Origin of the sequence: Diaphorobacter sp. MNS-0, assembly GCF_019602835.1 — a bacterium.
Lineage (GTDB): Bacteria > Pseudomonadota > Gammaproteobacteria > Burkholderiales > Burkholderiaceae_C > Diaphorobacter > Diaphorobacter nitroreducens.
The window spans coordinates 1,325,172-1,379,676 of sequence record NZ_CP080761.1 but is presented as its reverse complement, the minus strand read 5'-3'; the positions used below and the strand labels follow the sequence as shown (position 1 = coordinate 1,379,676).

Annotated in this window: 59 protein-coding genes and 4 pseudogenes (1 of these 63 running past the window's edge); 38 read left to right on the top strand and 25 right to left on the bottom strand. The window is 64.2% G+C overall.

The annotated features are described in order from the left end of the window. The first annotated feature begins 32 nt into the window (after window positions 1–32). The 9 genes from K2L43_RS06635 (at window position 33) to K2L43_RS06595 (ending at window position 7,027) form a co-directional block, all read left to right on the top strand. A complete protein-coding gene (locus K2L43_RS06635) occupies window positions 33–722 on the top strand; it encodes a DUF3275 family protein (protein WP_011804693.1) in 690 nt (229 codons plus the stop codon). A 92-nt stretch (window positions 723–814) separates the two neighbouring features. Next, complete coding sequence (locus tag K2L43_RS06630) at window positions 815–1,156, top strand: hypothetical protein (RefSeq protein ID WP_023108442.1); 342 nt, start codon at window positions 815–817, stop codon at window positions 1,154–1,156. Between the two features lie 106 nt (window positions 1,157–1,262). Beyond that, the gene (locus tag K2L43_RS06625) at window positions 1,263–1,670 is read left to right on the top strand and encodes a hypothetical protein (protein ID WP_011804742.1); all 408 of its coding nucleotides are present in this window, start codon (window positions 1,263–1,265) and stop codon (window positions 1,668–1,670) included. Window positions 1,671–1,686: 16 nt separating this feature from the next. Continuing rightward, window positions 1,687–1,947 (top strand): hypothetical protein, encoded by a 261-nt coding sequence (locus K2L43_RS06620; protein WP_003098905.1) that lies wholly within the window; start codon window positions 1,687–1,689, stop codon window positions 1,945–1,947. Window positions 1,948–2,023: 76 nt separating this feature from the next. Next, a complete protein-coding gene (locus K2L43_RS06615; RefSeq protein WP_003098901.1) occupies window positions 2,024–2,671 on the top strand; it encodes a hypothetical protein in 648 nt (215 codons plus the stop codon). A gap of 40 nt (window positions 2,672–2,711) precedes the next feature. Further along, window positions 2,712–3,845 carry a DUF6094 domain-containing protein gene (locus tag K2L43_RS06610; RefSeq protein ID WP_254917107.1) on the top strand — a complete coding sequence of 378 codons (1,134 nt, stop codon included), beginning with the start codon at window positions 2,712–2,714 and terminating at the stop codon, window positions 3,843–3,845. 50 nt (window positions 3,846–3,895) lie between these two features. Further along, on the top strand, window positions 3,896–4,216 hold the full coding sequence (locus K2L43_RS06605) for a hypothetical protein (protein ID WP_003098896.1): 321 nt from the start codon (window positions 3,896–3,898) through the stop codon (window positions 4,214–4,216). An 89-nt stretch (window positions 4,217–4,305) separates the two neighbouring features. Next, window positions 4,306–4,611 (top strand): hypothetical protein, encoded by a 306-nt coding sequence (locus K2L43_RS06600; protein WP_011804740.1) that lies wholly within the window; start codon window positions 4,306–4,308, stop codon window positions 4,609–4,611. Window positions 4,612–4,747: 136 nt separating this feature from the next. Continuing rightward, window positions 4,748–7,027: a helicase-related protein gene (locus tag K2L43_RS06595; protein ID WP_033986397.1), complete on the top strand. Its 2,280-nt coding sequence runs from the start codon at window positions 4,748–4,750 to the stop codon at window positions 7,025–7,027. A 58-nt stretch (window positions 7,028–7,085) separates the two neighbouring features. On the opposite strand, the gene arsH is transcribed toward K2L43_RS06595, so the two are convergent. From arsH to K2L43_RS06570, 5 genes are read right to left on the bottom strand one after another with little or no spacing between them, the layout of a single operon-like run. Beyond that, window positions 7,086–7,808: an arsenical resistance protein ArsH gene (arsH, locus tag K2L43_RS06590; protein ID WP_023108446.1), complete on the bottom strand. Its 723-nt coding sequence runs from the start codon at window positions 7,806–7,808 to the stop codon at window positions 7,086–7,088. Continuing rightward, window positions 7,801–8,223, bottom strand: a complete 423-nt coding sequence (arsC, locus tag K2L43_RS06585) for an arsenate reductase (glutaredoxin) (RefSeq protein WP_011804686.1) — start codon at window positions 8,221–8,223, stop codon at window positions 7,801–7,803. The genes arsH and arsC overlap by 8 nt, the downstream gene beginning before the upstream one ends. Window positions 8,224–8,239: 16 nt before the next feature. Further along, complete coding sequence (arsB, locus tag K2L43_RS06580) at window positions 8,240–9,316, bottom strand: ACR3 family arsenite efflux transporter (RefSeq protein ID WP_011804685.1); 1,077 nt, start codon at window positions 9,314–9,316, stop codon at window positions 8,240–8,242. A 10-nt stretch (window positions 9,317–9,326) separates the two neighbouring features. Next, window positions 9,327–9,821 carry an arsenate reductase ArsC gene (locus K2L43_RS06575; protein ID WP_011804684.1) on the bottom strand — a complete coding sequence of 165 codons (495 nt, stop codon included), beginning with the start codon at window positions 9,819–9,821 and terminating at the stop codon, window positions 9,327–9,329. 2 nt (window positions 9,822–9,823) lie between these two features. Further along, window positions 9,824–10,162 (bottom strand): helix-turn-helix transcriptional regulator, encoded by a 339-nt coding sequence (locus tag K2L43_RS06570; RefSeq protein ID WP_220638725.1) that lies wholly within the window; start codon window positions 10,160–10,162, stop codon window positions 9,824–9,826. 150 nt (window positions 10,163–10,312) lie between these two features. Between K2L43_RS06570 and K2L43_RS06565 the strand changes: the two genes are divergently transcribed. From K2L43_RS06565 to K2L43_RS06535, 7 genes are read left to right on the top strand one after another with little or no spacing between them, the layout of a single operon-like run. Next, window positions 10,313–10,879, top strand: coding sequence for a PilL N-terminal domain-containing protein (locus K2L43_RS06565; RefSeq protein WP_011804682.1), 567 nt, complete (start codon window positions 10,313–10,315; stop codon window positions 10,877–10,879). Beyond that, window positions 10,876–11,511, top strand: coding sequence for a hypothetical protein (locus tag K2L43_RS06560; protein WP_011804681.1), 636 nt, complete (start codon window positions 10,876–10,878; stop codon window positions 11,509–11,511). Before K2L43_RS06565 ends, K2L43_RS06560 begins: the two co-directional genes overlap by 4 nt. A 16-nt stretch (window positions 11,512–11,527) precedes the next feature. Further along, window positions 11,528–12,253 (top strand): TIGR03759 family integrating conjugative element protein, encoded by a 726-nt coding sequence (locus K2L43_RS06555; protein WP_011804680.1) that lies wholly within the window; start codon window positions 11,528–11,530, stop codon window positions 12,251–12,253. Continuing rightward, window positions 12,235–12,825 (top strand): transglycosylase SLT domain-containing protein, encoded by a 591-nt coding sequence (locus tag K2L43_RS06550; protein ID WP_196995168.1) that lies wholly within the window; start codon window positions 12,235–12,237, stop codon window positions 12,823–12,825. The genes K2L43_RS06555 and K2L43_RS06550 overlap by 19 nt, the downstream gene beginning before the upstream one ends. Further along, window positions 12,822–13,370 (top strand): integrating conjugative element protein, encoded by a 549-nt coding sequence (locus K2L43_RS06545; protein WP_196995167.1) that lies wholly within the window; start codon window positions 12,822–12,824, stop codon window positions 13,368–13,370. Before K2L43_RS06550 ends, K2L43_RS06545 begins: the two co-directional genes overlap by 4 nt. 4 nt (window positions 13,371–13,374) lie before the next feature. Beyond that, a complete protein-coding gene (traD, locus tag K2L43_RS06540; protein ID WP_220638724.1) occupies window positions 13,375–15,567 on the top strand; it encodes a type IV conjugative transfer system coupling protein TraD in 2,193 nt (730 codons plus the stop codon). Beyond that, complete coding sequence (locus K2L43_RS06535; RefSeq protein ID WP_023108453.1) at window positions 15,564–16,313, top strand: TIGR03747 family integrating conjugative element membrane protein; 750 nt, start codon at window positions 15,564–15,566, stop codon at window positions 16,311–16,313. The genes traD and K2L43_RS06535 overlap by 4 nt, the downstream gene beginning before the upstream one ends. A 40-nt stretch (window positions 16,314–16,353) precedes the next feature. Here K2L43_RS06535 and K2L43_RS06530 read toward each other — a convergent pair whose 3' ends face one another. From K2L43_RS06530 to K2L43_RS06495, 8 genes are read right to left on the bottom strand one after another with little or no spacing between them, the layout of a single operon-like run. Next, on the bottom strand, window positions 16,354–18,978 hold the full coding sequence (locus K2L43_RS06530) for an AAA family ATPase (RefSeq protein ID WP_011804675.1): 2,625 nt from the start codon (window positions 18,976–18,978) through the stop codon (window positions 16,354–16,356). 9 nt (window positions 18,979–18,987) lie between these two features. Beyond that, window positions 18,988–19,713 carry a CBASS effector endonuclease NucC gene (gene nucC / locus K2L43_RS06525; RefSeq protein WP_003050273.1) on the bottom strand — a complete coding sequence of 242 codons (726 nt, stop codon included), beginning with the start codon at window positions 19,711–19,713 and terminating at the stop codon, window positions 18,988–18,990. A 38-nt stretch (window positions 19,714–19,751) separates the two neighbouring features. Then, window positions 19,752–20,654: a CBASS oligonucleotide cyclase gene (locus K2L43_RS06520; protein WP_220638723.1), complete on the bottom strand. Its 903-nt coding sequence runs from the start codon at window positions 20,652–20,654 to the stop codon at window positions 19,752–19,754. Further along, window positions 20,654–21,154: a type III CBASS phage resistance system CD-NTase-associated protein Cap7 gene (cap7, locus tag K2L43_RS06515; protein WP_011804673.1), complete on the bottom strand. Its 501-nt coding sequence runs from the start codon at window positions 21,152–21,154 to the stop codon at window positions 20,654–20,656. The genes K2L43_RS06520 and cap7 overlap by 1 nt, the downstream gene beginning before the upstream one ends. Further along, complete coding sequence (gene cap8 / locus K2L43_RS06510) at window positions 21,151–21,621, bottom strand: type III CBASS phage resistance system CD-NTase-associated protein Cap8 (protein ID WP_011804672.1); 471 nt, start codon at window positions 21,619–21,621, stop codon at window positions 21,151–21,153. The genes cap7 and cap8 overlap by 4 nt, the downstream gene beginning before the upstream one ends. Next, window positions 21,618–22,532 (bottom strand): AAA family ATPase, encoded by a 915-nt coding sequence (locus tag K2L43_RS06505; RefSeq protein ID WP_003050256.1) that lies wholly within the window; start codon window positions 22,530–22,532, stop codon window positions 21,618–21,620. Before K2L43_RS06505 ends, cap8 begins: the two co-directional genes overlap by 4 nt. Window positions 22,533–22,549: 17 nt before the next feature. After that, window positions 22,550–23,125, bottom strand: coding sequence for a PIN domain-containing protein (locus K2L43_RS06500; protein ID WP_003153636.1), 576 nt, complete (start codon window positions 23,123–23,125; stop codon window positions 22,550–22,552). Further along, window positions 23,122–23,592 carry a helix-turn-helix domain-containing protein gene (locus K2L43_RS06495; RefSeq protein ID WP_003050245.1) on the bottom strand — a complete coding sequence of 157 codons (471 nt, stop codon included), beginning with the start codon at window positions 23,590–23,592 and terminating at the stop codon, window positions 23,122–23,124. Before K2L43_RS06495 ends, K2L43_RS06500 begins: the two co-directional genes overlap by 4 nt. Window positions 23,593–23,795: 203 nt before the next feature. Between K2L43_RS06495 and K2L43_RS06490 the strand changes: the two genes are divergently transcribed. From K2L43_RS06490 to K2L43_RS06415, 16 genes are all read left to right on the top strand, one after another. Beyond that, on the top strand, window positions 23,796–24,179 hold the full coding sequence (locus K2L43_RS06490) for an RAQPRD family integrative conjugative element protein (RefSeq protein ID WP_011804671.1): 384 nt from the start codon (window positions 23,796–23,798) through the stop codon (window positions 24,177–24,179). Then, a complete protein-coding gene (locus tag K2L43_RS06485; RefSeq protein ID WP_003050225.1) occupies window positions 24,176–24,409 on the top strand; it encodes a TIGR03758 family integrating conjugative element protein in 234 nt (77 codons plus the stop codon). Before K2L43_RS06490 ends, K2L43_RS06485 begins: the two co-directional genes overlap by 4 nt. A 16-nt stretch (window positions 24,410–24,425) precedes the next feature. Continuing rightward, complete coding sequence (locus tag K2L43_RS06480) at window positions 24,426–24,785, top strand: TIGR03745 family integrating conjugative element membrane protein (RefSeq protein ID WP_003090173.1); 360 nt, start codon at window positions 24,426–24,428, stop codon at window positions 24,783–24,785. An 11-nt stretch (window positions 24,786–24,796) separates the two neighbouring features. After that, on the top strand, window positions 24,797–25,195 hold the full coding sequence (locus K2L43_RS06475) for a TIGR03750 family conjugal transfer protein (protein WP_009516221.1): 399 nt from the start codon (window positions 24,797–24,799) through the stop codon (window positions 25,193–25,195). After that, entirely contained in the window at window positions 25,192–25,884 is a 693-nt protein-coding gene (locus tag K2L43_RS06470; protein WP_009516220.1) for a PFL_4703 family integrating conjugative element protein, read from the top strand. Before K2L43_RS06475 ends, K2L43_RS06470 begins: the two co-directional genes overlap by 4 nt. Then, entirely contained in the window at window positions 25,881–26,789 is a 909-nt protein-coding gene (locus K2L43_RS06465; protein WP_009516219.1) for a TIGR03749 family integrating conjugative element protein, read from the top strand. The genes K2L43_RS06470 and K2L43_RS06465 overlap by 4 nt, the downstream gene beginning before the upstream one ends. Continuing rightward, window positions 26,779–28,209, top strand: a complete 1,431-nt coding sequence (locus K2L43_RS06460; RefSeq protein ID WP_011804670.1) for a TIGR03752 family integrating conjugative element protein — start codon at window positions 26,779–26,781, stop codon at window positions 28,207–28,209. The genes K2L43_RS06465 and K2L43_RS06460 overlap by 11 nt, the downstream gene beginning before the upstream one ends. Further along, on the top strand, window positions 28,190–28,639 hold the full coding sequence (locus tag K2L43_RS06455) for a TIGR03751 family conjugal transfer lipoprotein (protein ID WP_009516217.1): 450 nt from the start codon (window positions 28,190–28,192) through the stop codon (window positions 28,637–28,639). Before K2L43_RS06460 ends, K2L43_RS06455 begins: the two co-directional genes overlap by 20 nt. Next, window positions 28,639–31,512, top strand: coding sequence for a conjugative transfer ATPase (locus tag K2L43_RS06450; protein WP_220638722.1), 2,874 nt, complete (start codon window positions 28,639–28,641; stop codon window positions 31,510–31,512). Before K2L43_RS06455 ends, K2L43_RS06450 begins: the two co-directional genes overlap by 1 nt. Before the next feature lie 24 nt (window positions 31,513–31,536). Beyond that, window positions 31,537–32,301: a thioredoxin domain-containing protein gene (locus tag K2L43_RS06445; RefSeq protein WP_220638721.1), complete on the top strand. Its 765-nt coding sequence runs from the start codon at window positions 31,537–31,539 to the stop codon at window positions 32,299–32,301. A 179-nt stretch (window positions 32,302–32,480) separates the two neighbouring features. Continuing rightward, a complete protein-coding gene (gene radC, locus K2L43_RS06440) occupies window positions 32,481–32,975 on the top strand; it encodes a DNA repair protein RadC (protein WP_003119996.1) in 495 nt (164 codons plus the stop codon). A 163-nt stretch (window positions 32,976–33,138) separates the two neighbouring features. Beyond that, window positions 33,139–33,585: a TIGR03757 family integrating conjugative element protein gene (locus K2L43_RS06435; protein WP_011804667.1), complete on the top strand. Its 447-nt coding sequence runs from the start codon at window positions 33,139–33,141 to the stop codon at window positions 33,583–33,585. Next, the gene (locus tag K2L43_RS06430; RefSeq protein ID WP_121382470.1) at window positions 33,582–34,529 is read left to right on the top strand and encodes a TIGR03756 family integrating conjugative element protein; all 948 of its coding nucleotides are present in this window, start codon (window positions 33,582–33,584) and stop codon (window positions 34,527–34,529) included. Before K2L43_RS06435 ends, K2L43_RS06430 begins: the two co-directional genes overlap by 4 nt. A 9-nt stretch (window positions 34,530–34,538) precedes the next feature. Then, on the top strand, window positions 34,539–35,933 hold the full coding sequence (locus K2L43_RS06425) for an integrating conjugative element protein (RefSeq protein WP_220638720.1): 1,395 nt from the start codon (window positions 34,539–34,541) through the stop codon (window positions 35,931–35,933). Next, window positions 35,930–36,289 carry a hypothetical protein gene (locus tag K2L43_RS06420; RefSeq protein ID WP_009518522.1) on the top strand — a complete coding sequence of 120 codons (360 nt, stop codon included), beginning with the start codon at window positions 35,930–35,932 and terminating at the stop codon, window positions 36,287–36,289. Before K2L43_RS06425 ends, K2L43_RS06420 begins: the two co-directional genes overlap by 4 nt. Before the next feature lie 14 nt (window positions 36,290–36,303). Beyond that, a complete protein-coding gene (locus K2L43_RS06415) occupies window positions 36,304–37,821 on the top strand; it encodes a conjugal transfer protein TraG N-terminal domain-containing protein (RefSeq protein WP_011804664.1) in 1,518 nt (505 codons plus the stop codon). Window positions 37,822–37,836: 15 nt separating this feature from the next. On the opposite strand, the gene K2L43_RS06410 is transcribed toward K2L43_RS06415, so the two are convergent. Genes K2L43_RS06410 through K2L43_RS06400 form a run of 3 tightly spaced genes read right to left on the bottom strand, consistent with a single transcriptional unit; the run spans window position 37,837 to window position 39,016 of the window. Further along, the gene (locus K2L43_RS06410) at window positions 37,837–38,214 is read right to left on the bottom strand and encodes a DUF3742 family protein (RefSeq protein WP_011804663.1); all 378 of its coding nucleotides are present in this window, start codon (window positions 38,212–38,214) and stop codon (window positions 37,837–37,839) included. 26 nt (window positions 38,215–38,240) lie between these two features. Beyond that, entirely contained in the window at window positions 38,241–38,699 is a 459-nt protein-coding gene (locus tag K2L43_RS06405; protein ID WP_011804662.1) for a type II toxin-antitoxin system YhaV family toxin, read from the bottom strand. Next, the gene (locus K2L43_RS06400; protein WP_038204260.1) at window positions 38,699–39,016 is read right to left on the bottom strand and encodes a type II toxin-antitoxin system PrlF family antitoxin; all 318 of its coding nucleotides are present in this window, start codon (window positions 39,014–39,016) and stop codon (window positions 38,699–38,701) included. The genes K2L43_RS06405 and K2L43_RS06400 overlap by 1 nt, the downstream gene beginning before the upstream one ends. A 298-nt stretch (window positions 39,017–39,314) precedes the next feature. Here K2L43_RS06400 and mobH point away from each other — a divergent pair, with 298 nt between their 5' ends. Beyond that, on the top strand, window positions 39,315–41,198 hold the full coding sequence (gene mobH, locus K2L43_RS06395) for a MobH family relaxase (RefSeq protein ID WP_009518527.1): 1,884 nt from the start codon (window positions 39,315–39,317) through the stop codon (window positions 41,196–41,198). 24 nt (window positions 41,199–41,222) lie between these two features. Here mobH and K2L43_RS19200 read toward each other — a convergent pair whose 3' ends face one another. The 3 genes from K2L43_RS19200 to K2L43_RS06380 form a co-directional block, all read right to left on the bottom strand. Next, window positions 41,223–41,492 (bottom strand): integrase core domain-containing protein, encoded by a 270-nt coding sequence (locus K2L43_RS19200; RefSeq protein WP_041835936.1) that lies wholly within the window; start codon window positions 41,490–41,492, stop codon window positions 41,223–41,225. A 102-nt stretch (window positions 41,493–41,594) separates the two neighbouring features. Further along, the gene (gene lspA / locus K2L43_RS06385; RefSeq protein ID WP_009518528.1) at window positions 41,595–42,689 is read right to left on the bottom strand and encodes a signal peptidase II; all 1,095 of its coding nucleotides are present in this window, start codon (window positions 42,687–42,689) and stop codon (window positions 41,595–41,597) included. After that, window positions 42,686–45,085, bottom strand: a complete 2,400-nt coding sequence (locus K2L43_RS06380) for a heavy metal translocating P-type ATPase (protein WP_009518529.1) — start codon at window positions 45,083–45,085, stop codon at window positions 42,686–42,688. Before K2L43_RS06380 ends, lspA begins: the two co-directional genes overlap by 4 nt. A 94-nt stretch (window positions 45,086–45,179) precedes the next feature. Here K2L43_RS06380 and cadR point away from each other — a divergent pair, with 94 nt between their 5' ends. After that, window positions 45,180–45,614 (top strand): Cd(II)/Pb(II)-responsive transcriptional regulator, encoded by a 435-nt coding sequence (gene cadR, locus K2L43_RS06375; protein ID WP_011804660.1) that lies wholly within the window; start codon window positions 45,180–45,182, stop codon window positions 45,612–45,614. Window positions 45,615–45,741: 127 nt separating this feature from the next. Further along, on the top strand, window positions 45,742–47,607 hold the full coding sequence (locus K2L43_RS06370; protein ID WP_220638719.1) for a cytochrome c/FTR1 family iron permease: 1,866 nt from the start codon (window positions 45,742–45,744) through the stop codon (window positions 47,605–47,607). Between the two features lie 20 nt (window positions 47,608–47,627). Here the strand turns inward: K2L43_RS06370 and K2L43_RS19025 are convergent, their stop codons facing one another. After that, complete coding sequence (locus K2L43_RS19025; protein WP_255352815.1) at window positions 47,628–47,756, bottom strand: hypothetical protein; 129 nt, start codon at window positions 47,754–47,756, stop codon at window positions 47,628–47,630. Then, a pseudogene (locus K2L43_RS06365) lies at window positions 47,753–48,403 on the bottom strand (IS5 family transposase); the annotation flags it as partial. The gene K2L43_RS19025 and the pseudogene K2L43_RS06365, both read right to left, overlap by 4 nt. 68 nt (window positions 48,404–48,471) lie before the next feature. Here K2L43_RS06365 and K2L43_RS06360 point away from each other — a divergent pair. Next, window positions 48,472–49,670 (top strand): IS3 family transposase gene (locus K2L43_RS06360; RefSeq protein ID WP_103738857.1). Its coding sequence is split into 2 segments (ribosomal slippage): window positions 48,472–48,739 and window positions 48,739–49,670, totalling 1,200 coding nucleotides; the frame shifts between segments, so codons are not numbered across the junction. 38 nt (window positions 49,671–49,708) lie between these two features. Here K2L43_RS06360 and K2L43_RS06355 read toward each other — a convergent pair. Both K2L43_RS06355 and K2L43_RS06350 read right to left on the bottom strand, forming a co-directional pair. Then, window positions 49,709–50,020, bottom strand: a pseudogene (locus K2L43_RS06355) (transposase); the annotation flags it as partial. A gap of 361 nt (window positions 50,021–50,381) precedes the next feature. Further along, a pseudogene (locus K2L43_RS06350) lies at window positions 50,382–50,750 on the bottom strand (IS3 family transposase); the annotation flags it as partial. A gap of 62 nt (window positions 50,751–50,812) precedes the next feature. On the opposite strand from K2L43_RS06350, the gene K2L43_RS06345 reads away from it, so the two are divergent. Further along, the gene (locus K2L43_RS06345) at window positions 50,813–51,973 is read left to right on the top strand and encodes an IS30 family transposase (protein ID WP_011804657.1); all 1,161 of its coding nucleotides are present in this window, start codon (window positions 50,813–50,815) and stop codon (window positions 51,971–51,973) included. 9 nt (window positions 51,974–51,982) lie between these two features. Here K2L43_RS06345 and K2L43_RS19020 read toward each other — a convergent pair. Next, window positions 51,983–52,261: pseudogene (locus K2L43_RS19020) on the bottom strand (transposase); the annotation flags it as partial. Between the two features lie 61 nt (window positions 52,262–52,322). After that, complete coding sequence (locus K2L43_RS06340; protein ID WP_011804656.1) at window positions 52,323–52,982, bottom strand: heavy metal response regulator transcription factor; 660 nt, start codon at window positions 52,980–52,982, stop codon at window positions 52,323–52,325. A gap of 243 nt (window positions 52,983–53,225) precedes the next feature. On the opposite strand from K2L43_RS06340, the gene K2L43_RS06335 reads away from it, so the two are divergent. Then, window positions 53,226–54,505, top strand: the 5' portion of a protein-coding gene (locus tag K2L43_RS06335; protein ID WP_011804655.1) for a copper resistance system multicopper oxidase. The gene runs 613 nt beyond the window's last position; the window shows 1,280 of its 1,893 coding nt (coding positions 1–1,280); it begins with the start codon at window positions 53,226–53,228; its stop codon lies off the right edge, out of view.

Below are 54,505 nucleotides of genomic sequence, written 5' to 3'. Positions count from 1 at the left end.
TTGCTTTTTCCTATTCTTCAAGGAGAACCATCATGGCAGCCACACCGGCACCCGAGAAATCGGTCGCGCCCATCGTCGTCCCCGGCCAGCTCACGCTGCGCACCATTCGCGGCAAGAACGGCCCGTTCACGGTCGGCCGCCTCGCGACGCACCTCGGTACGTTCGAGGTCAAAGACCCGGAACTGGAGCAGTACCCCGAAGGGAAATACGACGGGGAGTTTGTGATCCGCTACATCTTTCCGAAGTCCTACCCGGTCGGGGGCGGCATGCGGTTCGAGATCCGCGCCAGCCTCGACGGGATGACGCTCAATGGCATCGACAAACTGAGCCGCGACGAAGCCCGCAGCTTCGCCACCCAGGACGTCGATCCGCTCGATGAAGAGCAAGGGGCGCAGCCTGCGGCAACGCCGGCCAAGCCCGCCAAGGCATCCAGGCCTGCCAAGCCCGCACCCGTGCAGGCGTCCGCGGACCCGCTGGTCGATACCACGCCCTTCGGCGTGGATGCGCCACCGCCTGCTGCGGCCGCTGCCCCCGGCAGCACCGAAGACGGTGACGCCGCGCTGTTCGGCCTGCTGTGGCCGCTGGGCGAGTCCGTGAAACTGGATTCGACCATCGACCGCCGCACCCTGCGCGCGCAGATCGCCCGCCTGGGCGAGCTGGGCTACGCGCTGGACTTCAAGACGCAGGAGTGGAGCCGCCAGGCCGAACCACAAGCTGCGTGAGCAGACGCCGCATGCGCGGTGTTCTTCATCCACCTGCCGGGGTTCCTTCCCCATGCGGGGGAGGCCCTGGCCATTTTCTGGAGGTCCCCATTATGTTCACCATCGCTTGCGATACCCCGCGTTCAACGTTGGATGAACCCGCGTGGCGGGAACTCTGCAAGGCGGCCGCCGCACACGCCCAGCGCGGTTGCGGCTTGTCCTACGACCACTACGTGACGCTCTTCAGTTCGGCGATCGACGCACAGGCCAATCGTTTGCCGGATGAGCAACGTGCTCAGGCTCTCGAAATCGCGGCCCAGGAATGGGACTACGCAACACCTGCCGAACGGCAGGAAACCCAGGACTGGAATGCGGAGCATGGCTATTGCTCGCATGGGATCGAGTTCGGCTGCTGCCCGGCCGGTTGTGATCGCGACGATGACGACTGGGACTAAGGCCAAGGCATAGGTTTTCCTTCGCTGCACCTGCGGCATTCCATCACCCACTGGGGGTTCTTCCCCACGGGGAGGCCTCCAGCTCAACTTTTCGAGGAGGCCTCTCATGGGCTGGTATTTCTCTCCCCAATCGCGGTCTGAACTGATCGCGGAACTGATCGCACCACAGCAGACCGAGCGCGTCAGCGCGAAGGTTATCGCTCACGCATTGCGCGGCAACGTGCTGTGGTCCGTGGTCGAACTGACCGCCAAGGTCGAAGGTGTGCATCGTGATCTCGCGCCGGGCCAGTCCCTGCGCTACATCCGCTGCGATCTGCTGGAACGCAGCGGCAACCAGTGGGGCTACAAGCCGCTGGAAGAGTCCATGCATCCGTACTATTACTCGTGCCCGCTGTCCTATCTGGACCTCGCACCGGAGCAGTCCGCCGACTGGCGTGCAGGCGTTCGCGCCTACCACGCCCGGCGGCGCACACCCACGGCTGTCACGGCACCCGCCGCGGCGCTGTTGGCCTGAGCCAGGAGGAACCGACATGGACCCGATCCTGGCTGCACTCCCGCTCTCGCTGTTGAAGCTCGTTGAAGGCAGTTTGTCCAACGACGAAGTTTCCTCCGACGAGGAAATGCTGGGGTACTTCATCGACAACGGCCTCACCGAGGAGCAGGCACGGCAGGCGCTGACCTACCGCGACCAGTACCTCAACAACATCTACCTGGACGGCTTCACGCCGATCACCGCGGTGGACGAGGCGCTTCACTTCAATCCGCACACCCAACAGTTCGAGCCGGACTGAGCGGTTTTCTTCCACCCCCTGGGGCAGTACTTGCCCCAGCGGGCGGTGCTGTTCCCGTTCATCCGAGGACACCACCATGCCCGCAAACACTTCTTCCACGCTGTACCGCATCGACGAATGCCCGGACGTGATGGCCGACGCCTGCGTCGGCGATGACCAGGGCAACCTGATCTTCCTGTCCATCTGGGCGCGGGACACCGCCGTCCAGCAGTTCCTTGCACGCCTGACCCTCGGGCGCGACGAGCAGGGACTGGACCAGTTCCACGTCATCACCGACCAGGGCGGCAGCGTCCCGGTATTCATCGGCAACGTCGATCGCCTGGAAAAGCGCATCACGCGCGCCTACCGGCGAACGCTGTTCGGTTCGCTGTCCAACGTGTGGCTGTTCGACCGGCGCTGCGTCAAGCCCGACAAGGCCAACGCCAGCGCATTGGCACTGCTGCCACGTGACAGCGCCCACCGGCTTGACCGCCTGTGGATGCTGGTGCGGGACACCTGCCCGTTGCCGCTGCTCGACCACTGGCGCGAGACCGTGCTGGAACTGCTGCAAAGCCGCGAGATGCTGGCCCGCCTTCCGTTCGCCCTCGGGCCGCTGGAAGGCCATCGGCTCGCCATCGACGTGCCGGCGCTGAGCTTGGCGCTGGGCTCCCTGATCCGCAGTGACGCGCTCACCGCCTATCCCTATCCGGCCAAGATTTGGACGCCGGAAGCGGTAGCGGCTTGACCCACCCTCGGAGGCACGCCTTGGCGTGCTTCCGTCATTCATCCCCGCCAACCAGGAGACTTCCATGGCTCTCATGTTCCCGCGGCTCGCCCGCAATTTCGCCAAAAATGGGTACTACCCGACCGACGAACCCACGCTCGAAAGAGCCCTCAACGCACTGATGCCCAGCGACGGGCCGATGTGCATCCTCGATCCCTGCGCCGGTGAAGGCGTGGCAATCGCCGAAGCCTCTCATGCCCTCGGGCGCGAACAGACCAAGGCGTTCGCCGTCGAATTCGACGCCGAGCGGGCGCGCCATGCCCGCGGCCTGGTCGATCACTGCCTGCACGCGGACCTGATGGACACGATGATCTCCAAGCAGTCCTTCGGACTACTGTGGCTGAATCCACCGTATGGCGACCTGTCCAAGGACGTCAACGGCAACATCGGCTATCAGGGCCAGGGCCGTGCCCGCCTCGAAAAGCTGTTCTATCAGCGTTCGCTGTCGCTGTTGCAATACGGCGGCGTGCTGGTCTTCATCGTCCCCGGCTACGTGCTCGACGCGGAGCTGGTCGGCTGGTTGACGCGCCACTACACCGATCTGCGTATCTACCGAGCGGTGGAAACGCAGTTCAAGCAGGTGGTGATCTTCGGCCGCCGGGTCCGTCAGCGGGAGCTGGCACCCGATGGCGTCAAGGCCGTGCGCAATCTGCTGCTGCAGGTTGGGCTTGGCGAAGTCGAAGCCGAGGAACTGCCGAGCGAATGGCCGTTCCTGCCGTACATCGTCCCCGCCAGTCCGGCCGAGCCGGAGCATTTCTTCCGCGTGACGATGGAGCCCGAACAGTTCGCCGACGAGGTTGGCCGGCTGCAAGGCCTTTGGCCGTCGCTGGACACGCACTTGGGGACCGCGCAGCAGTCGCTGCGTCCACCGGCGCGGGCCTTGTCCCACTGGCATCTCGCCCTGGCTCTGGCCGCGGGCGCGATCTCCGGCGTCGTGCGCTCCCAGACGGGGCGCGTGCTCGTCGTCAAAGGTGACACCCACAAGGACAAGACGCTCCAGCGGGAATTCACCGAACGCGAAGACGGCTCCATCGCCGAGACACGCATCCTCACCGACAAGTTCGTGCCTGTCATCCGCGCGTGGGACATGACGCCTGGCTCCCCGACACGGGGCGAGGTGTTGACCATCCGCTGATCCACCGGACGCGCTGCCGTCCTGCTGTACCACCTCGAAGGAGAAACACCATGTTCCCCAATCCATTCAAGCGGCCTGCGCCGCGCAAGCAACCCTTGTTCGCACCGAGTACGTTGAAGTTGAGCGAGAAGGTGCATTGGCTGGCTCGGCGAGGCCTGATCGACCCCTTGGCCTATGTCCAGCGCCATGTGCGCGGGGACTGGGGCGAGATCGATGAGGCCACCCGCCAAGCCAACGACGTCGCAATCCAACAGGACAACCTGATGATCTCCCAGTACCGGATCACGCCGGAACTGGTGTTGCTCGTGAAGACCAGCGAAGACCACCAGACCACGGTGGTCCAGCTTCCCGAAGAGCGCGACCTGATCTGAAGGCGCCGCCTCGTCATCCCATCCACTTGACGGAGCCACTTCACTCCGCCAGGGGTGTCGTGGCTCAATAGCCTTTCAAGGAGGAGCCCATGGCATCGCATCGCATCGAAACCTACTGCCAGAGGCTGGCGTTCCCCATCGGGGCGCTCATCTTCAGCCGAGGCATTGATCGCCTTGTCCGCGCGGGTCGCCTGGACCCGATTCCGTACTTCAGGCGCCACACCCGTGGCGACTGGGGTGACGTCAACGTCTACCAATGGCACGCCAACGGCGTTGCACTTCAATCGGGCGCGTCGCTGGAATCGCACTATGTGATCCACCCGGGACTCGCCATTCGCATCATCACCGATGCGGGGCGCAGTGTCACCGCCATCGTGCTGCCGTCCGAAGACTGAGCACGGTTCACCCGCAGGCCACTCAGGCCAGCATCTTCAACCACCTTCGGCCGCGCGCCGATGTACTTCCCATCACGGGGCGTGCCATTGCCCCGCTGGGGGTGGTGCATGCCCCATTTTTCATTGGAGCATCACCATGTCCCTCGATCTCGAAACCACTGCCGCTGACGCCGCGCCCGTACAGGGCGAACTGCTCGACGCGGAATCATCCCCTCTGACCCTGAGCCTTCAGGATTTCGTCGGTGAGTTCGGCGACGAACTGCTCGACTCGCTCAACCGCGCCAACCCGCCGGTCTATACCGGCCAACCGCAGGCGCATCGCCAACTCGTCGTCGCCAGCCTCAAGCGCAAGCTGTTCCAGGCTCAGGCCGAAGTCGTCCATGCCGCCGCCGAGCTGCTGATCGACCGTGGCGAACGCGCCGCGATCGTCAATGGCGAAATGGGCTGCGGCAAGACGACCGTTGGCATCGCCACGGCCGCCGTTCTCAACGCCGAAGGCTACTGCCGCACCCTGGTACTTTCGCCGCCGCACCTTGTTTACAAGTGGCGGCGTGAGATCCAGGAGACGGTGGCAGGCGCCAAGGTCTGGGTGCTCAACGGCCCGGATACGCTGGTCAAACTCATCAAGCTGCGCGAGCAGTTGGGTGTGCAGCCCACGGGCCAGGAGTTCTTTGTCCTGGGGCGCGTGCGGATGCGGATGGGATTCCACTGGAAGCCCGTCTTCACCACGCGGCGCACCCGCCATGGCGACGTGGCAGCGTGCCCTGACTGCGGCACGGTCATCACCGACCTCGACGGCGAGCCGGTCAACCCGGTCGCGCTCGAAGCCGAGGAGTACCGCAGGAAGTGCAGCCATTGCGCCGCGCCCCTGTGGACGCTGATCCGCCCGCGCAGCCTGTCCGGCAGCGACCAGTCCTCGGCCGTGCTGAAAGCCTTGAAGCGCATCCCGACCATCGGGCAAGTCACTGCGCAGAAGCTGATGCAGAAGTTCGGTGACGGGTTCCTGGCGTCGATGCTGGGCGACAACATCCATGAGTTCATCAACCTCATGGACGGCAACGGCGAGCTGGTGTTTTCCGACCGCCAGGCTACGCGCATGGAACGCGCTATGGCCAATATGGAGTTTGGCTTTGGCGAGGGCGGCTACCAGCCGTCCGAGTTCATCAAACGCTACCTGCCGCAAGGCACGTTCGACCTGCTCATCGCCGACGAGGCCCACGAGTACAAGAACGGTGGCAGTGCCCAAGGCCAGGCCATGGGCGTGCTGGCAGCGAAGGCTCGCAAGACCTTGCTGCTGACCGGCACGCTGATGGGCGGCTACGGCGACGATCTGTTCTACCTGCTGTTCCGAGCCCTTCCCGGGCGGATGATCGAAGACGGCTACCGCCCGACCACGAGCGGCAGCATGACCTCGGCCGCGATGGCGTTCATGCGCGATCACGGTGTCTTGAAGGACATTTATTCCGAGAGCACCGGCACGGCGCACAAGACCGCGAAAGGCACGAAAGTCAGTGTCAGAACGGTCAAGGCCCCAGGCTTCGGCCCCAAGGGCGTGTTGCGCTGCATCCTGCCGTTCACGATCTTCCTGAAGCTCAGAGACATCGGCGGCAACGTGCTTCCGCCGTATGACGAAGAGTTCCGTGAGGTCGCAATGGACACGGCGCAAGCCGCGGCCTACCGCGATCTGGCGGGTCGGCTGACCGCGGAGTTGAAACAGGCTCTGGCGCGACGCGATACGACCTTGCTGGGGGTGGTGCTCAACGTGCTGCTGGCCTGGCCGGATTGCTGCTTCCGGTCGGAAACCGTGGTGCATCCGCGCACGCGCAACACCTTGGCGTTCGTCCCGGCTCAGTTCAACGAGTTCGAGATCAGCCCCAAGGAGCGTGAGCTGATCGAGATCTGCAAGGAAGAGAAGGCCCAGGGCCGCAAGGTCCTGGCCTACACGGTCTATACCGGCACACGCGACACGACCAGCCGGTTGAAGGTGCTGCTGGAGCAGGAAGGTTTTCGGGTGGCGGTGCTGCGCGCAAGCGTGGATGCCAGCCGTCGCGAAGACTGGATTGCGGAGCAACTGGATCGTGGCATCGACGTGCTCATCACCAATCCCGAATTGGTCAAGACGGGGTTGGACCTGTTGGACTTCCCGACGATCGTATTCATGCAGTCGGGCTACAACGTGTACTCGCTCCAGCAGGCGGCACGCCGCTCCTGGCGCATCGGGCAGAAGCAGCCGGTGCGCGTGATCTACCTCGGCTACTCCGGTTCCTCGCAGATGACCTGCCTGGAGCTGATGGCCAAGAAGATCATGGTCTCGCAGTCCACCTCGGGCGACGTGCCCGAATCCGGGCTGGATGTACTCAACCAGGACGGTGATTCCGTCGAGGTCGCACTGGCCCGGCAATTGGTCGCCGCCTGAACTTCACGCAATGCCGACGACCGAGAGGTCGTCGGCTTTTTTTCAGCGCCTCGCAGCGTCAAATTGCACCTTGCCGTACACGCCTGGACAGTGATTCAGCGCTCTCCTTGCGCTCGCTGTACCGATCCACCAGATAGGGGACCGCGTCGCGCGTGAGCAGCGTGAACTTCATCAGTTCTTCCATTACGTCCACGATGCGGTCGTAATAGTCCGAGGGCTTCATGCGCCCGGCCTCGTCGAACTCCTGGTACGCCTTGGCGACCGAGGACTGGTTCGGGATGGTCAGCATCCGCATCCAGCGGCCCAGCACGCGCATCTGGTTGACGGCGTTGAAGGACTGCGAGCCGCCCGATACCTGCATCACTGCCAGCGTCTTGCCCTGGGTCGGGCGCACCGCGCCGACCGACAGCGGAATCCAGTCGATTTGCGTCTTCATCAGGCCGGTCATCGCGCCGTGGCGCTCCGGCGAACTCCACACCATGCCTTCGGCCCATTGCACCAGTTCGTGCAGTTCCTTCACCTTGGGGTGATCGGCTGGCGCATCGTCCACCAGCGGCAGGCCGGACGGATTGAACAATCGGGTCTCGCCGCCCAGCGCCCGCAGGATGCGCGCCGCTTCTTCGGCGGCGAGGCGGCTGAACGAGCGTTCTCGCAGCGAGCCGTAGAGCAGCAGGAAGCGCGGCGCGTGCGTGACCCGTGCCGGCGCGAACAGGTGTTCGGTGTCCGATTGCTGGAACAGCGCCGCGTCGATGTTCGGCAGGTCGAGACGGGATTCAGACACGGCGGCCATCCTGATCGACCACCGGTTCGCCGTCTTCCTTGCTGAACGCGCCGCGCTGCGGCTGCGGCAGCAGGTCGAGCACGGCTTCCGAAGGCCGGCACAGGCGCGTGCCTAGCGGCGTGACCACGATAGGCCGGTTGATGAGGATGGGATGCTGGAGCATGAAGCCGATCAGGTCGTCGTCGCTCCACTTCGGGTTGCCCAGGTCGAGTTCGGCATAGGGCGTGCCTTTCTCGCGCAGCACGTCTCGCACCGGAACGCCCATCGCCGCGATCAGCGCCTGGAGCGTGTCGCGGTCGGGCGGCGTTTTCAGGTACTCGATGATGGTCGGTTCCTCGCCGCTGTTGCGGATCAGGCCCAGCACGTTGCGCGAGGTGCCGCAGGCTGGGTTGTGGTAGATCGTGATGGTGCTCATGGATGCCTCTTGGAGATTACGAAGTGGTCGCGCGGCGTTCGTACCAGCCGCGTGAGCGATTGACCACGCGCACCACCAGCAGCATGACCGGCACCTCGATGAGCACGCCGACCACTGTTGCGAGTGCTGCGCCGGAATGGAAGCCGAACAGGCTGATGGCGGCGGCCACGGCCAGCTCGAAGAAGTTGCTGGCACCAATCAACGCGGATGGCCCCGCGACGCAGTGCTTTTCGCCCGCCTGGCGGTTGAGCCAGTACGCCAGACCGGAATTGAAGAACACCTGGATCAGGATCGGCACCGCCAGCATGGCGATCACCAGCGGCTGCCGGATGATGGCCTCGCCCTGGAAGGCGAACAGCAGCACCAGCGTCAGCAACAGCGCGGCGATGGACAACGGGCCGATGCGTTCCAGTGTTCGATCGAACACGGCCTGCCCCTTGCTCAGCAGCGCCCGGCGCCAGAGCTGGGCCAGGATGACCGGAATGACGATGTACAAACCCACCGACACCAGCAAGGTGTCCCACGGCACCGTGATCGACGACAGGCCCAGCAGCAGGCCGACGATGGGTGCGAAGGCGAACACCATGATGGTGTCGTTCAAGGCCACTTGCGACAGCGTAAATACCGGATCACCGCCAGTCAGCCGACTCCAAACGAAAACCATTGCGGTACACGGTGCAGCAGCCAACAGGATCAGGCCGGCGATATAGTTGTCGAGCTGATCGGCGGGCAGCCAGTCGGCAAAGACGTGGCGGATGAAGATCCACGCCAGCAGCGCCATTGAGAACGGCTTGACGGCCCAATTGATGAACAGGGTGACCCCCATGCCCCGCCAATGCTGGCGCACCTGGCCGAGCGCGGCGAAGTCCACCTTCAGCAGCATGGGGATGATCATTACCCACATCAGCAGGCCGACCGGCAGGTTGACCTGGGCAATCTCCATGCGGCCGATGGCCTGGAATGCGGCGGGCGCGAACTGGCCGAGCGCGATGCCGGCGACGATGCACACCGCCACCCATAGCGTCAGGTAACGCTCAAAACCGCTCATCGCGGAGTTTGCGGGCGCGGTGCCGGCGGTATTGGTTGCACTCATCGCGCGGGCCTCACTGACGGCCGATGTCGCGCAATTCGCGCTGCAACGACATGGCATCGAGACTTTTGATCGGCAGCGACAGGAACAACTCGATGCGTCGGCGCAGCGTCATGGCGGTGTCGAAGAATGCTTTGCTTTGTCGTTCCTGGGTGCCTTCCACCGCGGCCGGGTCAGGCACGCCCCAATGCGCCGAAACCGGCTTGCCCGGCCACAGCGGACAGGCCTCGCCGGCGGCGTTGTCGCAGACAGTGAAGATGAAATCGAACACCGGCGCATCGGGCTTCAAGAATTCGTCCCAGCTCTTGCTGCGGTAGCCCGTTGTCGGCAGGTGCAGCCGCTCTAGCGTAGCGAGCGCCAGCGGGTGAACCTCGCCTTTCGGATGGCTGCCTGCCGACCAGGCGTGAAACCGCCCCTGGCCTATGTCGTTGAGGATGCCTTCGGCGAGGATGGAGCGGGCCGAATTGCCCGTACAGATGAACAAGGCGTTGTAAGTGGTATCGGTCATGGTCAGCAGCAGGTCTTGGATGGAGAAACCTCGCATACGCCACCTTGGCAGCAATGCTCGGTCAGGTAACCGATCAGACCGTCCATGCGGCCGTACTCGGCGCGATAAATCAGGTTGCGACCCTGCTGCTCGATGCTGACGAGGCCAGCATGGGCCAGCTCCTTCAAGTGGAACGACAAGGTGTTGCGGGCCACGTCGAGCTGGTCGGCTAGCGTGCTCGGGGTCAGTCCGCCCGGCCCAGCAACGACCAAGGCGCGGAACACGCGCAGGCGCTGGGTGTGAGCCAGGGCGTTTAAGGCGGAAATGGCTTGATCTTCTTGCATGATTCGATAATACAACAAGTATTGAATCAATGTGCAAACCACGGTTGGGTTTGCGGGTTGCGCTATGTGTTGGACTGCAAAAGCGGGTAGCTCCGAGTTCGCATTCCTGACTGACCGCGCCGCCGCGCGCGGCCAAGGTATCGGCATCGCAACAGAAGAGCCGATGCCATGCCCGCAATCCATGTATCCCGGCACCTGGTCGGCGCCGGCCTCCTGGCCGCAGCCTTGGCCAGCGGCTGCGCGACCACCACGGCGCCGCTCGCACCCGATGCCATCGAGGAAGTCTCGGCCGCGCCCGAACCCGAGGCGCCCGAGTACATCCCGGTCGTGCGCTACGGCCGCTACACCCTGGTCGAGTTGGCACCCACGGCGGCGCAGCGCGACCTGCTGTTGCAGACCATCGACGTGTCCATGCCCGAGGATGCCCGCGCCACGGTTGGCGACGGGCTGCGGCATGTGCTCAAGCGCAGCGGCTATGGCCTTTGCGAGACCGCGCATGCCGTGATCGAGCTGTACGCGCTGCCGTTGCCTGCGGCACATCTGCACCTCGGCCCTATGACCTTGCGCGATGCGCTACTCACCCTTGCCGGCCCGGCCTGGGACCTGCACGCCGATGACCGGACGCGACAGGTCTGCTTCGAGCGGCACGGCCGCGATGCAGATGCCGATCCGGTTCCCGAACCACTCGCCACCGAGGCGGTGCAGACGTTCCCGCTCGCGGGAGGTCAGCCATGAACAACGCACCACGGCCTTCCCAGCGCTCGACCGCCGCCGTGATCGTGCAGAGCCTGCTCTGGCTTTGGCTGATCGGCCTGAGCGTCTTCGTTGCCCTGAACCACCAGGCGATGAATGGCCTGGCCGACCAGGAACGGGTGGATTCCGGCCTGCAGCAGCTCGAAGCACAGGTGGTCGGGCTGACCGAGACCGTACAGCAGCGGCCGGCTACCGCAACCGCGGCGGAATTGCAGCACATCCGGCAGGCGCTGGAAGCCCGCATCGCGCAGGTTGAACAGGCGCTGGGCGGCCATGCCTCCAACGACGACCTTCAGGCCCTGCGCGCCGAGGTCGAGCAGGCCAAGGCTCGCCAAGCGACGGTTCGTGCCGCTGTGCCTGCGCAGCCGCGCTCACCAAGCAAGGCCGCCGCCAAACCTGAGCCTTTCCCGTTGCCGCTCCGCATCGTGGGTGCCGAACTGCGAGCCGGCCAGCGCAGCCTTTCCGTTGCACCAGCGACGGGCGAGTTCACTGCCGACCAGGTTCACGTGCTGCTGCCCGGCGATGCGGTCGGCCCGTGGCGCTTGCAGGCGATCGAGGGCAACACCGCCGTCTTCCAGGCCGGCGAGCAGACCCGCCGTTTGGCGATTCCCTGACGGAGACCGTCCCGCCATGAAGCCCTCGATCTTGCTCACCCTGTTCCTGCTGGCCGCAGCGCAGTTGCCCGTCTGGGCGCAGCAGCCCGCCACGGCCCAGTCCCGCAATGCCCAGAGCCAGGAGCGTCCCGTGATCGGCCGCATCCTGGACGACCGCGTGGCGAGCGACTGGGGACTGCAACCGCAGGAGTGGGCGCGCTACCGCGAACTGATGGAGGGGCCGCTGGGCATCTACTCGCCCAACCTGGACCCGCTTTCCGCGCTGGGCGTCGAGGCTCGCTCCGATGAAGAGCGGCGCCGCTACGCCGAAATGCAGGTGAAAGCCGAGGCAAGGCGCGTCGAGAAGTTGCTTGCCTACCAGCGCGCCTACGACGAAGCGTGGCAGCGCCTGAACCCCGGCATGCAGCGAGTGAACCTCCCCGATGATCTGCCGACCGCCGCAGGCGTGCGCGGCAGTAGCCGCACGGCGGTGTTCGTCAAGGACGGCTGCGCGGCCTGCGGGCAACTCGTGCAGCGCCTGCAATCCTCGGGCGCCGAGTTCGACCTCTACATGGTCGGCAGCCGCCAGGACGATGCGCGCATCCGCGACTGGGCCAAGCGCGCGAACGTCGATCCGGCGCGCGTGCGCGCCGGCAGCATCACGCTCAACCACGACGGCGGCCGCTGGCTGTCGCTGGGCCTGCCCGGCGATCTGCCCGCCGCCGTGCGCGAAGTGAATGGCCAATGGCAGCGCCAGCCGTAGCCATGCCCCTGCGCGCACTGGTGCTCACTGCCGGCCTGTATGCCGTTGCCGCCCTGGCCCAGGAGGTTCCGCCACCGGCTTACCAGCTTGCCGCCCAGCGCGCAGGCATCCCCTCGACCGTGCTCTACGCCGTGGCCTTGCAGGAGAGCGGCATCCGGCGCAACGGGCGCCTGGTGCCGTGGCCGTGGTCCCTCAACGTCGCCGGCCAGTCGCGCCGCTTCGCCACGCGCGCCGACGCCTGCGCTGACCTGCAGCAGGCGATGCGCGCCACGCCGCACACGCGCATTGATGCGGGCCTGGGCCAGATCAACCTCGGCTACCACAAGCACCGCTTTACCGGCGCGTGCGACCTGCTGGATCCGTATCGCAACCTGGCCGTTGCCGCCGAGATCCTGAAGGAGCAGCACACCCCCGGCGAGGACTGGCTGCTGGCGATCGGCCGCTACCACCGCCCCGCAGGCGGCGAGCCCGCCGCCCGCTATCGGCGCAGCGTGTCGCGCCACCTTGCCCGCGTGCAGGGCACGCGACCAGCCGCCGCGGTCCTCGCGGCGCGCCAGGAGACCTCCCCATGACGAAACCCCATCCCGCCCATCTCGCGTTCACGGGCCTGCTCATGCTGCTGTCAGGCCTGCCGCTGGCCTCGCGTGCCGGCGAGCCACTGATCGTTGTCGAGGACCGCGGCGGCACGTCGGCGCTGCCGTACTACGAAGCCCTGAACCTGCAGCCGCGCGCCAACGCACCGGCGCGGCCGCCCATCCCGACGCCCCGGGTTCCCGCCACGCCAGCGGACGAAGCCGCGATGCTGCCGGTGCGCAGCGCCAAGCTCACGCCCGGCACCGTCGCGCGACGGGTGATCGAAGCGCCCGGCCTGCGGCCGTTCGTGGTCATCGGCGACGACGAGGCTTCCCGGGCCTGGTTGCAGCGCCGCGCCGCCGCTTTGCGTGAACGCGGCGTGGTCGGCCTGGTGGTCAACGTCGAGACCGCGCAGGGCCTGGCGCGGCTGCGCGCCCTGGTGCCTGGCGTACCGCTCGCGCCCGTGGCCGGCGACGACCTGGCCGATCGCCTGGGCCTGCGGCACTACCCGGCGCTGATCACGGCCACCGGCATCGAGCAATGAAGCCATGTCAGGCAAACAGCCGGTCGAGGTTCTGCTACGCCCAGCGGTGGAGCTATACACCGTCGCGGCGTGTGCAGGCGCCGCGTTTCTGTGCCTGGTGGCCCCATGGTCGCTCGCGCTGAGCCCGGCCATGGGCATCGGCAGCGCCTTGGCGTTCGGCGCCTACGGCGCGATCCGCTACCGCGATGCCCGCATCATCCTGCGCTACCGGCGCAACATCCGCCGTCTGCCGCGGTACGTGATGACCAGCAAGGACGTGCCGGTCAGCCAGCAGCGCCTATTCGTGGGGCGCGGCTTTCTCTGGGAGCAGAAGCACACGCATCGGCTGATGCAGACGTACCGGCCCGAGTTCCGCCGCTACGTCGAGCCGACGCCGGCCTACCGCCTGGCCAGGCGCCTGGAGGAACGGCTGGAATTCGCGCCATTGCCGCTCTCGCGCCTGCCGAAGCTCACCGGCTGGGACGTGCCTTTCAACCCCGTGCGCCCGTTGCCGCCTGTCGGTGGCCTGCCGCGCCTGCACGGCATCGAACCCGACGAGGTGGATGTCAGCCTGCCGCTGGGCGAGCGCGTCGGCCACTCGCTGGTGCTGGGCACCACGCGGGTGGGCAAAACGCGCCTGGCCGAGTTGTTCGTCACGCAGGACATCCGCCGCAGGAATGCTGCCGGCGAGCATGAGGTCGTCATCGTCATCGATCCCAAGGGGGATGCCGATCTCTTGAAGCGGATGTACGTCGAAGACCAGCGCGCTGGCCGCGAAGGCGAGTTCTACGTCTTCCACTTGGGCTGGCCGGACATTTCGGCACGCTACAACGCGGTGGGCCGCTTCGGCCGCATCAGCGAAGTGGCGACCCGGGTGGCGGGGCAGCTCTCCGGCGAAGGCAACAGCGCGGCGTTCCGCGAGTTCGCATGGCGCTTCGTGAACATCATCGCCCGCGCCCTGGTGGAACTGGGGCAGCGCCCGGACTACATGCTGATCCAGCGCCACGTCATCAACATCGACGCGCTGTTCATCGAGTACGCCCAGCACTACTTCGCCAAGACGGAGCCCAAGGCCTGGGAGGTGATCGTCCAGATCGAGGCCAAGCTCAACGAGAAGAACATCCCAAGGAACATGATCGGGCGCGAGAAGCGCGTGGTGGCGCTGGAGCAGTACCTCTCCCAGGCGCGCAACTACGACCCGGTGCTCGACGGGCTGCGCTCGGCGGTCCGCTACGACAAGACCTACTTCGACAAGATCGTTGCATCGCTTCTGCCGCTGCTGGAAAAGCTCACCAGCGGCAAGATCGCCCAGCTCCTGGCGCCGAACTACTCCGACCTGGCCGACCCACGGCCGATCTTCGACTGGATGCAGGTGATCAGGAAGCGAGCCGTCGTCTATGTGGGCCTGGATGCGCTGTCCGATGCCGAGGTCGCCGCGGCGGTCGGCAATTCGATGTTCTCCGACCTGGTTTCGGTCGCAGGCCACATCTACAAGCACGGGATCGACGATGGACTGCCGGGTGCATCGGCTGGTGCGCGCGTGCCGATCAACGTGCATGCGGACGAGTTCAATGAATTGATGGGTGACGAGTTCATTCCGCTCATCAACAAGGGCGGTGGCGCGGGCCTGCAAGTCACCGCCTACACGCAAACGCTCTCGGACATCGAGGCCCGCATCGGCAATCGCGCGAAGGCCGGCCAAGTGATCGGGAATTTCAACAACCTGTTCATGTTGCGCGTGCGCGAGACGGCCACCGCGGAACTGCTGACGAGGCAGTTGCCGAAGGTCGAGGTCTATACGACTACCATCGTCTCGGGCGCGACGGACAGCTCAGACATCCGCGGCGCGACGGATTTCACGTCGAACACCCAGGACCGCATCAGCATGTCCAGCGTGCCGATGATCGAGCCGTCACACGTCGTCGGCCTGCCCAAGGGCCAGTGCTTCGCGCTGCTGCAGGGCGGCCAGCTTTGGAAGGTACGCATGCCGCTGCCGGCGCCGGACGCGGATGAAGTGATGCCGGCGGACCTGCAGCAACTGGCCGGGTACATGCGCCAGAGCTACAGCGAGGCCACGCAGTGGTGGGAGTTCACCAGCTCGTCGGCCTTGCAGGATCCGGCCTTGCCCGACGACCTGCTTGACGATGCCGCTGCGGCCGAGCCCGGCGCGGTGGCCACCGGCGCCGACGATGGCGCGGACAACGAGGCCGTGCCATGAAGGATGCCGCCTCGACCGCGCAGCGGGAGCAGAACAAACGCCAAGGCTTGATCGTCGGCACCATCACCTTACCGTTCCGGCTGCTCGGGGTGCTCATTGGCTCGCTGCTGTTCTCGATCGCGGTGGAGTGCGTCGGCATGCACCTGTTCTGGAAGGACCAGGGCTGGCGCCACTCCCAGCAGATGCTGCAGTACGAACTCGGGCACCTGTCCGACCACTTCACGCGCAGCGTGGTCGTGCAGGAGCCGGGGCGCACGGCGCACGAGCTGGTGGATACCGGGTACGAGTGGGTGTTCGTGCGCTCGGGGTTGCTGGAGCGCATGAGCCAGACCGCCGAGCGCGTCCGCTCGGCCAGCCACGGGCAGAGCCGCAACTTCCGCTACTACATCAGCCAAGTCTATGTCTGGGCCGAAAGCTACCTGATCGCTGCGGCCTTCACGACGCTCACCTTCCTGGTGCGCCTGCTGGTCCTGGTGCTCACGCTGCCCCTGATCCTCACGGCGGCATTCGTCGGCCTGATTGACGGCCTGGTGCGACGGGATGTGCGCCGGTTCGGCGCCGGCCGCGAATCCGGCTTCATCTACCACCGCGCGAAGGCCAGCCTGATGCCGTTGGCCGTGCTGCCTTGGGTCACCTATCTCGCTCTGCCCATATCGGTGCATCCTCTGGTCATCCTGCTGCCCAGCGCGGCGTTGCTGGGGATGGCAGTCAGCCTGACCGCAGGCAGCTTCAAGAAGTACTTATGAGGTGACACGGGCGGCACTGCTCTGCAAAGCCGTGTGCCGTTCATCGGTTCTGCAGGGTATCAAGAGCAGCATCCAACGCCGTAACCGCCTCGACGACCGTTCTTACCGTCGCCCGATCGAACTCATGATCGCGCTGAGCGTCGTGCACACCGCTATTGAGGTAACCCCATTCAATACTCGTACCGCTGACATTGAGCAGCCTGACCAACGCCCCTACGGCATCCGGCGCACCCGCATGTTGCGCCGCGATACGCTCGACGGCCGACCGCAACTTGGTGCATTTATTGTTCAGCTCCCAAGGCGCGCGGGGCCCGCTCAGCTTGATGTCGATCCGGCCGTCCGCCCGCCGACCCAGCCACGTCCACAGGCGGTCCGTCAGACTCTCCAGCGCCGGCCGGGCCTGGCGCAGTGCCTCGCGTTTCTCGTCAGCCGCCAACGCCTGCTGGGCCAGAAGAACATAGTTCTTCGCTGGCGGGTCGCTGTCGACCCGCAGTTCGTGCTCTCCCTGATGCGGGAGAAACTTGTAGCGCTTGATGGCCGCGGCGCGGCGCACGCCCAACTCCTGCTGGATGCGGTGCAGGAACTCCTCTGCGTGCGAGGTGAGGATAACCTGCTTGCCGTGGAGCAAACCGTCCTCGAAGAAGGTACGCCAGATGCCATCGCGATGGTCGTCGTCTATCGCATTGACGACGTCATCGAAGATGACCACGGGGCAGCCCTGCGCGAGGTTCTTGGCAAGCAGAATCGCCAGACCCAAGCATTTGATGTGCCCTTCGCTGAAGACGATCAACGCGTCGTAGCGCACGCCCGGCTCGCCGGCGAACTCCACCTCGATCTTGCCGTTCTCGGCCACGGGCAACCACAGCGCGTGCAGCAGATCGCCGGGCGGATCGGCCCGGTTGAATGCGTTGTAGAGATGGCGGGCTTGGTCTCCCAGCCCCTGTAGCAGAACCCCCGGCAGAGCGGTCAGGTATGCCTGAATCTCGGGTAGGAAGCCGTCGTAGGCGGCCTTGACCCGCTGATGGTGCACCACCACCGGCATTTCGTCCGTGGCCGCCTGGATTAGGCCGCGGTTCGCGTCGTCGAACTGGGCCACGGTTTGGCGGGCGGCCGCCAGCTCCTGATCCGCAGTCGTGCGCATGGTCCGCAGCCGTTCGATCTCCAGCTGATGCTGTTGCAGGCGGTCCCGCTCCTGGGCCATCGCGCCGCGCTGGGCATTCACGTCGCGCGCCTGCGCGTCGAAGCCTTCGATGATCTGTGCGATCCGTAAGAGGGCTTGCCAGGCGCGCTGGTCCCCATTCACCCAGCCGCCGAGCCAATTGCCCGCCGACGTGGGAGGCAGCAGTGGCAGGCCCGCGGCCTGCGATTCGGCAGGACAAGCGACCCCAGCCGCCGCCACCACGCGGCGCATTTCGTCCCACAGCGCTCGGACCGCCTCGCTCAACTGCGTCCGATGCCCGGCCTCTTGCTGCTGCAGGACGGCCAGTTGCGCGAGCTGCTCCAGGCCCATTCGCGCCCTGGCGAACGGGTCCTGCGCCACGGCGGCCAGTCCGGTTCCACATGCCGGACACGCGGTCGCCCCGTCCGCTAACGCTTGCACGGCCTCGTAGAGCTTCGCGTACGACACCTCGCCGGCGCGGGCCGCGAGTTGCGCGGAAGACGCTTGCCACAGTCCCTGGACGCGGTAGGCCTCTGCCAGCAACGCTTGCAGGCGGGCCTGGGTCACCTCGTGAATGGCAGGCGGGTTGGCGTCCAGCTGAGCCTGGACATACGGTAGCCGTCCTTGCTGCTGCGGCGTACCCAGCAGCCAGTCCACGCAGGTTTGATAGGTCGCGCCAGGTGACATGCGCTGCGCCAAAGCTTGTTCCAGGCCCTCGACCGCTGCGATCTTCTGCGGGTAGGCGGCGATGGTCTGTTCGGAGTTCGCCAACTGCAGGCGACGCTGCGCCAGCTGCGCCGCCTGCACGCCGGCAAGCATCAGGTCCTGATCGAGCGAGGGGTTGAAGCCGCGCACGAACTCGCTGAACTGGTCCACGCCGAACAGGGTGGCGATGAGCTGGCGCTGATCGCTCGGGGTCCGCGCGGCGATTCGGGCGAAATCGTCGAGGCGGTTCTTCTCGATGAAGCAGAAGCGATACTCAGCTTCGTCGGGCTGGACGGCCTGCGCTTCGCCCGCCGCCGTAGACGACAGGACTGGCGCGATGTGGCGGCGCAGGCGAGCGTTGTTGCAGTACGTCCGCTGGTCGACCCGCTTGGCCTGCGCTTCGCTGATCGAACCGAGCATCGCCACTTCCAAGGCTTCGCAGAAGCTGCTCTTGCCGGTGCCGTTGGCACCGTAGACCAAGGTGATGTCATGGCTGAGGTCGAACGTCTCCTGCCGCATGAATCCTCGAAACGGCCCGACTTCGAGCTGGTGCAGTCGCCCGAGCGCCGGCCCGTTTTCGGGGCCGCGCGCGTCCCCGTCGTAGGCGACAGGCATCTGCGCCAGATGCGCGATGGCCAGCGGCGCCAAGCGCGTGGAGCGCCCCCGGCGTGCAGCACCGACCTCGGCCAGTGGCTGCAGGTGATCGAGCACCAGGTGCGCCAGCCGGCGCACGTCGTCGTGCACGTGCCGCTGCGTCAAGTGCGCCAGGAACCGGTGGTACTCCGAACGTATGCTTGCCACAGCGACCCCTCACTTGGTCAACCACTGACCGTAAGCCTCCACATCGATCATGGGGACCGTTCCACTGAACTGAAGCTGCGCGATCAGCTTGAAAAGAAACGCGGTCGCCGGCTTGTTTTCGTTGGTGTAGCTGTACGCGCCGCTGGCTTGGTCATAGAAAAAGTGCCCGTGGGCGGCAACGCATCCGATGTCCAGACGCCCCTCGGTGAGGTTTGCATTCAGCGCCTTGTCCATGGATGGGCCCAATGCAGGACTCCATTCGCTCTCGAAGGTGAGCAAGCCACCCAGAATCGGAATCAACGGCTTCGCTGGGTAGGTCCCGCCAGCGTGCGGGATCGGCAGGCTCGTGCGGTGCAGCCTGCGCACACTGGCGACCTTCTCCTGGGCATAGGCCACAAGCCCCGCGTCAGCTGTCTGCTTGGCCTCGAACACGGCGTACACGCTTTCGGCTGGAATGATCGTCTCGTTCTCGTAGGTGAAGATAAAAGGCGAATATTGCCGATCAAACACCACCACATCGATCTGCTGGCTGAAGTTCCCCAGGCTGTCCACCACATGCGCCTTCGCCGCCTGGTACCGTTTGGGCAGATAGGTATCCAGCATGTCGATCCAGACATTCTCGCTCGCATCCCCCTTCGTACCCGGGTGACCGAAGGTCTTGCGTACTACGGACAAGCGCTGCTGGATGTCTTCATGCAGGGACGACAGGAGCTGGGAAAGCGACCACTGGGACATGCTGTACCTCGATGGGACGTGTATGGAAGCCGATGGAATCAGGACAGTGGGAACTTGGGGCCAAACAGTGCGCGCCAGGCGCGAAGCGCTTCGATATTGCGACCACGACGCGCGTGGTCGATGGCGATGCTTGCGTCCTGGCTCGCCTGGAACAGCAGCTGCTGCGCGCGCTGCTTGCGCGCGGCATCCATATCGTTGCTGATCGCCGGGCCAAGTCCGGCGGGATCCGGCCACTCGTCATGAACACGATCGGCAAGCGTGGCAAAGAACGACTGGATCTCGCGATCGAACGATCCTCCCCAGCCGCCGTAAAGACACTCAAGGGCCATTACCTCGATCAGGAACGAGGGCTTCACCGGCTTCTGATCGCCGTGCTTGGGATTGTTGTTCCAGTACTTCACCATGCGCACGAGACCTTTCCACTCATTGGCATAGGCTTGGTGCGCTGCGGTCGCCTTGTCCTTATGGATCTCCGGGTCCGTCTTGATCCACTTTCCGGACGCCGTATCGGGGATCTCATACTGGTCGCAGGTGTCGAATGCGGGCACCGCATCCACGCTGACCACCCGGTAGTCCGTGTTGTCCTCCGCGTCGATGTGAACACCGAAATCCACGTTGATCGAGCGCGCCTGTTTGCGCACGGCCGCCGAACCGTATTTCTCCACCAATGCAGAGTGGAAATCATCCAGCACTACCGATGCGGCCTTGCCGTGGTAATGCTTCTCCGAGTCCTTCAGCACGAAGAAGATGTCGATATCCTTGAGCGGCTTCGTCTTCGTGTATCGAGCATAGGACCCGGTCAGGAAGCTGCGCGCAATGCCGAACTTGGTCTGCAGGTAGTCCCGCCCTTCGTTCTGACGTTGCGAGGCATTCTTCTGTTCGCGTTCGTTGAGTTCCAGACGCGACTTGAACTTGCGAAAAGCTTCATCGATCGACAGCATCAGCGTTGCCTCCAATATCCGGCCTGACCCGCCAGGCCGCTGTGTTCGACAGTCGAGCCTAGGCTCTGCTTGACCATTCCATCCGTCGAGCGATAACTTCCTTTGCTCCACCCCTCCACATCAGGCCGCCCTGGCTTTGTATCGAGCATTAACTTGTACTTGGCCTGCGATGGCAGCAGCCCAGCTTTCTTGATCGCGTACTTCAACTGCTCGGTATCTGTCCAGAAGCTGCCGTCGCCATCGGACCACCCATACACGATGTCGATATCCCATCGGGTCACGAGTTTGTCGGCTGCCGGGTTGTAGATCTCCAGAATCACCTTGCGCAGATCACCGGTCCCGAGCCACGTCTTGATGGCTCGGGTATTGCTCTCCCAGCGATCCGCGAAGTGCTCGGGGTCCAGCCCACTGAGCAGGATGATGTCTTTCAAGCTCTTGAGGATGTTGTCGGTCACATAGGTAACCGAGTGCGTGTACGAGTAGGTGGCGACGGTGCTCATGACTTGAGGAAACCTCCGAGGTCGAGCGACAGCGCTTGCCCAGCATCGGCCTGCGCCTGCGTGGCAATTCCTTGGCTCAAGTCCCGTGCAATGATGCGAGAACTGTGCTTTTTGAGCGCGGTTTGCACCCAGCCGAGCTGCTCCTTCGGACACGGCAGCGAGACTCCCCAGTCTCCCTTCAACGGCTCGAACCCCAAGACATCTTCGTTGGCATCATCACCATCGATCGCGTCTTCGTCGAAGAGGCAGTAGATCCTGGTCCGTGGTCCATCGCATGTCGCAACGATGGGCGCGCTCTTGGGTGCCTGGTCGGCGATCAAGCTGGCGGCCACGCCCGCCACGGCCCTGAGTTCAGAGCGAGCCGTGCCGTCCTTGCCCTGAGTGAGCAGTTCGACAATGGCATCCCACGTCTGCAACGCATCGCGGTGCGGCGAGCTGCGAAACGTCCGGCTGACAACGGTGGTCATTTTTGCTTCCCTCCTTGAAGGCGCATTTGCTTTGCCTGTCGTATCGCACTGCGCAGGTGCTCTACGGAAAGCTTGTTCGGATCGATAGCCACTTGCGGGTCGGCCGCGAGGGCGTTGGCTACGACCTTGCGAATGGCCCGACCATCCAATCCGACGCACTCGCCAGCGCACGCGTCGAACTGGTGAGCCGAGGAAAGCTTGCCAATCCCCGGAAATGTCTTTGCCAGGCCATTCAGGCAGTCCACCAGGATCTGCTTGCAGGCATCCTTGCCTGGCAGTGGCACCTCCATCACCATGTCGCAACGAGATAGGAAGGCACTGTCGACGGCCTGTGGGAAGTTGCTGGTGGCCACGAACAGCAGATGCGGGTTGCGTTCGGCCAACATGTCCAACTGCACCAACACCGCGTCGGTGGCCCGGTGCACATCAACCGGGTTGGCTTCCAGGCTGAGCTTGGCTCGATCAGCCGCAAGCGTTTCGACCTCGTCCAGAAGGACGATCGTCGGGCCCGCCGCTGCGGATTCTGCGATCGATTGCGAGAACAGGTCTGCCACGGCGCGTTGAGTCTTTCCCATTGCAGAGCTCGTCAGCGTGTGAGGCTCCACTTCCAGCAATCGAAACTTCGCAGAAGAAAAAGATTCGGCCACACGATGCGCCAAGCCCCGTGCCAAGGAGGTCTTCCCAGTCCCCGGCGGGCCGACCAACAAGATCACGCCGTGCAGGGGGAGTACCGTGCGCTCCACCTTGGGGCGCACCGTGAAGTTGACGATCGCTTGTGACAGCAACTGTTTTTTGATGGCTTCGTCCATCACGATCGAATCCCACAAGTCACCCAGCGACTTATCCGGCAGCTTCCAGCTTCGATGGATGCCTTTCGGCAAAGTGGCGTCTGATGAAGGATTCTTGGTCATCCGTGGCTCTCGGCGGGTCAGAGAATGGTGCGATAGGTCGCCAGCACCTTGGTCGTTTGCACAAGGCCTTGGCGCAGCAGGATTTCGAGATAGCGGTCCACATCGATCGGCGGATGCTTGAGTTGGGCACGCTGGCGCTGCGCAGCCGACACTACGGCGGCCGCATCCAGATCCAGCAGGTTGTCCACAAACTCATCGGGGTGCTGCGATTCGATGCCGTACGGAGCCAGCAGATCGTTCGGGAAATCACGTTCGTTGAACGTCACAATCACGCTCGCACCGCAGCGAATCGCCGCAGCCAGGACGTGCCGATCGTTCGGATCGGGTAATGTCAGGCCTGCCACGAGCGCTTCGTAGCCCTCCACCAAGCCGTCCGGAATGGCCCTGTCCATGAGATCCGACGTCCTGTCGACCTGAACCCGGGTGAGATCGGGGCGGTTGATCAACAGATTGCGTTTCCACTCCTCATGAATGGCTTGGCTCCACCGCGCCCGGAAGCGGCCAGACAGGCCGAGCCACATCAGGAAATCCCGCAGTGGCGCGGGATATAGAACGCACGCGTCGTAGACGGCGGTGAATGGGGAATGCCTCATTCGTATCCCATTCCCAACTCTTGCGACTGCTGAGCGAGTTCGGCCATCGCCTGCTCACTGGCGCGCTCGCGCGCTTCCTTGTACTGCATCAGATCGGCGAACCTCACCCTGCGGTGCTTGCCGGTGCGATGAAATGCCAACACCCCATCTTCTAGCAGCTTGACGAAATGGGGACGGGACACGTTGAGCAAGTCCGCCGCCTCTTGGGTCGTCAGCTCTGCATGGACGGGCACCACCTTTACTGCATTGCCATCGGCCAACTCGGCCAGGATGTCGACCAGCAGGCGTAAAGCCGAGGTAGGCAGTTCCACCTGATGAGCCTGTTTGTGGTCATCAAAGATCTGGATGTGCTGCGTCTCGAACTGGGTTGCGAGGTAAGCCGCCAAGGCACGTTGACCCTGGACGGCTGCCTTAACCTCTCCCGCGGCGGGAAGGGTCATCTTGGATTGGGCAGTGGCGGTGGTCATGGGTAGCTCCTAAGCGAAAACGGTTGCAGAGCCGATCATATTCGAAACACTCGAAAAACGCAATAATCGAAACTCGACCCGGGCTTTTGTAGGTTCGCTCGCGGTATGCCCAATCCGGTCGTCCGCCAGTTCCTATTGTTTGCGGCCTAAAACAGCCCTGATCTCCACGATCACCCCATTGCTGATCACACAGGAATGGCGCGATGGTGGCTTCGATCTGGCTGCGCGCCGCGCATCGCGGCGTGCCCACTTTTCTCGTGACGGCCCTCCTGCTGGGTCTGTCCCAGATGGCCTTGGCCGAGTCTCCGGCACAGCGCCAGAAGCTGGTCGCCGCACTGCGCCAGCTCGACGCGCTGGAGCGCACCGTCGCGGACAGCGCCGCGCATGCCCCCATCCAGCCGGGCGAGCGCTACCACTTCGACTACCCGCGGCTGCTGGCTGACCTGGCGCGCGTTCGCGCCGGCATCCAGTTTCACCTGACGCCATCGCGCGCTCAGCCGCGCGACCCCTCCGAACTGGCCGGCGACTACCGCACCGAGCGGGCGGCCGAGCCGCTGCCGGCGACGACTGCGGGGGGCAAGCAATGAACGGCGCCCAGGTCTCGGCATTTCAAGCCAACAGCGGCATCGCGCCTTCCGCAATGGCGACCGTCCTGGTCGGCGTCGTGTTCGCGGTCCTGCTCGTGTGGGGCGTCTGGGCCATCCGAACGGCCTACGTGGGGTGGTCCGAGAGCCGCCTCAACCAGCGCCAGTTCCTCGGCGTCTGCATCCGCTTCGTCGCGATGTACCTCGTCCTGAGTTTCTTCCTTCTGTCCTGACCTGAAAGGCCCGACCATGCACAACCGCAACCTCACTTCCCGTTTTGCCCAGCGCGCCGCCGTGGCCCTGGGCGCCGCCGCGCTGCCCGCGCTGTCGTTCGCGCAAGGTCTGCCGCAATTGGAGAACCCCACGCGCGGCACCGGCAACGGCATCATGGAGACCATCCGCAACTACGGCTACGACATCATCATGCTCGTGGCCCTGCTGGTGGTGGCGTCGATGTTCATCGGCGTCTGCTACCACGCCTACGGGACCTACGCGGAGATCCACACCGGCCGCAAGACGTGGGGCCAGTTCGGCCTCACGGTCGCCATCGGCGCCGTGCTGCTGGTGATCGGCATCTGGCTGCTCACCGAAGCTACCGGCATCCTGTAAGCGAGGCCGGTATGTCCGAGCAGCAGCACGTCCGTGCGGACGGGACCGTGACGTTCCTTCCGCACCGGCTCAACCGCCATCCCGTTGTCGTGCGCGGCCTCACCGCCGATGAACTCTGGATTTGCTGCGGCCTGTCCGGCGCCGCCGGCCTGCTGGTCGGCGCGCCCCTGTCCTGGGTGTTCCGCACGATCGCGCTGGCGCCGACGTTCGTCGTCCTGGGTGTGGCGCTCGGCGTCTTCATCGGCGGCGGCATCCTGCGCCGCCTCAAGCGTGGGCGTCCCGACACTTGGCTGTATCGACAACTGCAATGGCGCATCGTCACGCGCCATCCGCTGATGGCAGGCTGGGTTGGTGGCCATGTGCTGATCTCGCGCTCGGGCTTCTGGTCCACCCGCAGGAGCATGCGATGAGCCGCTTCAAGAACGAGATCGCCCACCTGCAGGCGCACATCAAGACCTTGCGGCTGGGCGCGGGCGCGCTGGTCGTCGTTGCCCTGGTCATGGGCGGCGGCTGGTGGAGCGCGCCGCGCGACCTGACCATCCACGTCCCGCCCGACCTGCGCTCTGGCAGTACCCGCAAGTGGTGGGAGGTGCCGCCCGAATCGGTCTATGCGTTCACGTTCTACGTGTTCCAGACGTTGAACCGCTGGCCGACCAATGGCGAAGAGGACTACCCGCGCAACCTCCACACGCTCTCGCCGTACCTCACCCCATCCTGCCAGGCCTTCCTGCGGGCGGACTACGACTACCGCCGCTCCACCGGCGAGCTGCGCCAGCGCGTGCGCGGCATCTACGAGATTCCCGGCCGCGGCTATGGCGACGACCCCACGGCACGCGTGCGCACCGTGTCCGACCGCGACTGGGTGGTGACGCTGGACATCACGGCGGACGAGTACTACGGCGCCGAGCAGGTCAAGCGCGCCCTGGTGCGCTATCCGATCAAGGTCACGCGGGTGGATGTCGATCCCGCCCGCAACCCGTTCGGCCTGGCGCTGGACTGCTACGACGGCGCGCCCCAGCGCATCAGTGCACCGGAGCCGACGCGCCCGGCGCCGAGTGGCCTGTCTCCGCAAGCGCCTCAAGGAGGAAACACCCCATGAAGCACCCTGTACTCGCGCTGCTGGGACTGCTGGCCGTGGCCGCGGCACCCGTCGCCCATGCAGTGGAAATCCTGCGCTGGGAGCGCATGCCGCTGGCAGTGCCGCTGAAGGTCGGTCAGGAACGCATCGTGTTCATCGACCGGGACGTGCGCGTGGGCGTGCCCGCGGGCGTGGGCGAGCGCCTCCGCGTACAGAGCGCGGGCGGCGCGGTGTACCTGCGCGCCAGCGAGCCGATCGAGCCCACGCGGTTGCAACTGCAGGACGCCGACACGGGCGCGCTGATCCTGCTGGACATCGCGGCCGAACCACCCAAGGACGGCGAGGCCGAGCTGGAGCCGGTGCGCATCGTCGAGGGCAGCAGCACTCCAGCGCGCTACGGCGATCAGGCAGGCGGCGCCGACGATGCCCCAGCACGTGCCCAGGCAGGTGCTCGGACCGCGCGGCGCGAAACCCCGGTCCCTGTCGTCCTGACGCGCTTCGCCGCGCAGAACCTCTACGCGCCGTTGCGCACCGTGGAGCCGCTGCCGGGCGTCATGCGGGTCAACCTGCCCCGCGACCTCGACCTGGACACACTGATGCCAACGCTGCCCGTGCGCGCGGTCGCGCTCGCGTCGTGGCGCCTGGAGGACCAGTGGGTCACAGCCGTGCGCCTGACCAACGGCAGCGGCGGCTGGATCACGCTCGACCCGCGCGTGCTGCAAGGCGATTTCCTCACCGCCACCTTCCAGCACGAGGCGCTGGGCCCGCGCGGCACGCCCGAGGACACGACCGTCCTGTACCTGGTCACGCGCGGCCGCGGCCTCGCGCAGTCGCTGCTGCCGGCGATTCACCGCTTCGACCCTGCCCTGCATCTGCCGCAGCCGGACGGCGACGAGAACACCAAGGAGGCCCGCCATGCGCAGTAACGGCCTGCTCAAGTGGCTGATGATCCCTGTCGCCATCCTGGTGCTGTTCGTCGGTATCCGGCTGTTCTCGGGTGGAGGCAGCACGGCGCCACCCGCGGAGGACAACGGCGCCCAGCTCACGCCCGATGAAATGAAGGCTCTCGGCATCGAGGGCGATACCCCGCGCGACACCGTGGCGACCTTGGTGGCGCAGGTGAAGCAGTTGCGCACCGAGCTTCAGACCGCGCTCTCGGACAACAAGTCCCAGCGTGAAGAGAACCAGCGGCTGCGTCAGCGCGAAAACTCCATCGACCAGCGCATCAACTCGGCGCTCGAATCCGAGCGGTCCAACCTGCGCCGCGACCAGGAGCAGGCGGCCAGCGCGCGCCAGCAGACCGAAGGGCTGCTCGCCGACCTGCAGCGGCGCCTGGACAGCATCGGCGGGCGCGGCGGCGGCCATGCGGACCTGCCCGTGGGCTTGGGGCTGCAGGGCGGCGACGAGGCCGGCATGGAGGGCGGCGTGCGGTGGGTCGAGCCGGACGACGCAAAGCCCGCCGAGGGGCGCAACGGGGGGCGTGGCGCGAGCGGCGGCATGAGCTTCCCCACGAGCTTCGGCCCGGCGCAGAGCACGCTCGAAACCACCGCGGAAACCGTGGCCAACGCGGGCGCCCGCGCCGCCGGGGTCAAGAGTGCCAAGCCGGTCTATACCGTGCCGACCAACTCGACGCTGATGGGATCGGTGGCGATGACGGCCCTGATCGGCCGCGTGCCGATCGACGGCACGGTCAACGATCCCTATCCGTTCAAAGTCCTGGTCGGGCCGGACAACCTGACCGCCAATGGCATCGACATTCCCGACGTGGCCGGCGCCGTGTTCAGCGGCACCGCCTCGGGCGACTGGACGCTGTCGTGCGTGCGCGGTCAGGTGCGCAGCATCACGTTCGTCTTCCACGACGGCACGATCCGCACGATCCCCGAAGACCGCGAGGGCAACCAGCAGGACAACCAACAGCAGAACTCTCAAAGTGGGGGCTTGGGCTGGATCAGCGATCCCCACGGCATCCCGTGCGTCAGCGGCGAGCGGCGCAGCAACGCCCAGCAATACCTCGGCTCGCAGGCCCTGATCACCGCGGCCGGTGCCGGTGTGGCCTCGCTCATCGAGAGCGACAGCGGCCGCATGTCCTATGTCGGCTCGGACGGCTCCATCGGCACCGTGGGCATCACCGGCCAGGAAGCGGTCGGCCAGATTCTGGCGGGCGGCGTGCGGGACATGTCGGCCTGGGTCAACAAGTTGTACGGCCAGGCATTCGCCGCCGTCTATGTTCAGCCCGGCGCCAAGGTGGCCGTCCACCTCGAAAAGCCGCTCGCCATCGACTTCGATCCCGAAGGCCGCAAGGTCGATCACCGCGCAGGAAAAAGCCATGCACTCGAACTTGACTAACCTGGCCCGTGGCCTGGCACTGGCCCTCGCCGTCGCGGTGCTTGGCGGCTGCGCCACCAGCAAGGAAAAGCTGCTGACCCACGGTGACCGCACGATGATGGACATCTGGCAGCAGGAGGCCGGCGACGGCGGTGGCGCAGCCGGACGGAACGCCGGCCGCCAGCTGCTCGACGCGCGCCAGAGCCTGCGTCGGCCCCTGACCGACGCCGACGTGCAGGCCGCACCTGTCGAGCAGATGCGCTACACGCGCACCGCGCGCAATGAGGTCCACCGCCAGTTCCAGCGCCTGCCCAATCCCGATCTCGTGATGTACGTGTACCCGCACCTGGCCGGCACCGATCCCGTGCCGGTGCCCGGCTACACGACCGTCTTCCCGCTCTACCAGCGCATCCAGTACGCGATGCCGGGCGAGCGCGTGGAGGACTACTGATGCGGTGGAAACTCCCATGGCCGAAGCTGGCCGGCGCCGGCTCCAGTAGCCCGGCCAGCGATGAGCAGCCGGACAGCTGGCAGCGCCACGTCGAGGCCTTGCGCCAGGCCGGCATCCCCGAACCCGGTTCGGCAGTCCACGGCCGCAAGCCAGCGACCGTGGCCGACGAGCAGGCGCTGTACGACGTTGCGCCGTCCTTCGTGGAACTGCTGCCCTGGGTGGAGTTCATGCCCGAGTCGAAATCGATGCTCCTGGAGGACGGCCAATCGGTGGCGGCGTTCTACGAGCTGGTGCCGCTGGGCACCGAAGGCCGGGAACCCGGCTGGCTCGCGCATGCCCGCGACGCCCTGGAAAACGCGCTTCAGGACAGTTTCGATGAACTGGACGAGAACCCGTGGGTGCTCCAGCTCTATGCCCAGGACGAACCGAGCTTCGACCAGTACATGCAGACCTTGCGCGATTACGTGCAGCCACGTGCGCGCGGCTCGGCGTTCACCGAGTTCTACCTGCGCTTCTTCGGCCACCATCTGCGCGCGGTCGCCAAGCCGGGCGGCCTGTTCGAGGACACGGTAGTCACGCGGCTGCGCTGGCGCGGCCAGACGCGGCGGGTGCGCATGGTGATCTATCGCCGTGCCACCGGGCAGGCAAGCCGCCGCGGCCAGACACCCGAGCAGATGCTGAACATCGTCTGCGACCGCCTGTGCGGCGGCTTGGCGAACGCCGGCATCCAGGCACGGCGCATGGTCGCAGCCGACGTCCACGACTGGCTGCTGCGGTGGTTCAATCCGCGCCCCGCGATGCTCGGGCCGAGTGCAGAGGACCGGGAGCGCTTCTACGCGCTGGCGCGCTACCCCGACGAGACCGAGGAAGGCGAAATCGAGCTGGCGAGCGGGCGGGATTTCAGCCAGCGGTTGTTCTTCGGCCAGCCACGCTCCGACGTGGAGCACGGCACCTGGTACTTCGACGGCATGCCGCACCGTGTGCTGATCACCGACCGGCTCCGCATGCCGCCCGCCACGGGTCACCTGACGGGCGAAACCCGCAAGGGCGATGCGATCAACACCCTGTTCGACCAGATGCCGGAAGACACCTTGATGTGTCTCACCATGGTCGCCACACCGCAGGATGTGCTGGAAGCGGACTTGAACCACCTGGCGAAGAAGGCCGTGGGCGAGACGCTGGCGTCGGAGCAGACGCTCAAGGACGTGCAGGAGGCGCGGTCCCTGATCGGCAGCGCGCACAAGCTCTACCGGGGAACGCTGGCGTTCTACCTGCGCGGGCGCGACGAGGCGGAACTGGACCGGCGCGGCCTGGACCTGGCGAACGTGATGCTCAACGCCGGCTTGCAGCCGGTGCGCGAGGACGACGAGGTGGCGCCACTCAACAGCTACTTGCGCTGGCTGCCGTGCTGCTACAACCCCGGCCAGGATCGGCGCCGGTGGTACACGCAACTGATGTTCGCCCAGCATGCGGCGAACCTGTCGCCGGTGTGGGGCCGCGCCCAGGGCACGGGGCATCCCGGCATCACGATGTTCAATCGCGGCGGCCCGATTACGTTCGACCCCTTGAACAGGTTGGATCGGCAGATGAATGCCCATCTGTTTCTATTTGGCCCCACCGGCTCGGGGAAGTCCGCCACACTCAACAACCTGCTGAACCAGGTGACGGCCATCTACCGGCCGCGGCTTTTCATCGTGGAAGCCGGCAACAGCTTCGGCCTGTTCAGCGACTTCGCGCGGCGCCTGGGCCTGACCGTGAACCGGGTCAAGCTGGCCCCCGGATCGGGCATCAGCCTGGCGCCGTTCGCCGACGCACGCCGGCTGATCGAAACGCCCAGCGACGTGCAGACGCTCGATGCCGATGCCCTGGACGAAGACCTGCCACCGGATGCCTCGGCCATGGAGGCGGATGAGCAGCGCGACGTGCTCGGCGAACTGGAGATCACGGCACGGCTGATGATCACGGGCGGCGAAGACAAGGAAGAAGCGCGGATGACGCGGGCCGACCGCTCGCTGATCCGCCAGTGCATCCTCGACGCCGCCGAACATTGCGTGGCGGAGAAGCGCACCGTGCTCACGCGCGATGTGCGCAATGCACTGCGCACCCGTGGCCAGGACCCGACGTTGCCCGAGATGCGCCGTGCGCGGCTGCTGGAGATGGCGGACGCGATGGACATGTTCTGCCAAGGCACGGACGGCGAGATGTTCGACCGCGACGGCACGCCGTGGCCCGAGGCCGACATCACGCTGGTCGATCTGGCGACCTATGCCCGCGAGGGCTACAACGCGCAGCTCTCCATCGCCTACATCAGCCTGATCAGCACGGTGAACAACATCGCCGAGCGCGACCAGTACCTGGGACGGCCGATCGTCAACGTGACCGACGAAGGTCACATCATCACCAAGAACCCGCTGCTCGCGCCCTATGTCGTGAAAATTACAAAAATGTGGCGCAAGTTGGGCGCCTGGTTCTGGCTGGCGACGCAGAACATCGACGACCTGCCACGTGCAGCGGAGCCGATGCTCAACATGATCGAGTGGTGGGTGTGCCTGTCGATGCCGCCGGACGAGGTGGAGAAGATCGCGCGCTTCCGCGAACTCTCGCCGGCGCAGAAGGCGCTGATGCTCTCCGCACGCAAGGAAGCGGGCAAGTTCACCGAGGGCGTCATCCTCTCCAAGAGCATGGAAGTGCTGTTCCGCGCCGTGCCGCCAAGTCTCTACCTCGCGCTCGCGCAAACCGAGCCCGAGGAGAAGGCAGAACGCTACCAACTCATGCAGCAGCACGGCGTCAGCGAGCTGGATGCCGCCTTCAAGGTGGCTGAGAAGATCGACCGGGCACGTGGCATCGAGTCGCCGACCCTGGACCTGCCCTGAATCTGCCGTACACCGGAGAACGCCATGGAACAGAAACGTCCTTCCATTCCGATGCAGGTGCAGGCGTTCCGCCGTCGGCACTGGCGGCCCAGCTGGCCTTGGACAGTGGCCGCAGCGCTGGTTGCACTGCTGCTGATCTGGCTCGTGTCCCGTTGGCCCGGGCAGTCCACGCCTCAGACTTCAGCGCCAGTCAGCGAGACGCAGGTGGCTGGGCCTCCGTGGCAGATGGGCAATCCGGAAGGACGCTTCACGCTGACGCTCTACGCGGACCTCGAATGCCCGTTCTGCCGGTCCTATTTCCCACTGCTCAAGCGTTGGGTGGCTGGCAATGCGGACGTGACCTTGCAATGGCACCACCTGCCGTTGGCCGCACACGAGCCGGCCGCTTCGGCCGAAGCGCGTCTGGCGGAATGCGCGGGCGAAGCCGGCGGCCGCGCCGCCTTTTGGCAAGCCGTCGAGTGGGTCTATGCCCACACGCGCAGCGACGGCCAGGGCTTGCCCGAGGACCTGCACTACCCCGACCTTACGCCAGCCATCGAGCAGTGCATTGCGAGCGAGCGGCCCGACGCGGCGATCCGCACCCAAGCTGCGGAAGCCACGAACAGCGGCGTGACCGCCACGCCGTCGCTGCGGTTGCACGATCGTGGAACCGGCAAGGCGATCCTGCTGCAGGGTCCGATCGAGGGCGATGCCTTGCTGTCGGCCATGGACATGCTCGCCGCCGGCGATCCCGCCGCCACACCCACATCGGAAATGCCTGCCGACGTTGTCGGCGACATGCCCAGGTAGCCCCGGTCTTCAAGGCTACGGCGCAGTCCACTGCGCTGACCGAAACCCGTTCGCCTCGCATCCTGGCCGCGAACGGTCACTGCAATCGCGGTGATGGATGCATCTTTTCATTCTCATCCCCAGGAGGGCTTGCCCTCCCAGGGCGCGCGCCCTCCGATCTCACCGTCTGGAGGTTCGCCATGTCTTTCGTCGTCAATGACTCCTGCCTGGAGTCGCTTTCCGCCATCGCTGCCCAACACGAGGACTGGATCATCCAGCAAGCCATCGTGCTGCTGGAGAGACGGATTTTCAAAGCTGGGCCGTGCCTCAGCCGACCGGCCGCTGTGCGGGACTACCTGCGTCTGAAACTGGTCGCCGAGCCCAATGAGATATTCGCCGCTGTGTTCCTGGACAGCATGCACCAGGTGCTGGCCTACGAGCCGTTGTTCAGGGGCACGATCAACTCGACTTCGGTCTATCCGCGTGTCGTCGTACAGCGTGTGCTGGAGTTGAATGCCGCCGCGGTGGTCTTCGCCCACCAGCACCCCTCGGGTATCACCGAGCCGTCAAGCGCGGATCGCATGCTGACCCAGCAACTGCAAGCCGCACTCGCGCTCATCGATGTGCGGGTACTGGATCACATCATCATCGGCCAGGGCGCCCCGTTCTCCTTTGCGGAGTCCGGCCTGCTGTAAAGGTTGCACTGCTTCGTTGATCAGCGCGGAGGCTTCGGCCTCCGCTTTTTCTTCGTGGCGACACAAGCAGCTATGCGGGGTGGCCGCGATGCGCATTGTTTGTTGGGCCCGCATGGGGTTCGGCGTTTGACTATGGCCCTGATCAACTTCCGGGGCGCATGACATGCCAGCAGCTTTTATCCGGTTCGCACCAAGCTGGCGAACCCTTGGCCTGGCCGTAGCGCTGCCGGTGTCTCTGGCGGTGTTCAGCCCGGCCACCTTCGCCGCCGACGTGGTGGTCGTCACCGACAGCCGCCACCCGGTCAAGACCATGGGTGGCGAGCGACTGATCGAGTTGGACGAAACGCCCCGGATGGAGGCCGAGCTTTCCGCGAATCTTCCAGCCGACCCTGAGCGGGCAGCAGCCATCGTCCGGCAAGGCCTGAACCAGGGAGGCGCCGACCTTCAGCGCCGCATCGCGATGGCCTACCAAGGCGTGACCGACGCATGGAGTTTGGGTGTCACGACCATCCCGGCCGTGGTGGTGGACCAGCGCTATGTGGTCTATGGCGAGCCGGACGTCGCCCGCGCCATCGCGCGCATCAAGCAGCACCGGAGGGCGCAGCCATGACGCGCCCATTCGATCTGCTGCGCCGCCTGCGCGTGCCCGTGGCCTCGCTGCTGCTGGCCACCGCCACAGGCAGCTACGCCTTGAACACCGCCACGATCGTCTCGTCCGTCATGTCGCCGGACTGCCTGGAGTACCGGGTGGTGGGCATCTGCTACTGGCTGTACTGCACCTATGGCGGCTGCTCGGTGCGCACGTCGGTCAAGGTCAGGCACTACGTGCCCGATGCGGTCGTCTCCAGCTACAGCAACACCGGCGAGAACCCCTGGGTCGAGGTGCAGGCGATGAGCACGCCCAATCCCTCCGCACAGGCCGGCGGCGATGGGACCACTAACGAAGACCACGAAAACAACCTCGCCAAATTCAAGAACAGCGATGTCATCGGCCATCCTGGCGGGGAGGTGTTCAACCAGTTCGCGTCGTCCTCCGGCTACTTCTGCCAAGGCGCGGGCACGGCCTTCATGCCGTATCTGCTCAGCACCCTGGACACGCTGGCCTGGCGCTACAACGTGCCCGAGATGGCCTACCCGGAGGCGTTGATTCCGGGCATGCGTGAGGTCGGTGCGCGCACCACGATGAACCTCTGGGGCAATGTCTATCCACGCGGTGGCTTCCTGCACCAGACCGACGACCACAAATCCGGGGCGGTGGTGGCCCAGCGCGCGGGCGATGTCGTCACGCGCCGCGGGCAGTTGCACGTGTACCAGCCACTGCTCGCCAACGCCCGTGACGGCTACTGGCCGGCCGGGGCGCTGGTCGAAGGCGATACCTCCACCGGGAAGTGGCAGGAGCTGACCCCTCGTCTGTCGAACACCTGCGTGGTCTTCCCCCACAGCGGCACGCTGACCCAGGCCCAGCAAGGCGACTACGCCTGGGCGCTGTGGCGGCCGTATGCCTGCTGCGAACGCCGCGGGCAGGTGTTCCTGGGCAGCGTCGATTTCCTCTGAGGTGCCACGATGAAGCGTCCTGAACCGATGAACCTTTCCGCCAAGGCGTGCTACTTGCTGCGCCCGACGGCGCTGGCCGGCACGCTCGCTCTGGTCTGCGGCCTGGCGTGGGCGCAGGTCGGATACCAGAACAGCGGCCCCGTCATTGGCGATGACGTCATGTACTCGATCGGAGGCGGCAGCGCGGTGTCCATGGGCCGCGCGGCTGGCATGCGCTCCATCGGGGTCGGCTTGGGGTGGAACAGCAACCTGATCTGCGGCGACATGAGCATCCAGACCACGCTGCGCAACCAGCTCAACGGCATCACGAACGGCTTCCAGCAGATCATGAGCAACGTGATCCAGAGCGCCACCAGCGCGGTGGCGTCCCTGCCGGCGCTGATCATTCAGCGCGCCGATCCCGGCCTGTACAACCTGCTGACCAACGGCGTGCTGCAGGCGCGGCTGGACTTCGACCGCTCCAAGCTGACGTGCCGCGCGATGGCCGAGAAGATGGCCGAGACGGCGGGCGGCCAGCTTGGCTGGAGCCAGATGGCCGAAGGCATGGCCCTGCGTGACGCGGTTGGCAGCAACGATGCCGTTTCGGCCGTCGAGCAGGCTGAGACGCGCCGCGGCAACGACGGCGTTCCCTGGGTGGGCGGCAGCAATGCCGGTGGCGCAGGCCAGTCCGCCATTCGGGTGGTCGGCGACGTCACCCGCGCGGGCTACAACCTGGTCAACGGGCGCGGCGTGACGGACACATCCTCCATCGCGCCCGCCAGTTGCGCGAGCCTGTCCTGCCAGACCTGGACGTCGCCGCAGCAGGCGACCGAATGGGCCACCCGGGTCCTCGGGGAACAGGTGCAGCGCACGTGCGATTCCTGCACCAAGACCGAGACGGTGCCCGGCGTCGGGCTGACGCCGCTGATCCAGGAGGAGTACGAAGCCAAACTGGAAGTCTTGCAGGAACTGGTTTCCGGCGTGCGCAACACCACCTTCGAGAACTTGCGCGAGGCCGGCAGCACGTCGCTGCCGATCACGCGCGGCGTCATCGAGGCGCTGCGCGACGAGCCGGACCAGGACCTGCTGGCGCGGCGCCTTGCGTCCGAGGTGGCGCTGTCGTCGGTGCTGGAGAAGGCCTTGTTGCTCCAGCGCACGCTGCTCACGGGAAAGAAGGAGCCCAACGTGGCGGCCAACGAGTTGGCGGTCGAGGCTGTGAACCACGAGAGCGACACGCTCGACCGGGAGATCCGCAACCTGAAAACGGAGCTGGAGCTGCGCCGCGAGCTGGCGAACAACTCGCCGATGGCGATCATCCAGCGCCATGGTACGCGCGCGGCCGGCTGGCGCGGCATCTACGAGGGCGATCCGGTGCCCGACCGCCTCGACCAGTTGCAGAAGGGCAATCCGGGAGTCAGGCCATGAGCGCAATGCGCATGACCTGGCGCCCCTTGCGCTGGCTGTTCAGCCGGCGCGCGGCGAAAGCACTGCTGTGGGCGGTGGTGATCGTCGCCGCTGCGGTGGGGGCCAACGTCGCCGGCATCTACCTGGTCGGGAGCGTGGCCGGCTGGGAGCGGTGGCTCGCGGCCGCATCGGGCTACTTCTTCGTGTGGCGGTTGTGCCTGTACGGGGCGACGGCCTATGGCTGGGTCTGGATGCGGCGCCGGCTGCTGGTACGTGAGGACGACGCCCAGGCGCGGCGCCGCCTGGTGCGCACCGAGGTCGCGGGCGTCGTCGCCATCGTGGCGCTGGAAGCCAGCCTGCTGATGCAGGCCGGTTGAGGGGAGATGGCGCGATGACGCTTTTCACGACCGACTACCTGGAGTACTACCTGACGCTGGTGTCCTGGATCGTCAACAACGGCATCTGGGCGGTGCTGGTATCCAGCGGGGTATTCGCGCTGCCTTTCGTCGCCATCATCGTGCAGGAGTGGTTGAAGGCCCGTGCGGAAGGTGCCGACGAGGGCAATAAAGGCGTGCTGAGCGCCGCCCGCATCGAGAACCGGGTCTTCGTCGCCATCGTGGTGGTGATGTTCGCCGGCATTCCGTTCATCGACGTGGACCTGAACACCATCCAGTACGACAGCTCGCGCTCGGCCCAGTGCCAGGTCAGCGTGCCGCAGCCCACGGATACCGGCTGGTCGCAGTCCTTCAGCACCATCAACAACCAGTCGGCGAAGGTGCCCGTCTGGTGGGCGTTCATGCATGCACTCTCGCGCGCCGTCACGAGCGCCTCGGTGGCGGCGATCCCGTGTGGCACGGACCTGCGGCAGATGCGCATGGAGATCGACGCCACGCGCATCGATGACCCGGTGCTGGCTCAGGAAGTAGCGGATTTCTCGCGGGATTGCTATGGGCCTGCACGGGCCAAATTGTTCATGCAGCGCCCTCAGCTCGATGAGCAGCAGATGCACGACGTGACCTGGATCGGATCGCGGTTCTTCACCGACACGAACGGCTACTACGACACGTACCGTTCCAGCACGCCGCGCGATGACTGGCCCTATGACAGCAACCGCGACGCCGGGCTGGCTCAGGTATCCAGTGGCGGTGGCTACCCGACCTGCAGGCAATGGTGGGCTGATGGCAGCAATGGCCTGCGGGCACGCCTGCTGGGACAGGTGGACCCGAGCCTGCTCAATCGGCTGGCGGGCTGGGCCGGGTTCCTGAGCCGGGCCGAGGTGGACGACTCGGTGATCCGCACCATCGCGTCGCCGAGGCAGCAGAAGTTGAACCAGGGCAGCGTCTATACGGACTACGGCGGCCAGATCGACAAGACCTTGCCGAACATCGTGACGCGGGCCACGGGAGACGTTGGGATGGCAGTCGGCGCGCTTGCGGCATTTCCCGCCATGGACGTTGTGAGACAGGCCCTGCCCATGGTGCTCGCCTTGCTCAAGATGGCGCTGGTCATCTGCATCCCGCTCGTGCTGGTTGTGGGCACCTATGACCTGAAGACGGTCGTCACGGTCAGCGTCGTGCAGTTCGCGCTGTTCTTCACGGACTTCTGGTTTCAGCTTGCGCGCTGGATCGATTCGACGATCCTGGACGCACTTTATGGCTGGGGGTTCGGCTGGAACCGGCCGCACACCAATTTCGACCCGTTGGTAGGACTGAACAACGCCTTCGGTGACATGCTCCTGATGTTCGTCACGGGCACGATGTTTCTGGTCCTGCCGACGTTTTGGGTCGCTGCCTTGGGGTGGGTCGGAGTTAAGGCTGGGGTGATTGCTCAGAACCTTGCTGTCGGCTCCAAGGAAGCGCGTGATAGCGCCGGGTCAGGTGCAAACAAGGTAGCCGGCAAGGTTCTGTGACGGACAGGCCAAATCTCAGTCATCGAACGGATCGTTCGGGTCGTGAGGGTCGAGCCGCTGGCCATTGGAAGAATACAGGCCAAAGCCCGCCTCGCCATTGCGCAGTTCATCCTGTTGCGCCCAGCGGTCGTCATCTCTAGCCGAATTGCCAGCCATCCATGCCGCCGCAACGCCCAGCAGTAGTAACACCGCCAGCCAGAAGGTGGTGTACAGCAGCACCCCGAGCGCAACCAGCTTGACCACCCACACGAGCGCGGTGGCACCGGCCGCCGGCATCCCCTTGGACACCAACCAGCTCGATACCCGGCGTTCGCCGCGCACGTAGGCACGCCATCCGCGACCCAAGGCGCGGCCGAGTCGTTCTGCGGTACTGATGCGGGTCGTGGTGGTCATGGTCGTCTCCTGCTACTGAGGGATGCCTATTCCAGTTTGCTCCAATCCTGCTTGCTTGCCTGTATCAGCGCGTGCCAGTCGTCTGGCGGGTTCCCGCGTCCGAGCATCTTCTCGAAGACGACATACGGGTCCGACTTGCTACCCGAAGACCGCAGGGTCTGTTCATCGTTGACCCAGGCGTACACGATGACCTTCGCCTTCGAGTCGTACCGGAAGAACAGCCGGAACCGCCTTCCGATTTTGGCCCTTCGCCAGTGGCGGTGGGCCGATCCCAAGGTATTGCCCTGACGGTACTCGTCGCGTGCCGGATCGCCTGGCACTACTTCCAACATCAACTGGCTCAAGGCCCGGAACAGCTTGACGTTGGCATTGGACTCGAAGCCTTTCGGGTCGTTCTCCTGCGCGCGCCTCGCGGCCGCTTGCAGTTTCTGCAACGGCTCAATCACGCAGTCGTGGAAGAGCAGCGTCCAGCCATGCCGTTGCATCAGAGTTCCACTTCCCCGTCGATCTCCTCGTCCAGGTTCACGCCATGGCCAGCATGCTCCAGCATGGCGCGGGCCAGATCCTCGGGCAGGCCTTGGACGTTCCGGCCAGCTTCGATGTCGCGGGCCAGCAGGCTCAGGAACGCGCCGATGGCGGGGTCCTCGTGCTCGGCATCGACACGGGTGACGACGACTTCGCTGCCCCGCAGATCGAACGCGAGCTTGCCGCCGGCATCAACGCCCAGCGCCTGCCGGATAGGCTTGGGCAGCGTGACCTGGCCCTTGGAGGTCAACGTGGCGACTTCGTGGATGGCAGGCATGGCGGCTCTCCTGATTGCGATACCCGCATGGTAAGGAAATTTCCTTACTTTGTCAATGTGAAGCCTCATGGCGCTCTCCCGGTCCAAGAATTGGCCCATCGTAGGGCGTGAACAGCCAGCCTTCCTGCATCAATCCGGCCCTGCCGCAACCCACATTGGCGATGGACGATCAGGACCCGTTGCTCTATACCCAAAGGCCGCAAAGGGTCGAAATGGCAAGGGAATGGAGTGCAAGGGGAAAGGCTCTATCCCCAAAAGGCAAAAAGGCCTCCCGCTCGGCCCCCGACAGGACACCCGCATGCTTTCTCTGTTCCAGCGAAAACGGCCCGCGGTCGCTGCCGCTCCGACGCCACCATCGGTCACCGACCTCCCGAAAGGGTTGATGCGGCCCGAGTCGGCCGCATCGCTGCTGGCCACCCCGCGCCGGCAGAAGCTGCTGGAGCACATCTGGCAGCGCACGTCGCTCTCACGTAAGCAGTTCGCCACCTTGTACCGGGCGCCCCTGGAGCGCTACGCCGAGCTGGTCCAGGCCTTCCCGGCCTCCGAGGCGCATCACCATGCCTACCCGGGCGGCATGCTGGACCACGGCCTGGAAATCGTCGCCTACAGCCTGAAACTGCGGCAGTCCCATCTGCTGCCGATTGGCGCCAGTCCCGAAGACCAGGCGGCGCAGTCTGAAGCCTGGACTGCCGCGGTCGCCTATGCCGCGCTGCTGCACGACATCGGCAAGATCGCCGTCGATCTGCACGTCGAACTGGCCGACGGCTCGCTGTGGCACCCCTGGCACGGCCCGCTGCACCAGCCATACCGCTTCCGCTACCGCGACGATCGGGAATATCGGCTTCACAGCGCCGCGACAGGTTTGCTCTACCGCCAACTCCTCGACCGTGATGCCCTGGACTGGCTCAGTGGCTATCCCGACCTGTGGGGACCGCTGCTCTACGTCCTGGCCGGCCAGTACGAGCACGCCGGCGTGCTGGGCGAACTTGTCGTGCAGGCCGACCGGGCTTCGGTGGCCCAGGAACTGGGCGGCGATCCGGCCCGCGCCATGGCTGCGCCCAAGCACGCGCTGCAGCGCAAGCTGCTCGACGGGTTGCGCTACCTGCTCAAGGAACAGTTGAAACTGAACCAGCCGGAAGCCTCCGATGGCTGGCTCACCGAGGATGCCCTGTGGCTGGTGAGCAAGACAGTCTCGGACAAGCTGCGTGCGCACCTGCTGTCTCAGGGTATCGACGGCATTCCAGCGAACAACACCGCGGTGTTCAACGTCCTGCAGGATCACGGCATGTTGCAGCCGACGTCCGACGGCAAGGCGGTCTGGCGCGCGACTGTGACCAGCACGACTGGCTGGTCCCACTCGTTCACCTTGTTGCGTCTAACGCCCACGCTGATCTGGGAGCCGCGTGAGCGGCCGGCACCGTTCCCCGGCACGGTGGCGATCGACGTGGCGCCCACGGACAAAGAGGCTGACGTGTTCACCACCATTTCGACGGCCGGCCCGCTGGCCGCCCCGGAAGGCCAAGAAGATCCACCAGGGGAAGGAGGTCGTTCATCTTCAGCTCCTTCGTCCAAGTTCCAAACCTTGCCGGACGTGATGGAAGACATGCTTTCGATGGTGGGTATCGGCGACTTACCCGCGATCGGGCAGGACGCGGCAGTGCTCTCAGAGCAGGTGCCTGCCGCACGTCCCGAAATACCAACCTTGCCCGCGTCACTGCCGTCGTCGCCTGCGCCAGCGCCCTCGATAGCGCATCCATCCGGGGAGCACTTCATGGCGTGGCTGAAACAGGGCATCTTGTCCCGCCGACTCATCATCAACGACGCAAAAGCGCTCGTGCATACGGTGAGCGGCACGACCTACCTGGTCAGTCCCGGGGTCTTCCAGCGCTATGCGCAAGAGCACCCGCAAGTCGGCGCGCAGGCTAAGCAGGAGAGCCAGCAAGACTGGCAGTGGATACAAAAGCGCTTCGAGAGGCTGCAACTGCATCGCAAGCAGCCGAACGGCCTGAATATCTGGACCTGTAAAGTCACCGGGCCTAGAAAGTCCCGTCACCTGCACGGATACCTTTTGGAAGATTCAAGCCTGCTTTTCTTAGAAACGCCGCCGAATAATCCCTACTTATCCCTGTTGTGTGAGACCACAGGAAGCGGACTTCATGAAAGCAATGAGGGTCAACATTGAAGTCCCCTCAAATACCTGAGCCACTCAGAAGTAGAGATTGGGGAACAGTTTGACACGGTACTCGACCGGTGGGATTCGGCCGAGGGCTTCATGGGGTCGATGGTGGTTGTATCGGTGTAGCCAGTCGGCCGTCATGTCACGCACCTCCTGCAGTGAATCGAAGACGTAGCGGCGAAAGCTGTCAGCGCCCTTCGAAATCGGCAGGAGCGGACAGTCCTTAATGTAGCGGATACTCACCCTCCTCTTATGGAGACCAACTGCTGGCTCCGACGTTGGCTCAGCAAGCGATCCCATCGAAAGGTCACCAGCGGCATTCTCCAAATCAGTCTTTCTGGCTCCTGAGTTATGTGTCGATCACACCCGATACGCGCCTCATATTCCTTGACTTGTATCCGACTATGGAGTTTTCATAGGAATTTGTCCGCTTACGGCGACATCCCGTTTTCCTTGGTGCATGGTGGCCGAAAGCAAGCAGATCGCGCCAAGGGATATTGCAACGTCAGCCAAATTGAAAGCGGGCCAATGCGCTCCGTGCCAATGGAAATCGAGGAAATCGACTACAGCCCCTCGCAACAGGCGGTCAACTGCGTTACCCAGCGCGCCACCTAAGATCAGGCTATAACCCACGCCTTCCCATTTAGATACTCCTTGACGCAATAGGCGGATCAGCCAGATTGAGACTCCCAGCGCAAGCGCGGCAAAACCGAAACGCGCCCAGCTACCAGCACCAGCCAGCAGGCTGAATGCGGCGCCGTTGTTCTTCAAGTGGACGAGATTGAAGAAAGGGGTTACAGCGACTTGATCGCCATAGCCGAAAAAAAGCGAGACGGCGGCCTTTGCGACCTGATCGCCAAATAGCACTGCGGCAGCCAAGCCGTACCAGATTCCGATTGCCCGCAGCCTCGTCAGCCTCCAGGCACTCGCCAGCATCGTCAACAGCGAACCAGCAAGCGCAAGGCTGCCGGAGGCGATGCCCCAGCCGGCCAGCACGTCGGCGGGAAAGTGCATGCCCGCAGCAATGCGCGACCAGCCGACCAGAACGACATAAGCAACTAACGCCAATCGGTGGCGTACACCTGTCAGCGGCCACAACGCCCCGGCAACAAGTGCGGCGTAAGTGGAATGACCGCTCGGCAGGCTATAGTGCTCCTCCACTGTGCCAAGCACGTGATTCAAATGGCCAAATACCGCTGCCGGTCGCGGAAAATCGAGCCAAAATTTCAAGATGGAGGCTATTGCGATCGCGATGCCGAAGCCGATCACGAATTGAAGAAGCTGCCGCCGAATTGCCAAGGCGTGATCGGCTGCTGCCGTTGATCTTGACCATGCCCACAGTCCGAGCATCACTAGGGGCGCAGTCCAGTAGTTGCCCAGGACGTTGCTGAAGATCCAGGCCAGCGGTATCAAAATCGGCGGCGTGGCCTCGTAGACGAGCTGAAACAGAGCGCTATTCAAGCCACCCCAATCGTAAAGAATGGCTTTCCAGTTCATCGGCGCAACAGCCTCAACCCGTTGCCGACCACCAGCAGACTGGCCCCCATGTCGGCAAACACCGCCATCCACATCGTGGCTTGCCCGGTGAAAGTCAGAATCAGGAACACCGCCTTGATGCCCAGCGCGAGGGCGATGTTCTGCTTCAAAACGCTAGCTGTTGCACTGGACAGTCGCACGAATGTCGGCAGCTTGCGCAGGTCGTCATCCATCAACGCAACGTCGGCGGTTTCGATGGCCGTATCGGTTCCCGCCGCCCCCATTGCAAAGCCGATGTCCGCACGCGCGAGCGCCGGGGCATCGTTGATGCCATCGCCCACCATGCCAGTTTTCCCGTCCGCCGACAGTCGCTCCACTTCATGCAGTTTGTCTTCGGGCAGCAGATTGCCACGACTGCGGTCAATGCCGACCTGACTGGCAATGGCAGCGGCAGTGTGCGGGTTGTCACCGGTCAACATAATGGCTTTGATGCCCAGTCGGTGCAGTTCGGCAATGGCCTGGCGGCTGCTGTCCTTCACCGTGTCAGCCACTGCGAAGAGCGCCCGCACTCCTTCCTGTCCCGTCAACATCACTACGGTTTTGCCCTCGGCTTCAAGCGCAGACACCCTGGACTCCAGATCTGGCGAACACATGCCCAGTTCCTCGACCAGGCGGTGGTTACCCAGGTGATAGATCTGCCCGTTGATGTCGCCACGAACCCCGCGCCCAGGCAGCGCTGCGAAATCGGCTACATCACGCGGTGTCAACCCATCGTTGACGGCTGCACGGGCCACTGCCAAGGACACTGGGTGGTCTGAACGGGCTGCGAGGCTGGCGGCCAGCAATCTGGACGCATCAGGATCGGCGTTGCCCCATGCAGCGAAATCAGTCTGCGCTGGCTTGCCGTGTGTGATCGTGCCCGTTTTGTCCAGGGCCAGCCATTTGAGCTTGTGCCCCTCTTCCAGATAGACGCCACCCTTGATCAGGATGCCGTGCCGTGCGGCAGCAGCCAGACCGCTCACAATGCTCACCGGCGTGGAGATCACCAGAGCACAAGGACAAGCGATGACCAATAGAACCAGCGCCTTGTAGATCCAGTCCAGCCACGGCACGCCGAATACCAGCGGAGGCACAAGCGCCACGGCAAGGGCTACCGCAAATACGATAGGCGTATACAGCCGCGCAAACTGATCGACGAAACGCTGCGTCGGCGCGCGGCTTCCCTGAGCCGCTTCAACGGCATGAATGATGCGGGCCAATGTCGATGCGCTGGCGGCAGCGGTGACGCGGAATTCAAACGAACCCTCCCCATTGATCGTGCCTGCAAACACGGAATCGCCCTCAGCCTTGTCTACCGGAAGGCTCTCACCAGTGATCGGCGCCTGATTGACGGAGGAGCGGCCTTCGACGATCAGCCCATCGAGGGCAATGCGCTCACCAGGTTTGACGCGAACACGGCTGCCCACGGGCACGGCGTTGGCGTCCACCGCAGCCCAACTGCCGTCCGCTTGTTGAACCAATGCGGTATCCGGCGCGAGGTCCATCAAGCCACGGATGGCATTGCGAGCCCGATCCAAGGACTTGGCCTCGATCACCTCGGCTAGTGCGAACAGCACCATCACCATAGCCGCCTCGGGCCAATGGCCTATGAGCATGGCCCCAGTGACCGCAATGGACATCAACGCATTCATGTTCAGGTTGCGGTTCCTGAGCGCAATCCAGCCCTTCTTGTAAGTCGTGAGGCCGCCAGTGAGGATGGCCACCACGGCCAGCGCGACCACGACCCAGTGGTTGCCGCCGTTGAGCCAGTACACAACCTCGGCCAGCGTTGCGGTGACGCCTGACACTGCCAGCGGCCACCAGTTTGTGCGTGCAGGCGCTTGCGCCTCGGCTGCCGAAGGGGCCGAAGAAGTGCGCACCTCGGCGTCGAAGCCGAGCGATTTCAGGGCTGCAAGCACATTGGGAAGTGCGTCGGGTGTATGTGCGACGTGCAGCCTGCGCTGGACGAGGTTGAATTCAAGATTCGCAACGCCTGGCACGCCGGCAAGCTTGCCGCGGATCAATGCCTCCTCGGTGGGGCAGTCCATCTGCTGGATGGATAACCAGGTACTTTGCTGGGCTGCCTTCTCATCCATCCGAACCGCTCGCATCCCGATGGCCGATAACGCGTCTTCGATAGGGCGCAACGAGGCAAGCTGATGGCTGACTCCCAGTGTTCTCTGCACCAGATTGAATTCAAGGCTGCTCACGCCCTGCACCTTTCCGAGTTTGTCGCGAATCAACGCTTCCTCGGTCGGGCAATCCATGTTCTCGATGCGGTAGCGCACCTGCGGCAACGCTGCTTCGACGATGTTCGGTTTCGGGTTGGGCACCACAACGGTAGAGCAGCCACATCCCTTGGAGCCACATTCACTCATGGCAACTCCTCTTGTGTAGATCTGAGGTTGATGATTTAACACTCTATAGTTACTATAGAGTCAAGTCCTTTTTCCTTTTATCCCAATCCGCACCATGAACCTCCAGATCGGAGAACTTGCCAAACGCACTGCCTGTCCGGTGGTGACGATCCGCTATTACGAGCGAGAGGGGCTGCTGCCGCAGGCTCGCCGCAGCCAGGGGAACTTCCGCTTGTATGGAGAGGCGCATGTGGAGCGCTTGCAATTCATACTTCGCTGCCGTTCGCTGGACATGCCATTGAGCGACGTGCGAACTTTGCTGAGCTACCGGGATCGGCCTGCGCAGGATTGCGGTGAAGTCAACCTTCTTCTCGATGAGCGCATCCGGGAGGTGAAATCACGGATTGAAGCGCTGCGCGAGCTGGAACACCAGCTGGCCGATTTGCGCGATGCATGTTCCGGTGCCAGACCTGTCGAAGCGTGCGGAATTCTGCAAGGGCTGTCGGGATGCGCATGTGATGCGCAGGAAGCAACTGCTCCCGTCAAGTGACCAGTGGGCCGAGCCGATCATGCCATAACAACAGGCCCCGCCAGCTCCCTGATGCTGGCGGCCCGCAAGAACAATGAATTATAATCATTCGCATTTGTGATGCGAACTTTCTGCCGGTAAGGCCCTCATGCAAGCCCTGCGCATACTCTCAGCCGTTCTGTTCTCTTGGTTCATGGTCATCTCTGTCGCGCATGCCGATCCTCTGGCTACGCAAGACAAGGCTAAGCAAACCTGGCAATTGCTGGACTACCTAGCGGTCGATTACGGCGGCGCTGTGCGGGATGGCAAGGTTCAAAGTGCCAGCGAATACGAAGAAATGAAGGAGTTCGCCGCGACAGCGGGGCAGCAGATCGCCACATTGCCGAGCACGCCTGCACTTCCCGAACTGAAACGCCAGGCCACGGCACTGAGCGAACTCATCGCAGCCAAGGCCGACGCGAAGACAGTGGCCGACAGTGCCCATTCACTGGCGGCGGCACTGGTCAAGGCGTACCCGTTCCCGCTTTCCCCCTCCACGCCGCCGGATCTCACGCGCGCCAAGGTGCTGTTTGAAGCCAACTGCGCGGCATGCCACGGGGCGACTGGCCGGGGCGATGGCCCGCTCGGCGCAAAGCTGACCCCGCCGCCGATCGCGTTCACCGATCGCGGCCGGGCACGCTCGCGCAGCGTGCTCGCGCTCTACCAAGTCATTTCTCAAGGCGTCGCCGGCACGTCGATGCCCAGTTTCGCCACGCTCTCCGACGAGGATCGGTGGGCATTGGCATTTTTCGCCGGAACGCTGTCGCACGACGACGCCATGCGGGCGCGCGGTGAAGAATCCTGGGGCCGAGACGCCACCGCCAAAGCCGTCTTTCCCGACCTGGCGGCCGCTGCCACATTGACCGAGGCCGCCTTGTCCGAACGGATGCCACCCGACGCGGCGCGCGACCTGACCGCCTACGTCCGCAGCCATCCAGAAGTGACCGTCACCGCCAACGGCACGGGCGGGCTGGGGTTGGCCCGCGCACGGCTTCAGGAGAGCCTTGCCGCAGCGCGCGCAGGCGACCAGGCCAACGCGACGCGCTTGGGTTTGTCCGCCTACCTGGATGGTTTTGAACCACTGGAACCGGCATTGCGCGCGCGCAACCAGGCGCTTCTCACTGAAGTGGAAAACGCCATGCTGGCCTACCGCGGCGCACTTGCCAGTGGCAAGCTGGAGCAAGCCGACGCCACGGCCCAAAAGCTGGACTACCTTTTTGCCCAAGTCGATACCGAATTGGGGGCGGACAAAGCCGAGCCACTGACCACCTTCATTGCCTCGATCACCATCCTGCTGCGCGAAGGCGTGGAGGCGCTGTTGATCGTCGTCGGCATGCTCGCATTCCTGAAGAAAGCCGAACGGCGCGATGTTCTGGCCTACGTCCATGGAGGTTGGCTTACGGCGCTCGCGTGCGGAGGCTTGACCTGGGCCATGGCAACCTACTTCGTGAGCATCAGCGGCGCCAGCCGCGAGGTGACCGAAGGGGTGTCATCACTCTTCGCTGCTATTGTTCTGCTGAGTGTCGGCCTCTGGATGCACCAGAAGAGCACCGCCGGTAAATGGCAGGCATATCTGAAGGAGAAGCTCTCCGCAGCCATGACGCGCCGCTCGGCATGGGCGTTGTTCGCGCTGGCGTTCATCGCCGTCTACCGCGAGGTTTTCGAGACGGTGCTCTTCTACTCGGCCTTGGCCGGTGACGGCAATAACGGTGCATTGCTCGGCGGACTGCTGAGCGGGGTGGCCGCCCTGACTATCCTCGCATGGCTCATGCTGCGCACCAGCGCCCGTATGCCGATTGGAAAGTTCTTCAGCCTCAGCTCGATTCTGGTCGCTGTCCTCGCTGTAGTGCTTGCGGGCAAGGGAGTTGCGGGTCTTCAAGAAGCCGGTTGGCTGAGCGCCAGCCCGATCCATTGGCCACGCATCGAAGTGCTTGGGATTTATCCGTCGGCAGAGACCACCTTAGGGATGCCCTGAATAACTCGAATGCGTAAGTGCTACAAGGTCACCGGTTTCAGATAGTGCGATGGATGGCGTTTAGCCTGGGTCTTCGCACCACTTTCCACGCCCTTGCGGGCCATCTGCACCGCCTTTGCGGCCATTTGCCTGATTTCAGGGGCACTCATCCCTGCGCCTCCAGCAATTGATGGCGCACCATCCAAAGATTGGACAGCGCAAACAGCGTCTTGAGCTGCAACGTGTTCTTCTTCAATCCCCGGTAGCGCACCTTGGTGTATCCAAACTGTCGTTTGATCACCCTGAAGGGATGCTCCACCTTGGCACGGATGCTCGCCTTGATCTTCTCCACTTGGTCTATCAGCGCGTCAACGGGGTTGTTCTCTTTGTCCAGCGCTCTGCGTTTGCCTGGGCGCATCGCGATGTGCCACCGCACTGCCTCCTTGGCATCCGGGCGCTTGTCGATACCTTGGTAGCCCGCATCACCAAACCCGTCTGTCTCCTGCCCGTGCAGCAAGCTGTTGCCCTCTACAACGTCGGCCACGTTACCCGAGGTGCCTATGACGGTATGCACGAGTCCCGAGTCCGCATCCACGCCGATATGGGCCTTCATGCCAAAGTGCCATTCGTTGCCCTTTTGGCTCGAATGCATCTCTGGATCGCGCTTTCTGTCCTTGTTCTTGGTAGAGCTAGGCGCTGCGATCAGTGTGGCATCGACCGCAGTGCCTGCCTTGAGCAGCAAGCCCTGGGCTGCCAGAAGCTCGTTGACAGTGGCCAGAATCTGCTCGGCCAGCTTGTGTTTCTCCAGCCGATGACGACACTGAGGTTGCCCCTGAAAAGTGGAGTTCTTAACCCTTGTTGAAGATACCGACAAGGAGTTCAGAGATGAGTGACAAGCAGGTGCGTGCGCAGTACACGCGAGAGTTCAAGCAGGAGGCTGTTCGGCAGGTCCGCTCGGGTCAGGCGATTGCGGTGGTGGCCAAGGTACTGGGCATCCCCAAAGCGAGCCTGGGCAACTGGGTGCGGCTGTCAGCCAAGGGAGAATTGGACGGTGCGGGCGGTGGTGACAAGGGCATCCAAGTCTCGCCCGAGCAGATGGAGATAGCCCGGTTGCGTGCAGAGAATGCTCGCCTTCGCATGGAGCGCGACATCGCAAAAAAAGCCGCGGCGTACTTCGCGCAGGACACGCTGCGAGGTACGCCTGGATTCACCAAATGAGAAAGCTGTACCCGGTGAGTGTGTCCTGCGGGGTGCTGGAGGTCAGCGCGAGCGGGTACTTCAACTGGCTGCGCCGGCGTGAGTCTGGCCACGGTGGACCTGCCCGGCGTCACAGCGACGAAGCCCTGCTGGCGTACATGCGCGCCATCCACGCCGAGGTGAAGGGGGAATACGGCTGGCCACGCATGCACAAGGAACTGCTGGCCCGGGGCATCCGAGTGGGCAAAGACCGGGTGCGCAAGCTCATGCAGCAGCACGGCATCAGGGCCAAGACCAAACGCAAGTTCGTGGTGACCACCGATAGCCGCCACAGCCTGCCGGTGGCGCCCGACTTGGTACAGCGGCGCTTCAACCCCGAGGCGCCCAACCAGCTCTGGAGTGGCGACATCACCTACATCCAAACCGACGAGGGCTGGCTGTACCTGGCTGCGGTCATCGACCTGTTCAACCGTCAGGTGGTGGGCTGGAGCCTGCAGCCGCACATGCAGGCCAGCCTGGTCAAGGACGCGCTGGCCATGGCGTGGTGGCGCCGCAGGCCGCCTCCTGGGCTGATATTCCACAGCGACCGGGGCAGCCAGTATTGCAGCCATGAGTTCCAGGATGCCTTGAAGGGCTGGGGCATGCGTTCATCGATGAGCAGAAAGGGTAACTGTTGGGACAACGCACCGACCGAGAGCTTCTGGGGCCGGCTGAAAACAGCCAGCGTACATGGGTGCAAATTTGCTACCCGTGAGCAGGCCAGGCAGGCGGTGATGGACTGGATGGCCTTCTACAATCACCGAAGGCTGCATTCGTCGCTGGGCTACCTCAGCCCGATGCAGTACGAGCAGCGCTGGTACGAGGCACAGCGTAAAAAGGCCGCGTGAACCGTGGGTTAAGAGCTACACGAAACAGGGGCAAGGTCAAACCTCAGGATGGTGCTCTCGTCAGGCACCCTCCCATGGGCATCAAGACTTGCAAACTCCCGGTAGATCGGGGTGTCAAAGAAGGCCTCTTCCATCGCCAGATCTGACAGGGTGAACCACTGCTGCATGCAGTGGATGCGCAGCATGGTCTCCAGGGCAAAGGGTGGGCGGCCGTTCTTGCCTTCGGGGTAATAGGGCGCAATGAGTTCGACCAGAGCAGCCCAGGGAACCACCAAATCCATCTGGATCAGCAGTTCTTGCTTGCGGGTCTTTTTGGTGCTCAGTTTCAGGTCAAGGCTGCTTTGCTTCATGGGCGGGGAGGATGCCATGACTTCCTGGCTTCTAGCAGACTGCGTTCGGGGTTTTGCAGGATTTCCTTAGCGCAAGCCGTGATCCTCATCATTGCATTGGTCGGTTTTGCGCTGAATGCCCAGACTGCTCGCCGGTCGCAGGCGGCGTGATGTTCGGTGCTCCTGAATCGTTGGGCTCGAAACCATCGCACTGATTACCCCAAGGATGCTCTCCGCGTTGACGTCCACTTCCCATGATGCAATTCCGTCGCGTGCCAGCTGGCACGCCAAACAGCGTGACCCATTACCTAGTCCGCCCTGAACAATTCCGTTTTCAGGCAGCCGCAGTTGTTGGCATGCGAAGTTGGCGGGCAAGGGCGTCCAGGCGATGTTTGCTGTCCGTGGTCACCACGAACTTCCTGCGCCCCTTGGCCCGGATACCGTGGCGCTGCATCAACTGCCGAACCCGCTCCTTGCCCACCCGATGGCCTCGCGACAGCAGTTCCTTGCGCATGCGCGGCCAGCCGTATTCGCCACGCAACTGCGCGTGGATGGCCCGGATGTGCGCCAGCACTGCCTCATCGCCAAGACTGCGCCTGGGGCCTTGTCCAGGCCCGCGCCCAGATGCTTGCCAGCTGAAGTACCCGCTGGGGCTGACCTCCAGAACCTCGCACATCAGCGTGATCGGCCAACGTCTCTTCATCGACCTGATCCAGGCGTACCTTGCAACACGTCCTGTGCAAAGTACGCCGCCTTGGATTCAACCCGTCGCTGCAACACCTTTGGTACAAGGATGCAGCGAGGTAAAAATTCATGGCGAGATTGGGACGTCCCGGACTGTCGGATGCGCAGAGGCGCGAGTTGTGGGAGCGCTGGAAGGCAGGGGATTCCATCAGCGACATCGGTCGTGCGTTGTTCAAGTACCCTGGGTCTGTGCATGGGGTTCTCGCGCTAGGCGGAGGCATCTATAGACCAGCGCGGAAACGGGCAGCCTCGGCGTTGACAGCAGATGATCGTGAGCAGGTCTCTCGCGGCTTGGCGGCGGGGCACTCTTGCAGGCAGATCGCCGCGGAACTTGGTCGTTCGCCTTCAACGATCAGCCGAGAGGTACATCGCAATGGTGGTGCCGCGCGATATCGTGCGGCTGTGGCCGATGAGCGAGCCTGGGAGCAAGCACGCCGCACCAAACCTTGTGCGTTGGCACTGAATCCTGAGCTGACCAGCCTTGTGGCCCAGAAGTTGGCACTTCAGTGGTCTCCACAGCAAATCGCTGGATGGCTGCGACGAGAACACCCGGATACTGCCTGCATGCAGGTGTCGCACGAGACGATCTATCGCAGTCTCTTCGTACAGGCGCGCGGCGTGCTGAAGAAGGAGCTGATGGCGCATCTTCGTACTCGTCGCTCAATGCGGCGAGCGCGAGCAGGCCTGGGCAAGGAGTCTCCTCGTGGGCAGATCACTGACGCCGTATCCATCCACAGCCGTCCCGCGCAGATCGAAGACCGGGCGGTTCCTGGTCATTGGGAAGGTGACTTGGTCACGGGAGCAAAGAATAGCCACATTGCGACGCTGGTGGAGCGTCATTCACGTTTCGCGCTACTGGTCCAGGTCGATGGCAAGGACACGGCCAGCGTGGTGCAGGCTTTGACGCGTGAAGTCAAGCGACTCCCAGGAGGCTTGATGAAATCATTGACCTGGGATCGGGGCATGGAGCTGGCCCTGCACCGAACGTTCTCCATGGCCACTGAAGTCGATGTGTTCTTCTGCGATCCACGAAGCCCGTGGCAGCGAGGAACGAACGAGAACACCAATGGGTTGGTGCGTCAGTACCTTCCCAAGGGTGCGGACCTATCGGTCTACAGCCAGGAAGACCTGGACGCGATCTCCATGCGTTTGAACATGAGGCCTCGAAAAACGCTGGACTATGAAACTCCTGCCAGTAGACTTCAGCGAGCCGTTGCAGCGACGGGTTGAATCCAAGGCGGCTTTTTTTGCGATGTCGCGCTCCATCTTTACCCGTGCCAGTTCCGCTCGCAGCCGAGCGATCTCCCCCTGCTCGGGGGTCACCATCGCCACGGGTTTACCTTCTGCGGACATCCCCAACTGGCCTTTGGCATCGGCCCTGACCCAGTTCGTCAGACTGGCCTTGGGCATCCTCAGCGTCTTGGCCACCACCGACGCTGCCCGTCCACCCTTCACCTGCCTGACGGCCTCCTGCTTGAACTCCAGGGTGTACTTCCCTCTGCTTTTCACTTCATTCATCTCATGCTCCATACCGGCATTCTCCGGGTTGAGCTATGAACTCCGAAATTCGGGGGCAACCTCAGTATCCCATTCCACGCACGGTGTGAATGAGCTTCGGATTGAACGCATCGTCTATCTTCGCGCGGAGACGGCGGATGGCTACATCGATGACGTTGCTATCGCTGTCGAAATTCATGTCCCATACCTGCGACGCGATCAGAGAACGTGGAAGGACCTCCCCGTGGCGACGGGCCAGGAGCTCAAGCAACGCGAACTCCTTGCTGGTGAGATTGATGCGTTGGCCAGCGCGCGTTGCGCGCCGGCGCGCCAAGTCCAGCACCAAATCGGCAACCTGGATGCGATCAGGCTGGCTCGGAGCGCTTCCGCGTCGCAGCAGCGTCCGCACCCGCGCCAGCAACTCAGAGAACGCGAATGGCTTGACGAGGTAGTCGTCCGCTCCCAGTTCCAATCCCTTGACACGGTCGTCTACACCGCCACGCGCCGTCAGAAAGAGCACAGGGACCTGTTTACCGGCATCTCGAAGGGCACGCACGATGCGCCAGCCATCGACATCCGGCAGCATGACATCCAAGACCACCAGATCGTATGTCTCGCCCATGGCCAGGTGGTGTCCGTCCAATCCGTTGCGCGCCAGATCCACGACGAATCCCGCCTCCATGAGACCTTGGCGGACGTAATCCGCCGTCTTGTTCTCGTCTTCAACGACCAGCAGTTTCATCGCATGTCCCATGAAATCGCTACGGCGCGGAAAAATAGCCGCTCACGATGTACGCATTCATCCACTTTCAATCAGCAATTTACTGGTTGCCAGCTTCCACGAACATTACATGAATGTAATTCAGGGGTCATTCGATGGAAAGTGCCCAACCCATAGCATGACCTGCATTGCGTCGAACTGTGCCGCTCAGGATGGGGTGGCGTTTAGAACGACTTCCGAGTCATCTATGGAGGATTTCAGGCCATGCCGCCTCGTTCACCCTTTTTTATCGTGCCCACACAGGGCCTTTCTCGTCGGCGTTTCGTCCAAGGGTTAGCCGCCGGCGGCGTTCTCGCTGGGCTGTCCACGCCGGCGTTCAAGGCATTTGCCCAGCAAGGCTCCGCGACGCGCGGTGCCGCCCCTGTGCTGAAGGGCACCGACTTCGACTTGGTGATCGCCGAATCGCCCGTGAACTTCACGGGCAAGCCAGGCGTGGCTACGACCATCAACGGCTCGCTGCCGGCACCGACATTGCGTTGGCGCGAGGGTGACACCGTCACAATCCGTGTAACCAACAAGCTGCGTGAAGCCACATCCATTCACTGGCACGGGATCATCCTGCCGTATCAGATGGATGGCGTGCCGGGCATCAGCTTCAATGGCATCGCTCCCGGCGAGACCTTCACGTACCGCTTCAAGGTTCAGCAGAGCGGCTCCTACTGGTACCACTCGCACTCCGGCTTTCAGGAACTCACGGGCATGTACGGGGCGATCATCATCGACCCCGCTGGCGCCGAGACCATCCACGCCGACCGTGACCACGTGCTGCTGTTCTCGGATTGGACCGACGAAGACCCGATGCGGGTGTTCACCAAGCTCAAGTCCCAAAGCGACTATTACAACTACAACCAACCTACCGTCTTCGACTTCTTCCGGGACGCCTCGCGCGAAGGCACGGCCGCTGCGATCGACAAGCGCAAGATGTGGAACGAGATGCGGATGAATCCGACGGATCTCGCAGATCTGTCTGCCGCCACGCTGACCTATCTGGCCAACGGCGTCACCCCCGCCGGCAATTGGACGGCGCTGTTCCGACCGGGTGAGCGCGTGCGGCTGCGCATGGTCAACGGTGCGGGCAACACCTTCTACGACGTACGCATTCCAGGACTGAAACTCACGGTGGTGCACGTCGATGGTGTTGACGTGGAGCCGGTGACCGTCGATGAGTTCCGATTCGGTCCTGGCGAAACCGTCGACGTGATCGTCCAGCCACGGGATGACGCTTACACGATCTTCGCCCAGGCGATGGACCGGACAGGCTACGCGCGTGCCACGCTGGCCGTGCGTGAAGGTCTTCAAGCTCCCGTGCCTGCCCTCGATCCGGTCGAATGGCTGACCATGAACGACATGATGGGCGGCATGATGGGGGGCATGGACCATGGCGGGTCCGGCCAGGCCATGGAGATGACCGGGATGACGGGCATGACCGGGATGACCGGGATGGGCTCGGGTTCGATGTCCGGGATGGATCATGGGGCGATGGC

Bases quoted from the DNA above. Each gene is read 5' to 3' on its own strand.
- K2L43_RS06635 (WP_011804693.1), top strand. From the start codon at position 33: ATGGCAGCCACACCGGCACCCGAGAAATCGGTCGCGCCCATCGTCGTC.
- K2L43_RS06630 (WP_023108442.1), top strand. From the start codon at position 815: ATGTTCACCATCGCTTGCGATACCCCGCGTTCAACGTTGGATGAACCC.
- K2L43_RS06625 (WP_011804742.1), top strand. From the start codon at position 1,263: ATGGGCTGGTATTTCTCTCCCCAATCGCGGTCTGAACTGATCGCGGAA.
- K2L43_RS06620 (WP_003098905.1), top strand. From the start codon at position 1,687: ATGGACCCGATCCTGGCTGCACTCCCGCTCTCGCTGTTGAAGCTCGTT.
- K2L43_RS06615 (WP_003098901.1), top strand. From the start codon at position 2,024: ATGCCCGCAAACACTTCTTCCACGCTGTACCGCATCGACGAATGCCCG.
- K2L43_RS06605 (WP_003098896.1), top strand. From the start codon at position 3,896: ATGTTCCCCAATCCATTCAAGCGGCCTGCGCCGCGCAAGCAACCCTTG.
- K2L43_RS06600 (WP_011804740.1), top strand. From the start codon at position 4,306: ATGGCATCGCATCGCATCGAAACCTACTGCCAGAGGCTGGCGTTCCCC.
- K2L43_RS06595 (WP_033986397.1), top strand. From the start codon at position 4,748: ATGTCCCTCGATCTCGAAACCACTGCCGCTGACGCCGCGCCCGTACAG.
- arsC (WP_011804686.1), bottom strand. From the start codon at position 8,223: ATGAGCACCATCACGATCTACCACAACCCAGCCTGCGGCACCTCGCGC.
- arsB (WP_011804685.1), bottom strand. From the start codon at position 9,316: ATGAGTGCAACCAATACCGCCGGCACCGCGCCCGCAAACTCCGCGATG.
- K2L43_RS06575 (WP_011804684.1), bottom strand. From the start codon at position 9,821: ATGACCGATACCACTTACAACGCCTTGTTCATCTGTACGGGCAATTCG.
- K2L43_RS06565 (WP_011804682.1), top strand. From the start codon at position 10,313: ATGCCCGCAATCCATGTATCCCGGCACCTGGTCGGCGCCGGCCTCCTG.
- K2L43_RS06560 (WP_011804681.1), top strand. From the start codon at position 10,876: ATGAACAACGCACCACGGCCTTCCCAGCGCTCGACCGCCGCCGTGATC.
- K2L43_RS06555 (WP_011804680.1), top strand. From the start codon at position 11,528: ATGAAGCCCTCGATCTTGCTCACCCTGTTCCTGCTGGCCGCAGCGCAG.
- K2L43_RS06550 (WP_196995168.1), top strand. From the start codon at position 12,235: ATGGCAGCGCCAGCCGTAGCCATGCCCCTGCGCGCACTGGTGCTCACT.
- K2L43_RS06545 (WP_196995167.1), top strand. From the start codon at position 12,822: ATGACGAAACCCCATCCCGCCCATCTCGCGTTCACGGGCCTGCTCATG.
- traD (WP_220638724.1), top strand. From the start codon at position 13,375: ATGTCAGGCAAACAGCCGGTCGAGGTTCTGCTACGCCCAGCGGTGGAG.
- K2L43_RS06535 (WP_023108453.1), top strand. From the start codon at position 15,564: ATGAAGGATGCCGCCTCGACCGCGCAGCGGGAGCAGAACAAACGCCAA.
- nucC (WP_003050273.1), bottom strand. From the start codon at position 19,713: ATGTCCCAGTGGTCGCTTTCCCAGCTCCTGTCGTCCCTGCATGAAGAC.
- K2L43_RS06520 (WP_220638723.1), bottom strand. From the start codon at position 20,654: ATGCTGTCGATCGATGAAGCTTTTCGCAAGTTCAAGTCGCGTCTGGAA.
- cap7 (WP_011804673.1), bottom strand. From the start codon at position 21,154: ATGAGCACCGTCGCCACCTACTCGTACACGCACTCGGTTACCTATGTG.
- cap8 (WP_011804672.1), bottom strand. From the start codon at position 21,621: ATGACCACCGTTGTCAGCCGGACGTTTCGCAGCTCGCCGCACCGCGAT.
- K2L43_RS06505 (WP_003050256.1), bottom strand. From the start codon at position 22,532: ATGACCAAGAATCCTTCATCAGACGCCACTTTGCCGAAAGGCATCCAT.
- K2L43_RS06500 (WP_003153636.1), bottom strand. From the start codon at position 23,125: ATGAGGCATTCCCCATTCACCGCCGTCTACGACGCGTGCGTTCTATAT.
- K2L43_RS06495 (WP_003050245.1), bottom strand. From the start codon at position 23,592: ATGACCACCGCCACTGCCCAATCCAAGATGACCCTTCCCGCCGCGGGA.
- K2L43_RS06490 (WP_011804671.1), top strand. From the start codon at position 23,796: ATGGTGGCTTCGATCTGGCTGCGCGCCGCGCATCGCGGCGTGCCCACT.
- K2L43_RS06485 (WP_003050225.1), top strand. From the start codon at position 24,176: ATGAACGGCGCCCAGGTCTCGGCATTTCAAGCCAACAGCGGCATCGCG.
- K2L43_RS06480 (WP_003090173.1), top strand. From the start codon at position 24,426: ATGCACAACCGCAACCTCACTTCCCGTTTTGCCCAGCGCGCCGCCGTG.
- K2L43_RS06475 (WP_009516221.1), top strand. From the start codon at position 24,797: ATGTCCGAGCAGCAGCACGTCCGTGCGGACGGGACCGTGACGTTCCTT.
- K2L43_RS06470 (WP_009516220.1), top strand. From the start codon at position 25,192: ATGAGCCGCTTCAAGAACGAGATCGCCCACCTGCAGGCGCACATCAAG.
- K2L43_RS06465 (WP_009516219.1), top strand. From the start codon at position 25,881: ATGAAGCACCCTGTACTCGCGCTGCTGGGACTGCTGGCCGTGGCCGCG.
- K2L43_RS06460 (WP_011804670.1), top strand. From the start codon at position 26,779: ATGCGCAGTAACGGCCTGCTCAAGTGGCTGATGATCCCTGTCGCCATC.
- K2L43_RS06455 (WP_009516217.1), top strand. From the start codon at position 28,190: ATGCACTCGAACTTGACTAACCTGGCCCGTGGCCTGGCACTGGCCCTC.
- K2L43_RS06450 (WP_220638722.1), top strand. From the start codon at position 28,639: ATGCGGTGGAAACTCCCATGGCCGAAGCTGGCCGGCGCCGGCTCCAGT.
- K2L43_RS06445 (WP_220638721.1), top strand. From the start codon at position 31,537: ATGGAACAGAAACGTCCTTCCATTCCGATGCAGGTGCAGGCGTTCCGC.
- radC (WP_003119996.1), top strand. From the start codon at position 32,481: ATGTCTTTCGTCGTCAATGACTCCTGCCTGGAGTCGCTTTCCGCCATC.
- K2L43_RS06435 (WP_011804667.1), top strand. From the start codon at position 33,139: ATGCCAGCAGCTTTTATCCGGTTCGCACCAAGCTGGCGAACCCTTGGC.
- K2L43_RS06430 (WP_121382470.1), top strand. From the start codon at position 33,582: ATGACGCGCCCATTCGATCTGCTGCGCCGCCTGCGCGTGCCCGTGGCC.
- K2L43_RS06425 (WP_220638720.1), top strand. From the start codon at position 34,539: ATGAAGCGTCCTGAACCGATGAACCTTTCCGCCAAGGCGTGCTACTTG.
- K2L43_RS06420 (WP_009518522.1), top strand. From the start codon at position 35,930: ATGAGCGCAATGCGCATGACCTGGCGCCCCTTGCGCTGGCTGTTCAGC.
- K2L43_RS06415 (WP_011804664.1), top strand. From the start codon at position 36,304: ATGACGCTTTTCACGACCGACTACCTGGAGTACTACCTGACGCTGGTG.
- K2L43_RS06410 (WP_011804663.1), bottom strand. From the start codon at position 38,214: ATGACCACCACGACCCGCATCAGTACCGCAGAACGACTCGGCCGCGCC.
- K2L43_RS06405 (WP_011804662.1), bottom strand. From the start codon at position 38,699: ATGCAACGGCATGGCTGGACGCTGCTCTTCCACGACTGCGTGATTGAG.
- K2L43_RS06400 (WP_038204260.1), bottom strand. From the start codon at position 39,016: ATGCCTGCCATCCACGAAGTCGCCACGTTGACCTCCAAGGGCCAGGTC.
- mobH (WP_009518527.1), top strand. From the start codon at position 39,315: ATGCTTTCTCTGTTCCAGCGAAAACGGCCCGCGGTCGCTGCCGCTCCG.
- K2L43_RS19200 (WP_041835936.1), bottom strand. From the start codon at position 41,492: ATGGGATCGCTTGCTGAGCCAACGTCGGAGCCAGCAGTTGGTCTCCAT.
- lspA (WP_009518528.1), bottom strand. From the start codon at position 42,689: ATGAACTGGAAAGCCATTCTTTACGATTGGGGTGGCTTGAATAGCGCT.
- K2L43_RS06380 (WP_009518529.1), bottom strand. From the start codon at position 45,085: ATGAGTGAATGTGGCTCCAAGGGATGTGGCTGCTCTACCGTTGTGGTG.
- cadR (WP_011804660.1), top strand. From the start codon at position 45,180: ATGAACCTCCAGATCGGAGAACTTGCCAAACGCACTGCCTGTCCGGTG.
- K2L43_RS06370 (WP_220638719.1), top strand. From the start codon at position 45,742: ATGCAAGCCCTGCGCATACTCTCAGCCGTTCTGTTCTCTTGGTTCATG.
- K2L43_RS19025 (WP_255352815.1), bottom strand. From the start codon at position 47,756: ATGAGTGCCCCTGAAATCAGGCAAATGGCCGCAAAGGCGGTGCAGATG.
- K2L43_RS06345 (WP_011804657.1), top strand. From the start codon at position 50,813: ATGGCGAGATTGGGACGTCCCGGACTGTCGGATGCGCAGAGGCGCGAG.
- K2L43_RS06340 (WP_011804656.1), bottom strand. From the start codon at position 52,982: ATGAAACTGCTGGTCGTTGAAGACGAGAACAAGACGGCGGATTACGTC.